The 55,727-nt window shown below is 69.2% G+C and carries 55 protein-coding genes, 2 tRNA genes and 1 other RNA gene (2 of these 58 running past the window's edge); 31 read left to right on the top strand and 27 right to left on the bottom strand.

Annotated features, from left to right (window positions below; all coding sequences use genetic code 11):
- Positions 1-702 carry the 3' portion of an AAA family ATPase gene (locus BJY17_RS06210; RefSeq protein WP_179550589.1) on the top strand. It extends 546 nt beyond the left edge of the window, so the window shows 702 of its 1,248 coding nt (coding positions 547-1,248); the start codon falls outside the window, past its left edge; the stop codon is at positions 700-702.
- Positions 703-730: 28 nt separating this feature from the next.
- On the top strand, positions 731-2,224 hold the full coding sequence (locus BJY17_RS06205) for a sensor histidine kinase (RefSeq protein ID WP_179550588.1): 1,494 nt from the start codon (positions 731-733) through the stop codon (positions 2,222-2,224).
- 84 nt (positions 2,225-2,308) lie between these two features.
- On the opposite strand, the gene BJY17_RS06200 is transcribed toward BJY17_RS06205, so the two are convergent.
- A complete protein-coding gene (locus BJY17_RS06200; protein WP_179550587.1) occupies positions 2,309-3,226 on the bottom strand; it encodes an RNA polymerase sigma-70 factor in 918 nt (305 codons plus the stop codon).
- A gap of 118 nt (positions 3,227-3,344) precedes the next feature.
- Between BJY17_RS06200 and BJY17_RS06195 the strand changes: the two genes are divergently transcribed.
- Both BJY17_RS06195 and BJY17_RS06190 read left to right on the top strand, forming a co-directional pair.
- The gene (locus BJY17_RS06195; protein WP_179550586.1) at positions 3,345-4,280 is read left to right on the top strand and encodes an NAD-dependent epimerase/dehydratase family protein; all 936 of its coding nucleotides are present in this window, start codon (positions 3,345-3,347) and stop codon (positions 4,278-4,280) included.
- 135 nt (positions 4,281-4,415) lie between these two features.
- Positions 4,416-5,336: a cation diffusion facilitator family transporter gene (locus tag BJY17_RS06190; RefSeq protein ID WP_179550585.1), complete on the top strand. Its 921-nt coding sequence runs from the start codon at positions 4,416-4,418 to the stop codon at positions 5,334-5,336.
- Positions 5,337-5,362: 26 nt separating this feature from the next.
- On the opposite strand, the gene BJY17_RS06185 is transcribed toward BJY17_RS06190, so the two are convergent.
- Positions 5,363-6,103 (bottom strand): DedA family protein, encoded by a 741-nt coding sequence (locus tag BJY17_RS06185; RefSeq protein WP_179552741.1) that lies wholly within the window; start codon positions 6,101-6,103, stop codon positions 5,363-5,365.
- 178 nt (positions 6,104-6,281) lie between these two features.
- On the bottom strand, positions 6,282-6,935 hold the full coding sequence (locus BJY17_RS06180; protein ID WP_179550584.1) for a biliverdin-producing heme oxygenase: 654 nt from the start codon (positions 6,933-6,935) through the stop codon (positions 6,282-6,284).
- Between the two features lie 121 nt (positions 6,936-7,056).
- Here BJY17_RS06180 and BJY17_RS06175 point away from each other — a divergent pair, with 121 nt between their 5' ends.
- Positions 7,057-7,923, top strand: a complete 867-nt coding sequence (locus tag BJY17_RS06175; protein WP_179550583.1) for an LLM class flavin-dependent oxidoreductase — start codon at positions 7,057-7,059, stop codon at positions 7,921-7,923.
- 71 nt (positions 7,924-7,994) lie between these two features.
- Here BJY17_RS06175 and BJY17_RS06170 read toward each other — a convergent pair whose 3' ends face one another.
- The 3 genes from BJY17_RS06170 to BJY17_RS06160 all read right to left on the bottom strand — a co-directional run bounded on the left by BJY17_RS06170 (position 7,995) and on the right by BJY17_RS06160 (position 9,597).
- Positions 7,995-8,144 (bottom strand): hypothetical protein, encoded by a 150-nt coding sequence (locus tag BJY17_RS06170; protein ID WP_179550582.1) that lies wholly within the window; start codon positions 8,142-8,144, stop codon positions 7,995-7,997.
- Positions 8,145-8,222: 78 nt separating this feature from the next.
- Positions 8,223-8,304: transfer RNA gene (locus BJY17_RS06165), tRNA-Leu, on the bottom strand.
- A gap of 15 nt (positions 8,305-8,319) precedes the next feature.
- The gene (locus BJY17_RS06160; RefSeq protein WP_179550581.1) at positions 8,320-9,597 is read right to left on the bottom strand and encodes an acyltransferase family protein; all 1,278 of its coding nucleotides are present in this window, start codon (positions 9,595-9,597) and stop codon (positions 8,320-8,322) included.
- A 152-nt stretch (positions 9,598-9,749) separates the two neighbouring features.
- Here BJY17_RS06160 and BJY17_RS06155 point away from each other — a divergent pair, with 152 nt between their 5' ends.
- Positions 9,750-10,046: a hypothetical protein gene (locus BJY17_RS06155; protein WP_179550580.1), complete on the top strand. Its 297-nt coding sequence runs from the start codon at positions 9,750-9,752 to the stop codon at positions 10,044-10,046.
- Between the two features lie 437 nt (positions 10,047-10,483).
- Here the strand turns inward: BJY17_RS06155 and BJY17_RS06150 are convergent, their stop codons facing one another.
- The 4 genes from BJY17_RS06150 to BJY17_RS06135 form a co-directional block, all read right to left on the bottom strand.
- A complete protein-coding gene (locus BJY17_RS06150) occupies positions 10,484-11,056 on the bottom strand; it encodes a hypothetical protein (protein ID WP_179550579.1) in 573 nt (190 codons plus the stop codon).
- A gap of 29 nt (positions 11,057-11,085) precedes the next feature.
- A complete protein-coding gene (locus BJY17_RS06145; protein ID WP_179550578.1) occupies positions 11,086-11,943 on the bottom strand; it encodes a DUF2510 domain-containing protein in 858 nt (285 codons plus the stop codon).
- Positions 11,944-12,032: 89 nt separating this feature from the next.
- Complete coding sequence (locus BJY17_RS06140; RefSeq protein WP_179550577.1) at positions 12,033-13,064, bottom strand: hypothetical protein; 1,032 nt, start codon at positions 13,062-13,064, stop codon at positions 12,033-12,035.
- Positions 13,065-13,392: 328 nt separating this feature from the next.
- A complete protein-coding gene (locus tag BJY17_RS06135; RefSeq protein WP_179550576.1) occupies positions 13,393-13,599 on the bottom strand; it encodes a hypothetical protein in 207 nt (68 codons plus the stop codon).
- 677 nt (positions 13,600-14,276) lie between these two features.
- Here BJY17_RS06135 and BJY17_RS06130 point away from each other — a divergent pair.
- On the top strand, positions 14,277-14,441 hold the full coding sequence (locus tag BJY17_RS06130; protein ID WP_179550575.1) for a hypothetical protein: 165 nt from the start codon (positions 14,277-14,279) through the stop codon (positions 14,439-14,441).
- On the opposite strand, the gene BJY17_RS06125 is transcribed toward BJY17_RS06130, so the two are convergent.
- Complete coding sequence (locus tag BJY17_RS06125; protein WP_179550574.1) at positions 14,438-14,797, bottom strand: hypothetical protein; 360 nt, start codon at positions 14,795-14,797, stop codon at positions 14,438-14,440. The two genes, BJY17_RS06130 and BJY17_RS06125, sit on opposite strands and share 4 nt — an antisense overlap.
- 303 nt (positions 14,798-15,100) lie before the next feature.
- Complete coding sequence (locus tag BJY17_RS06120; RefSeq protein ID WP_179550573.1) at positions 15,101-15,958, bottom strand: Abi family protein; 858 nt, start codon at positions 15,956-15,958, stop codon at positions 15,101-15,103.
- Positions 15,959-16,678: 720 nt separating this feature from the next.
- Here BJY17_RS06120 and BJY17_RS06115 point away from each other — a divergent pair.
- Positions 16,679-18,169: a toll/interleukin-1 receptor domain-containing protein gene (locus BJY17_RS06115; protein ID WP_179550572.1), complete on the top strand. Its 1,491-nt coding sequence runs from the start codon at positions 16,679-16,681 to the stop codon at positions 18,167-18,169.
- Between the two features lie 114 nt (positions 18,170-18,283).
- Here BJY17_RS06115 and BJY17_RS06110 read toward each other — a convergent pair whose 3' ends face one another.
- Positions 18,284-18,511 (bottom strand): hypothetical protein, encoded by a 228-nt coding sequence (locus tag BJY17_RS06110; protein WP_179550571.1) that lies wholly within the window; start codon positions 18,509-18,511, stop codon positions 18,284-18,286.
- Between BJY17_RS06110 and BJY17_RS06105 the strand changes: the two genes are divergently transcribed.
- Genes BJY17_RS06105 through BJY17_RS06090 form a run of 4 tightly spaced genes read left to right on the top strand, consistent with a single transcriptional unit; the run spans position 18,486 to position 19,907 of the window.
- Complete coding sequence (locus BJY17_RS06105) at positions 18,486-18,737, top strand: hypothetical protein (protein WP_179550570.1); 252 nt, start codon at positions 18,486-18,488, stop codon at positions 18,735-18,737. The two genes, BJY17_RS06110 and BJY17_RS06105, sit on opposite strands and share 26 nt — an antisense overlap.
- Before the next feature lie 22 nt (positions 18,738-18,759).
- The gene (locus BJY17_RS06100; protein ID WP_179550569.1) at positions 18,760-19,146 is read left to right on the top strand and encodes a hypothetical protein; all 387 of its coding nucleotides are present in this window, start codon (positions 18,760-18,762) and stop codon (positions 19,144-19,146) included.
- Positions 19,147-19,206: 60 nt separating this feature from the next.
- The gene (locus BJY17_RS06095) at positions 19,207-19,605 is read left to right on the top strand and encodes a PPOX class F420-dependent oxidoreductase (RefSeq protein WP_179550568.1); all 399 of its coding nucleotides are present in this window, start codon (positions 19,207-19,209) and stop codon (positions 19,603-19,605) included.
- Positions 19,602-19,907 (top strand): hypothetical protein, encoded by a 306-nt coding sequence (locus BJY17_RS06090; protein WP_179550567.1) that lies wholly within the window; start codon positions 19,602-19,604, stop codon positions 19,905-19,907. The genes BJY17_RS06095 and BJY17_RS06090 overlap by 4 nt, the downstream gene beginning before the upstream one ends.
- A 39-nt stretch (positions 19,908-19,946) precedes the next feature.
- On the opposite strand, the gene BJY17_RS06085 is transcribed toward BJY17_RS06090, so the two are convergent.
- Positions 19,947-21,245 (bottom strand): MFS transporter, encoded by a 1,299-nt coding sequence (locus BJY17_RS06085; RefSeq protein WP_179550566.1) that lies wholly within the window; start codon positions 21,243-21,245, stop codon positions 19,947-19,949.
- 69 nt (positions 21,246-21,314) lie between these two features.
- Here BJY17_RS06085 and prfB point away from each other — a divergent pair, with 69 nt between their 5' ends.
- Positions 21,315-22,421 (top strand): peptide chain release factor 2, encoded by a 1,107-nt coding sequence (prfB, locus tag BJY17_RS06080; RefSeq protein ID WP_179550565.1) that lies wholly within the window; start codon positions 21,315-21,317, stop codon positions 22,419-22,421.
- Between the two features lie 60 nt (positions 22,422-22,481).
- On the opposite strand, the gene BJY17_RS06075 is transcribed toward prfB, so the two are convergent.
- Complete coding sequence (locus BJY17_RS06075) at positions 22,482-23,174, bottom strand: TetR/AcrR family transcriptional regulator (protein WP_179550564.1); 693 nt, start codon at positions 23,172-23,174, stop codon at positions 22,482-22,484.
- A gap of 127 nt (positions 23,175-23,301) precedes the next feature.
- On the opposite strand from BJY17_RS06075, the gene BJY17_RS06070 reads away from it, so the two are divergent.
- The 6 genes from BJY17_RS06070 to BJY17_RS06045 all read left to right on the top strand — a co-directional run bounded on the left by BJY17_RS06070 (position 23,302) and on the right by BJY17_RS06045 (position 29,906).
- Positions 23,302-24,957: an amidohydrolase gene (locus tag BJY17_RS06070; RefSeq protein ID WP_179550563.1), complete on the top strand. Its 1,656-nt coding sequence runs from the start codon at positions 23,302-23,304 to the stop codon at positions 24,955-24,957.
- A gap of 23 nt (positions 24,958-24,980) precedes the next feature.
- Positions 24,981-26,465 carry a Na+/H+ antiporter NhaC family protein gene (locus tag BJY17_RS06065; RefSeq protein ID WP_179550562.1) on the top strand — a complete coding sequence of 495 codons (1,485 nt, stop codon included), beginning with the start codon at positions 24,981-24,983 and terminating at the stop codon, positions 26,463-26,465.
- A gap of 89 nt (positions 26,466-26,554) precedes the next feature.
- Positions 26,555-27,634 (top strand): cell division ATP-binding protein FtsE, encoded by a 1,080-nt coding sequence (gene ftsE, locus BJY17_RS06060; RefSeq protein ID WP_179550561.1) that lies wholly within the window; start codon positions 26,555-26,557, stop codon positions 27,632-27,634.
- A complete protein-coding gene (ftsX, locus tag BJY17_RS06055; RefSeq protein ID WP_179550560.1) occupies positions 27,631-28,542 on the top strand; it encodes a permease-like cell division protein FtsX in 912 nt (303 codons plus the stop codon). Before ftsE ends, ftsX begins: the two co-directional genes overlap by 4 nt.
- A gap of 96 nt (positions 28,543-28,638) precedes the next feature.
- Positions 28,639-29,115, top strand: a complete 477-nt coding sequence (smpB, locus tag BJY17_RS06050) for an SsrA-binding protein SmpB (protein WP_056655819.1) — start codon at positions 28,639-28,641, stop codon at positions 29,113-29,115.
- A 53-nt stretch (positions 29,116-29,168) separates the two neighbouring features.
- Positions 29,169-29,906: a tyrosine-protein phosphatase gene (locus tag BJY17_RS06045; protein WP_179550559.1), complete on the top strand. Its 738-nt coding sequence runs from the start codon at positions 29,169-29,171 to the stop codon at positions 29,904-29,906.
- Between the two features lie 32 nt (positions 29,907-29,938).
- Here BJY17_RS06045 and BJY17_RS06040 read toward each other — a convergent pair whose 3' ends face one another.
- Complete coding sequence (locus BJY17_RS06040; protein WP_179550558.1) at positions 29,939-30,616, bottom strand: SIMPL domain-containing protein; 678 nt, start codon at positions 30,614-30,616, stop codon at positions 29,939-29,941.
- Between the two features lie 195 nt (positions 30,617-30,811).
- Here BJY17_RS06040 and ssrA point away from each other — a divergent pair.
- Positions 30,812-31,182, top strand: a transfer-messenger RNA (tmRNA) gene (gene ssrA / locus BJY17_RS06035).
- Between the two features lie 108 nt (positions 31,183-31,290).
- On the opposite strand, the gene BJY17_RS06030 is transcribed toward ssrA, so the two are convergent.
- Positions 31,291-32,202, bottom strand: coding sequence for a LysR family transcriptional regulator (locus BJY17_RS06030; RefSeq protein ID WP_179550557.1), 912 nt, complete (start codon positions 32,200-32,202; stop codon positions 31,291-31,293).
- Between the two features lie 81 nt (positions 32,203-32,283).
- Between BJY17_RS06030 and BJY17_RS06025 the strand changes: the two genes are divergently transcribed.
- The gene (locus BJY17_RS06025) at positions 32,284-33,210 is read left to right on the top strand and encodes a DMT family transporter (protein ID WP_179550556.1); all 927 of its coding nucleotides are present in this window, start codon (positions 32,284-32,286) and stop codon (positions 33,208-33,210) included.
- Positions 33,211-33,275: 65 nt separating this feature from the next.
- Here BJY17_RS06025 and BJY17_RS06020 read toward each other — a convergent pair whose 3' ends face one another.
- The 3 genes from BJY17_RS06020 to BJY17_RS06010 all read right to left on the bottom strand — a co-directional run bounded on the left by BJY17_RS06020 (position 33,276) and on the right by BJY17_RS06010 (position 35,735).
- A complete protein-coding gene (locus BJY17_RS06020) occupies positions 33,276-33,788 on the bottom strand; it encodes a septum formation family protein (protein ID WP_179550555.1) in 513 nt (170 codons plus the stop codon).
- Between the two features lie 135 nt (positions 33,789-33,923).
- The gene (locus BJY17_RS06015; RefSeq protein ID WP_179550554.1) at positions 33,924-34,847 is read right to left on the bottom strand and encodes an LLM class F420-dependent oxidoreductase; all 924 of its coding nucleotides are present in this window, start codon (positions 34,845-34,847) and stop codon (positions 33,924-33,926) included.
- Positions 34,848-34,856: 9 nt separating this feature from the next.
- Positions 34,857-35,735, bottom strand: a complete 879-nt coding sequence (locus BJY17_RS06010; protein ID WP_179550553.1) for an inositol monophosphatase family protein — start codon at positions 35,733-35,735, stop codon at positions 34,857-34,859.
- Between the two features lie 171 nt (positions 35,736-35,906).
- Between BJY17_RS06010 and BJY17_RS06005 the strand changes: the two genes are divergently transcribed.
- Positions 35,907-35,979: transfer RNA gene (locus tag BJY17_RS06005), tRNA-Lys, on the top strand.
- Positions 35,980-36,068: 89 nt separating this feature from the next.
- On the opposite strand, the gene BJY17_RS06000 is transcribed toward BJY17_RS06005, so the two are convergent.
- The 7 genes from BJY17_RS06000 to BJY17_RS05970 form a co-directional block, all read right to left on the bottom strand.
- Complete coding sequence (locus BJY17_RS06000) at positions 36,069-36,662, bottom strand: energy-coupling factor transporter transmembrane component T family protein (protein WP_179550552.1); 594 nt, start codon at positions 36,660-36,662, stop codon at positions 36,069-36,071.
- Positions 36,659-37,348, bottom strand: a complete 690-nt coding sequence (locus BJY17_RS05995) for an energy-coupling factor ABC transporter ATP-binding protein (protein ID WP_179550551.1) — start codon at positions 37,346-37,348, stop codon at positions 36,659-36,661. Before BJY17_RS05995 ends, BJY17_RS06000 begins: the two co-directional genes overlap by 4 nt.
- Positions 37,345-38,514 carry a thiolase family protein gene (locus tag BJY17_RS05990; RefSeq protein ID WP_179550550.1) on the bottom strand — a complete coding sequence of 390 codons (1,170 nt, stop codon included), beginning with the start codon at positions 38,512-38,514 and terminating at the stop codon, positions 37,345-37,347. The genes BJY17_RS05995 and BJY17_RS05990 overlap by 4 nt, the downstream gene beginning before the upstream one ends.
- The gene (locus tag BJY17_RS18900; protein ID WP_179550549.1) at positions 38,511-39,755 is read right to left on the bottom strand and encodes an AMP-binding enzyme; all 1,245 of its coding nucleotides are present in this window, start codon (positions 39,753-39,755) and stop codon (positions 38,511-38,513) included. Before BJY17_RS18900 ends, BJY17_RS05990 begins: the two co-directional genes overlap by 4 nt.
- Complete coding sequence (locus tag BJY17_RS05980; protein ID WP_179550548.1) at positions 39,752-40,477, bottom strand: biotin transporter BioY; 726 nt, start codon at positions 40,475-40,477, stop codon at positions 39,752-39,754. Before BJY17_RS05980 ends, BJY17_RS18900 begins: the two co-directional genes overlap by 4 nt.
- A gap of 154 nt (positions 40,478-40,631) precedes the next feature.
- Positions 40,632-41,120: a hypothetical protein gene (locus tag BJY17_RS05975; protein WP_179550547.1), complete on the bottom strand. Its 489-nt coding sequence runs from the start codon at positions 41,118-41,120 to the stop codon at positions 40,632-40,634.
- A gap of 102 nt (positions 41,121-41,222) precedes the next feature.
- Complete coding sequence (locus tag BJY17_RS05970) at positions 41,223-41,411, bottom strand: hypothetical protein (RefSeq protein WP_179550546.1); 189 nt, start codon at positions 41,409-41,411, stop codon at positions 41,223-41,225.
- 97 nt (positions 41,412-41,508) lie between these two features.
- On the opposite strand from BJY17_RS05970, the gene BJY17_RS05965 reads away from it, so the two are divergent.
- The 9 genes from BJY17_RS05965 to BJY17_RS05925 form a co-directional block, all read left to right on the top strand.
- Positions 41,509-42,108 carry a TetR/AcrR family transcriptional regulator gene (locus BJY17_RS05965; protein ID WP_179550545.1) on the top strand — a complete coding sequence of 200 codons (600 nt, stop codon included), beginning with the start codon at positions 41,509-41,511 and terminating at the stop codon, positions 42,106-42,108.
- A gap of 8 nt (positions 42,109-42,116) precedes the next feature.
- On the top strand, positions 42,117-45,002 hold the full coding sequence (locus BJY17_RS05960) for an MMPL family transporter (protein WP_179550544.1): 2,886 nt from the start codon (positions 42,117-42,119) through the stop codon (positions 45,000-45,002).
- Entirely contained in the window at positions 44,999-46,957 is a 1,959-nt protein-coding gene (locus BJY17_RS05955) for a YhgE/Pip family protein (protein ID WP_179550543.1), read from the top strand. The genes BJY17_RS05960 and BJY17_RS05955 overlap by 4 nt, the downstream gene beginning before the upstream one ends.
- Positions 46,958-47,062: 105 nt before the next feature.
- Positions 47,063-49,309: a bifunctional alpha,alpha-trehalose-phosphate synthase (UDP-forming)/trehalose-phosphatase gene (locus BJY17_RS05950; protein ID WP_179550542.1), complete on the top strand. Its 2,247-nt coding sequence runs from the start codon at positions 47,063-47,065 to the stop codon at positions 49,307-49,309.
- A 9-nt stretch (positions 49,310-49,318) separates the two neighbouring features.
- A complete protein-coding gene (gene ilvD, locus BJY17_RS05945; RefSeq protein ID WP_179550541.1) occupies positions 49,319-51,013 on the top strand; it encodes a dihydroxy-acid dehydratase in 1,695 nt (564 codons plus the stop codon).
- 42 nt (positions 51,014-51,055) lie between these two features.
- On the top strand, positions 51,056-52,864 hold the full coding sequence (locus tag BJY17_RS05940; RefSeq protein WP_179550540.1) for an acetolactate synthase large subunit: 1,809 nt from the start codon (positions 51,056-51,058) through the stop codon (positions 52,862-52,864).
- A gap of 2 nt (positions 52,865-52,866) precedes the next feature.
- Entirely contained in the window at positions 52,867-53,376 is a 510-nt protein-coding gene (gene ilvN / locus BJY17_RS05935; protein ID WP_179550539.1) for an acetolactate synthase small subunit, read from the top strand.
- 48 nt (positions 53,377-53,424) lie between these two features.
- On the top strand, positions 53,425-54,453 hold the full coding sequence (gene ilvC / locus BJY17_RS05930; protein ID WP_074258662.1) for a ketol-acid reductoisomerase: 1,029 nt from the start codon (positions 53,425-53,427) through the stop codon (positions 54,451-54,453).
- A gap of 175 nt (positions 54,454-54,628) precedes the next feature.
- Positions 54,629-55,727: the 5' portion of a bifunctional metallophosphatase/5'-nucleotidase gene (locus tag BJY17_RS05925; RefSeq protein ID WP_179550538.1), read on the top strand. It continues 785 nt past the right edge of the window; 1,099 of the gene's 1,884 nt are visible here — the first part of the coding sequence; its start codon is at positions 54,629-54,631; its stop codon lies beyond the right edge, outside the window.

Below are 55,727 nucleotides of genomic sequence, written 5' to 3'. Positions count from 1 at the left end.
GCGCCCGGGTTCGCGTCGGCCTGCCGGCTCGCGGGTGCCGACGCCCTCGACCGCGTGGAGCTCGAGCGCATCGCCCAGCGCTACTCCGCACCCCGTGCGGCGTTCAACGTGTTCACGGGCCTCGTCGGGCCGAGTCGGTGGCCCGAACTCTCCCGTGACCGTGTGACCGCCGCGATCGAGGCGATGCGGGCCTGGGTCGAGTACGTGGTCGTCGACACGGGCTTCAGCCTCGAGCACGACGAAGAGCTGACGAGCGATCAGTTCGCCCCGCGCCGCAATGCGGCGACCTTCGCGGCGCTCGCGGCCGCCGATCGCGTCGTCGCGGTCGGCCTCGCCGATCCGGTCGGTCTGTCCCGACTGCTCCGGGGGCACGTCGACCTCGTCGACCTCGTCGATCCCGATCGGGTCGACGTCGTCGTGAACCGCGTTCGCACGAGCGCGCTCGGCATCGACGCCCACGCCCAAGTGCGCCAGACGCTGCGCCGGTTCGGCGGGCTGAGTGACGCGACCCTGCTGCCGCACGATTCCAAGGCGACCGATGCGGCGATCCTGACCGCCCGCACGCTGCGCGACGCCGCGCCGAGGTCGCCGCTGCGCATGGCGATCCGCGACTACGCGTTCGAGGCGCTGCTGCCGACGCCCGAGCCGTCGCGTCGTCGCGGCTTCGCGATTCCGACGCTGCGAAGGGCGGCGACCGGCTGAGACCCCGCCCGGGCAGTACGCTTGAACGGTGTCGACCCTCAGTGATCTCGTCCTCGCCCAGGGCCGCAGCAGTCAGGCCGACGTCGACTGGCTGCACATGCTCGTCGGCGACCTGCAGCTGCTCGCCGATCTCGCGTTCGCCGACATCGTGCTGTGGGTGCCCTCCGGTGACGACGCATTCGTGGCCGTCGCCCACGCCCGGCCGTCGAGCGCCGCGACGCTCTTCTATCGCGACTTCGTCGGCCAGGAGATCAAGCCGCAGTGGCGCGATCTCGTGGGCCAGGCCTACTCGACCGCACGCATCGTGGATTCATCCGCCCCCGACTGGTACGAGGAGATGCCCACTCGCGTGCGCGCCGTGCCCGTCATGCGGCGCCTCACGACGACCGGCACGAGCGTCGCGCCCGAACCGGTGGCCGTGATCACCCGGCACACGAACCTCGGTGCCACTCGCACGCCGAGCCGGCAGGAGCTCACGTTCAACGAGTGCGCCGAAGAGCTCTTCCAGATGATCGCGTCGGGCGATTTCCCCGACCTCGGCGCTCCGACCGGGCCGCGCCGCGGCGCCCCGCGCGCCTCCGACGGCCTCATCCGCCTCGACGTCGACGGCATCACGACGTTCGCGAGCCCGAACGCCCTCTCCGCGTTCAACCGCATGGGCTTCGACGACGAGCTCGAGGGCGAGTCCCTCGCCGAGGTGACGACCCGGCTGCTCGCCGGCAAGCTCGTGGTCGACGAGTCGCTCCCGCTCGTCGTGACCGGCCGCGCCCCGTGGCGCACCGACGTCGAGTCGCGCGGTGTGACCGTCTCGCTCCGAGCGATCCCGATCCGGCACCGCGGTGAGCGCATCGGCGCGATCGTGCTGAGCCGCGACGTCACCGAGCTGCGCCACCAGGAGCAGGAGCTCATCACCAAGGACGCGACGATCCGCGAGATCCACCACCGGGTGAAGAACAACCTGCAGACCGTGGCGTCGCTCCTGCGCATCCAGGCCCGTCGCACCCACTCCGACGAGGCGCGCGAGGCGCTGACGCAGGCCATGCGCCGCGTCGGCGCGATCGCCGTCGTGCACGACACCCTCTCAGAGGGTCTCTCGCAGAACGTCGACTTCGATGCGGTGTTCGACCGCACGCTGCTGCTGGTCGCCGAGGTCGCCGCAGCTCACAACACGACGGCCCACCCCAAGCGCTCGGGTTCGTTCGGCGTGCTGCCGAGCGCGTACGCGACGCCGCTCGCGCTCGCGCTCACCGAGCTCGTCACGAACGCCGTCGAGCACGGACTCGCCGGCCAGGAGGGCGACGTCGAGATCTCGGCCGACCGCTCGCAGACGACGCTGAGCGTGACGGTGCGCGACACCGGCTCCGGCATGCCCGAGGGCAAGGTCGGCGAGGGGCTCGGCACGCAGATCGTGCGCACGCTCATCCAGGGCGAGCTGAGCGGCACGATCGACTGGCACACGGTCGTCGGGCGCGGCACCGAGGTCACGATCGAGGTGCCGCTCCGCTGGATCGCTCCGGTCTGATCGCCCCTGCCTGATCGAGCGGATGCCGCGGGCCGCCGTGCCCGTCTCGCCCCGCAGGTCGGAACCAGCCGAGCCGGTGCCGCTTCAGGCCTCCGCGCGGCCGCCGAAGAGTGCGTACAGGTCGCCGACCGGCCCGAGATGGGCGAGCTTCTCGGGGTTCAGCTGGTTCGCGATGACCTGCGCCGTGCCATCCGCGAACTCCACCATGAGCACGCTCAGCAGCGCGCCGTCGGGACCGCGAACCCACAGTGCGGGGCCGCCGTTGACCGGACGCAGCTCGAACCGCACACCGACCTGTGACCCGCGTCGAACGAGTCCGGCGAGGAATCGCGCCACGGCGACCGCGCCGTGCACGGGGTGCTGGATGGCGGGCGCCCTGCCGCCGCCGTCACCGTAGAACACCACGTCGTCGGCGAGCCGGTCGATGAGACCGTCGACGTCGCCCGCCTGGAGCGCGGCGAAGAACGCGTCGGCGAGTGCGGAGTCGCGTTCGTCGATGCCGTCGAATCGGGGCCGTCGCTCGGCGACCCTGGCCTTCGCCCGGTGCAGGATCTGGCGGCACGCCGCCTCCTCGCGATCGACGACCTCGGCGATGTCGCGGTAGTCGTACGCGAACACCTCTCGCAACAGGAACACGGCCCGCTCCACGGGGCCGAGTCGTTCGAGCACGGCGAGGAAGGCGAACGAGAGCGTCTCGTCGCGCTCGATGCGATGCGCCGGATCGGCGTCGTCGTCGGGCAGCGGCTCCGGCATCCAGGGGCCGACGTAGACCTCGCGGTTGCGCCGTGCCGAGCGCAGCACGTCGATGGCGAGCCTCGTCGTGACCGTGACGGCGAAGGCATCGGGATTGCGGATCTCCTCGCCCGCGATCTCCTGCTCGTGCAGGCGCAGGTAGGCGTCCTGCACGACGTCCTCCGCGTCGGCCACGCTGCCGAGCATGCGATAGGCAATGGAGAACATGAGGGGTCGAAGGGCCTCCTGCGTCTCGCCGGTGATCGCCATTCCTCGAGGATGGCACAGCTGACGTCGCGGTCGCAGCGCGACGGATGCGGTTTCGCAGATGGCTGTCACAGATGGGGCGGCATCCTCGTCGGAGGTGGTGAGAGAGAGGAAGACGGAGATGCGCGTACTCATCGCCGGCGCCACGGGCGCCATCGGAACGAAGCTCGTGCCACTGCTGCTGGCCGACGGTCATGAGGTGTTCGGCACGACGGCCAGGCCGGAGCGGGTGGCCGCGATCGATGCGACCGGGGCGCACGGTCTCGTGATGGACGGGCTCGACGCGGCATCCGTGCGCTCTGCCGTGCTCGCGGCCCGGCCCGACGTGATCGTGCACGAGCTGACGGCGCTCGGGGGAGGCGTCTCGGACCTCAAGCACTTCGATCGCACCTTCGCGACGACGAACGAACTGCGGACGCGGGGCACCGATCACCTGCTGGCTGCGGGTGCCGAAGTGGGCGGCGTGCGCTTCATCGCGCAGAGCTACGCCGGCTGGCCGTACGAACGCACCGGTGGTGCGGTGAAGACCGAGGAGGATCCGCTCGACCCCACTCCGACGACCGCCTCGACGGAGTCGCTCGCCGCGATCCGCTACGTCGAGGAGGCGACGACCGGTGCCGGCGGACTCGCGCTGCGCTACGGGGCGCTGTACGGCCCCGGGCAGGCGCTCGGACGCGGCGGGGAGATGGTGACGATGCTCGAGGCGGGCAAGCTCCCACTCGTGGGAGGGGGCACGGGGATCACCTCGTTCTGCCACATCGACGACGCGGCATCCGCGACCGCTGCCGCGGTGCTTCGGGGCGATGCCGGCGTCTACAACATCGTCGACGACGAGCCGGCCCCGGTCTCCGAGTGGCTGCCGGCTCTCGCCGAGGCGATCGGTGCGAAGCCGCCGATGCACGTGCCGGCATGGGTCGCGAAGCCGCTCATCGGCGAGCACGGCGTCTCGATGATGACGAAGGCGCGCGGCGCCTCGAATGCGAAGGCGAAGCGCGAACTCGGATGGACTCCGACCTGGCCGAGCTGGCGGGAGGGGTTCCGCACGGGGCTCGGCTGAGTCGACGCCGAAGCGGCCCGGCCGGTGTCCCGGCCGGGCCGTCGCGCCGGGCTGCACGGCCGGGCGCACGGCTGAGAACGCGACTCATTCCTATCTACGGCCGATCGCCGATTCCCGGCCTACGCTGGACGAGACATGGCACACGATCACGACCACGCAGCGACCGCGAACCGCACCAGACTCTGGATCGCCATCGCGATCATCGGCGCCTTCCTCATCGTGCAGGTGATCGGTGCCGCCTTCAGCGGTTCACTGGCCCTGCTCGCCGATGCGGGACACATGGCGAGCGACCTCATCGGTCTCGTCGTCGCCCTCGTCGCCGCCTTCGTCGCGGCTCGGCCGGCGACCGACCGACAGACCTACGGGTACCGGCGAGCCGAGGTCTTCGGGGCGCTCGTGAACGGCGTGATCCTCGTCGTCGTCGCGGTCTCGGTCGCGATCGGCGCCGTCGGCCGACTCGTGAGCGGGGCAGAAGGCGAGGCCCACGAGGTGCAGGGCGTGCCGATGCTCGTCGTTGCCGCCATCGGCCTTGTGGCGAACATCGCGGCGATGCTCGTGCTGCGCGGCGGGGCGAAGGACTCGATCAACCTGCGCGGTGCGTACCTCGAGGTGCTCGGCGACCTGATCGGCTCCGCTCTGGTCATCGCGGCGGCACTCGTGATCGTCTTCACGGGCTGGGACGCCGCCGACCCGATCGCGTCGCTCCTGATCGCCGCGCTCATCGTGCCGCGAGCACTCTCGTTGCTTCGCGACGTCGCGCGAGTGCTGTTCGAGTCGGCGCCCAAAGACACCGACGTCGCCGAGATCCGGGCGCACATCCTGCGCACCGAGGGCGTCGTCGCGGTGCACGATGTGCACGTGTGGGCGATCACGTCGGGCTCGCACGTGTTCAGTGCGCACGTCGAGGTCGAGCCCGAGGTGTTCGCCTCCGGGCGCACGGGCGAACTGCTCGACGAGCTCGGCGGATGCCTCAGCGAACACTTCGACGTCGAGCACTCGACGTTCCAGCTCGAGCCGGCGGGCCGGGCGGAACAGGAGCAGTCGCAGCATCCGTGATGCTGCGACTGGCCTCGCAGCCGGCTCTACTGCTCTTCGGGGCCGCGCTCGAAGACCTCGGGGTCGAGCACGAGCTGCGCGGCCTCGTCTTCATCGGTGATGACGTCTTCTCCGGCTTCGGCCGCGCGCTTCGCCTTGCGGGCCGAGGAGAAGTAGTGCCACAGGGTCGGGATGAGCGTGAGCACGACGGCACCGATGAGGATGATGTCGATGTACTCCTGCACGAACTCGGCGATCGGCGGGATGTAGCCGATGAGGTAGCCGAAGTAGGTGAGCCCCGCGCCCCAGATCAGTGCGCCGACGAGGTTGTAGAGCGTGTACTTCTTGTAGTTCATGTGCCCGACGCCGGCGGCGACCGGGGCGAAGGTGCGCACGATCGGAACGAAGCGGGCGAGGATGATCGCGAGGGCGCCGAAGCGCTCGAAGAACGCGTTCGTGCGTTCGACGTTCCTGACGCTGAACAGGCCCGATTCCTTGCGTTCGAAGACGCGCGGGCCGAACTTGTGGCCGATGAGATAGCCCACCTCGCCGCCGATGAACGCGGCGATGCCGATGGCGAGGCACACCCACCAGATGTCGACCCCGAAGACGAGGGAGGTGTGGGTGAGCAGACCCGAGATCACGAGCAGGGTGTCGCCGGGCAGCAGGAATCCGACCAGCAGACCGGTCTCGGCGAACACGATCGCGCAGACGACGACGAGCGCCCAGGGACCGGCGCCCGAGATGATCGTCTCGGGGTCGAGCCACGGGATGAGCGAGGTGTGGATCACTGCGGGAGCTCCTGTCGTCGTCGAGACACGGCGATTGCCGGGTCAGCAGGCGGCGTGGTTTCGTTGCAGTCTACCGAGGGCGTTCTCGAGCGGCATCCGACTGGAGTATGACGCCCGGCTCACCCCATCGGGTGAGCCGGGCGTCAGGAGCGCCGGCCGAAGCGACCGGCCGAGTTCAGGCGGAGAGCGCCTCGAAGATCGCGCTGTTCATGCGGAACGAGGTGCGCACCTCGGCGATGAGCACGTCGACCTGCTCGGGGGCGAGTGCGAGGGCGTTCATCGCCTCGCGGTAGCCGCGCTTGTAGCGGACGACCCCGTCTTCGGCGATGTCGAAGCGGTAGAAGCTGAGCTGCTCGGGGGTGGCGCCGTAGTGACGTGCCACGAGCCGGGCGATGGCCTGGCCGCCCGAGAGGTCGCCGAGGTAGCGCGTGTAGTGGTGCGCGAGGTAGCGCACGTCGTCGCCGGAGACCGACCGCAGGTGGGCGGCGTATTCGACCGTGGCAGGCAGTGCCGGGTGCGAGGTGCGCCAGTCGGCGGCACCGAGCGCGGCGAGGTCGGCTTCGATCGCGGCCATGCGGGCGAGTTCGGGGTCGAAGACCGCCGGGTCGCCGTCGCGGCTGCCGCGCTCTTCGAGCGCCTCGTAGACCCAGCCGAACTGGGCGAGGTAGCGCGTGTACTCATCGAGCGAGAGCTCGCCGCCCATGAGCTGCACGATGTAGCCGCGGGACTCGGCGGCCTTGTGGTCGTCGGCGGAGGCCGCGCGCACGAGGGCAGCGACGTCGAGGGGCTCGGCGTCGGTGCGGGCCGGGGCAGTGGGGGCGATCGTCATGGGCGACCCTTCGATGAGGTTAGGTTTACCTTACATTCTAGCGGGCGAAACTGAACGGCGCTCGGCGTTCGTCGCATGAGGACGCGAACGGATGTCGGTGGGTCGCCGTAGATTCGGCCGAATGCGATACGGATTCATCTACACGGGCAGTGATCCGCGCGTCGCGGTCGAGCTGGCGGGGCTCGCCGAGGCATCCGGCTGGCACGGGTTCTTCGTCTGGGAGGGCATCTGGGCGACCGATCCGTGGGCGACGCTCGCGGCCGCCGCGATGGTCACCGACCGCATCAAGCTGGGCACGATGTTGACGCCGGTGCCGCGCCGACGACCGTGGGAGCTCGCCGGGCAGACCATGACGGTCGACCGGCTCTCGGGCGGCCGGGTCATCCTCTCGGCGGGGCTCGGCGTCTCCGAGGCAGAGCCGCGCTTCTGGACCTTCGAAGACGACCCCGGGCGAAAGCACCGCGCCGAGTTGCTCGATGAGTCGCTCGAGCTCATGCAGCAGCTGTGGCGGGCCGAGCCGTTCGAGTTCGAGGGGCAGCACTACCGGGCCAAGCGCACCGACTCGATGCTGCCGCCCGCGATCGTGCAGGAGCCCCGCATCCCGACGTGGGTCGTGGGCCTCTGGCCGCGCATGAAGTCGATGCGCCGAGTCGCCCGGTACGACGGGTGGATCCCCAACTATGCGCCCCCGGGCAACTCTCCCGAGAGCGCCGACGAGCAGGCACGCCTCTTCACCCCCGAGATCGCAGCCGAGGCGATCGCCTGGATCCGTGAGGAGCGCGGGCGACTCGGGCTCGCTGAGCGGCCGTTCGACGTGATCCAAGAAGGCACGACCACCGGCACGGATGCCGCGGCCGACGCCGCCATCGTGCAGCCGTGGGCCGAGGCGGGTGCGACATGGTGGCTCGAGTCCGACTGGTCGGTGCCCGCCGAACGCATCGAGGCGTCTGCGCGGGCGCGCATCGCGGCGGGGCCGCCGTCGGTCTGATCGTTCGGCTCTGCCTCTGGCTTCGGCTGAGCGGTCAGCGTCGCTGACCGCTCAGCCGTCTCCTCGACCGCTCAGGCCGAGGTGTCGTCCTTCTTGATCTCGTTGCCGTCGGCGTCGTACTCGACCCATTCCTCGTTGATGTCGGGGTCGAGCGACCCGGGGCGGTTGGGGTCGCGGTCGAGGCTCAGCGGCTCTTCGAGCGGGTCAACGAAATCGGTCATGATGTGTTCCTCCTGAAACGTCTGTGCTTCGACGCTAGCGCGACGGCCGACGCTTCGGCAGGATTTCGCGCCACCGCGTGCGGAAGGTGGGACTTGAACCCACACGCCCGAAGGCACAGGAACCTAAATCCTGCGTGTCTGCCGATTTCACCACTCCCGCGAGTGCCCGATCAGTCTAGGCGTTCTGCGGGCGCCGGCTTCGGAGCAGCCAGAGGGCGATCGCGAGCGAAACCGCGCCCATCAGGGCGATCGGCAGGTCGAGGAAGAACTGCATGACGGCGAACGCCGGGAGCAGGGTGAGCGCCATCGCCGTCCACGTCGCCGCGGCATCCGGACGCCGGAGGCCCTCGGGGATGGCCGTCGATGCGGTCTCGAACCGCGAGAGCGGCATCGAGACGAGCAGCACGAGGGCGAGCACGACGACGAACACGAACAGTCGCGTCATCCACCAGGCCACGCTGCCCGGGGCAGGCGACAGGGGCGGAACGAGCAGGGCGATGCCGGCCACGGCGATGATCACCGGCAGGTGCCAGAGGTAGATCGTCATCGCACGGGCTCCGAGGAAGAAGACGCCCGCCTGCACGCGCTTGCCTCGCATCAGGGCGGCGAGCGGGCGGTGCACGAGGGTGAGCAGGCTCACCTGTGCGACGCCGAGGAGCGCAAGCGGCACGGTCGGCGGGTTGAGGTTGACGAGCATGTCGGGGGAGTACCAGCCCGCTGCCACGAGACCGCCGAGCGCCACGAAGGCGAGCACGACGAACCCGAGCAGCTGCACGGGGCGGCGCGCCCTGAACCATCCGTCGGAGTACCAGAACCCGAGTTGCTGCACGAAGAACCAGACGAAGACGAGGTTCACGAGCCCGATCTCGACGATGCCGGTGGCGCTGCGCACACCGTCGACCAGCACCGCACCCGTGAAGAGCACGATCATGGTTCGGGTGGGAGCGATCTCGTGCAGTCGCACCATCGTCGGGGCGAACGACTGCGCGAGCAGGAACGCGCCGAGGAACCAGAGGGGGCTGCCGACCCCCGTGGCGACCGTGTCGAGCAGGGCGGCATCGACTCCGGCGAGGGTCGCGGCGCCGAGGGCGACCGAGAAGAAGAGGAAGAGCGGCAGCGCCGGGCGGGCGAGCCGCAGCACGCGGCCCCGCACGAAGTCGACCTGGTCGCCGCCGCGCCGCTCGAGGCTGCGCCATGCCGTGAGGGCGGTGAACCCGCCGAGCGCGAAGAACAGCGGCATGATCTGCCCCGCCCAGGTCGCGGCGGCGAACCACGGCTGGGCCTCGAGCGGGCGAGACGTGATGATCGCCCCGTCGACTCCCATGCCGACGCCGATCATGAGCAGGTGGATCACCACCACGAGCAGGACGCAGAAGACCCTGGCCAGGTCGACGACGAGGTCGCGCTTGGCGATGGCCGCTCGCGCGACGTCCGTGTCGAGTGAAATGCTCATGCTGCCTCCGCTTCGAGTGAGCCGATTCTACTGAGCAGGTTGTCGGTGACGGTGCAGGCGCAGCTGCCTGGTGGCCGGTGTGCCGTGGCCGCGCTCGCGGGCTTGTGGATAACTTCGGAGCGAGGCATCCGCTGCATCGCATGATGGTGCGCATGACCGATCCCGTGCGCACCATCGCCGACCGGGTGCGCACGCGGGTGCTGCGCGACGGCGTCGATCTCGCGCGCGACGACTCGGCGGCCGCCCGGTACGCCCACGAAGGGGTGCGGCGCTACAGCGAGCGCGCGCTCTCGGGGGCGCACGCCCAGCTCGGTGACGAACTCGCCGCGACGCGCGAGGTCGTCGCGTCGATCACCGGGTCAGCAGCGGCTGAACCCGATCTTTGCGGAGTTGCGGCAGCAACGTCAGGGCTTGGCGAAGATCCTGACGTTGCTTCGAATGCCCGATGAGGGCATGGGGGCCGGGTCAGATGTTTCGGCGGTGAAGTCGCGTGCTGCTTCTGCGCGGTGGGACCGTGAGCGTCAAAGGACGGCCGGCTGGTGGCGCGTTGGGAGCCTGTTCCGCGGCCTGTTCGGGAGGTTACCGAGCGGGGTTCCGGGTCGGGTGAAATGGCGGGCTTACATCGGCTCTGGTGCCCCTGTGGGTGAGCGGGAACGGATCTTCGCTGAGGCGGAAGCTGAGTGGTTGGACGCCAATCGCGGCTAGGGGGTATCGGTTGAGGCGTCGTCTGACTATGACGCCATCCGCGAGGAGTATTCGAAGGCTTATCGAGCGCATGTGGGCGCTGTACTGGCCGGCAACACCGGGAAGGCGCTAGCGACTCAGGAGCACTACCAACGGGCGCAGCAGGCGTTCAGAGCCGCCGTCATGCAGCGGCGGCGGAAAGTTAGTCGCCCGGATCCTGGTCATGTGTCAGGCGGCCGTCAGGATCCACTTGCCACGAGAACTCCCTGAATCGAGCTGGAAGCATCTCGTAGATGTCTCTCACGACCTCGATGGATCGGATCTTGTCTTTGAACCAGTCGCGTGTCACGAGTGCGGACTTGACCTTCACACCGCCAATACGTGCACGCTTCTCGAGGCTGAATGAGCTCATGGCCGGTACCCATGACTCTCCGGTTGACTCGAGGACCCAAAAGCCGTGAACGATCTCGTTTCGCACTAGCGAAGCCTCACGGACTGACTTCAGCCAAGTGAGAACGCTGGCTTGCTCATCGCCACTGAGCGTGGCGCCGGCTGCACGCTCGCAAGTCTCGATCAGCGCGGCCGTCGACTGGTGTTTCGTGATGATGACAGACGTCGGCGGCGTGAGCCCGAGGAGGTTTCCCAGCAGTGCCTGCACTCGGAATTCGACTCGCGACCACGCCACCACGAACCTTCCGATCTCAGCGAGGATCTCGTCGGAGTAGTGCTCGCGGGTGTCGTCGTGATTGATGACGTCTGTTTCAGGCTCGACCATAGGCAAAGGATAACGACGGCGGCATCGTCCTATTGCGGGGTGATAGACCAGTCGCCTTCCGAAGTGACTTGGACGAATCCTGGACCGGTGAGTTCGACGGTGCCTTGGTAACTGCCGATGGTGTTGACGGCAAGTTCTGGATATGTCCCGCCGTAGCCTTCGACGACGAAGTTGCTTTCGCCTGTGTTGGCGATCGCGGCTGAGGTGAAGTAGTCGGCAAGCATGACGACCGTGTCCCCGTGCCCTGTCGCTCCGCCGGCTGTCGCAGGAACGGTAGAGATATCTGAGACCGTGATGACCCAGTTGCCGTCGCCCTTCACCGTGAATTGGGTGATGATCGCACCTTCGGTGATGTTTACGAGGTGGTTGCCTGAGTAGGCGCCGATCGTGTTGACGAGCAGCGAGTCGTAGCCATCGGTCTCGAGGACCGTGTTGCTGGTGCAGTCGGCGCATTCGAACTTGATGATGGCGGGTTCGAGGATGCTCACGGGGATGACGTTGTCACCGGTTCCGGGGAATGTCTGCGTTGGTACGATCACAGGTTCCGGTACTGGCTCTGGCGAAGGTTCCGGAGCTTCGGGCGTTTCCTCGACGATTGATGGGGTTGGTTCTGCTTTGGCGGCGTTGGACCCGCGATTTGCTGCTGCAATGGATGCACCGATGATGACGATGAGTACGAGCCCTCCGACAACGCTGAGTGTCACCCAGAGGGCGGTGCGCTTCTTCTTGGGCGGTTCCGCCGTCGGTGCGTCTGCCTGAGTAGGCGGTCCGCCTTCTTGCAGCGGCGAGCGATGCTCGGTCCATTGCGTTCCGTCCCAGTAGCGCTGCTGTTCTGGAGATTCAGGGTCGGGGTACCAGTTCGCAGGGGGCTGATTCGGGTCGGTCATGACGGCTCCTTAGCGTTGCGAGAAGGCTAGGGTCGTCGCAGGAACGCCGTGACCCCAGTTCGGGGATGGCGAGGACAAGCATCCAAGAACTAACGCAGGAGTCCCGCTCTGCGAATTCGCTCAGCATCGACCGGGTTCATGTGAAGACTCGAGCCTTTGGGGAAGGTCACACTTCCAGGGGTGTAGCCGGTGAACCCCGGATCAAGCTGCGCGTCTTTCCACTGGATTGCCACTGGAACCGTCCCCAGAGCGCCGAGCGCCTTCCGCCCACTCCAAGTCTGGTTAAGAACCTCGATTGAACCGACGATGGAGTCTCGCAGCGAGCCAACAATCCCATCCGCTATGCCAAGGTTGTCCTCCGAAATGAAGAAGCTGTCGAAATCGCTCTGGGATGCGCGAATAGCGCCCATGTTCGAGGCGTGTGGGTTTCGTGGCGAAACGCTGCGCGGTCTCGGGGGCTGGCCATCGAACATGACGAACTGAACCCGGCGTTCACGGTGGACGACCATATTTCGCATCCCTAGCGTCCAGTCCAACCATCCGGATGGTCCCGCAGCTCTAAGAGATCCTGCGAGGCCACCCGCAGCAGCCATCTGGAGTTGAGCCATTTCTTCGTTCGGTGCTTTGCGCAGTGCTCGACCGAGCGAATCTGGGAATGAATCGCCCATGAGGAGAGCCGGCTTCACGATGGTCGTCAAGTCAGCTTTCCGAATCTGGACCGCCATCCCAGAAATACCGACGACGACTGCAGACAAGCAGTCGAGCGCGGATCCAATGGACTGAACAACTCCATCAAAGTGCACTTGGATCTCAGTGGCTCGCTCCTCGAAGCGGCGCTCGCGTGGTTTCGGATACGGGGCGCGATGCGTTCTCATGTAGCGGAGCATGTCAGCGTCGTGAGCGTTGCGCATGCCCTTGTGCGCGGCATGGTGATAGGCCACCGACTGAAGATTTGAAACAACTCCGGCGGCGCATCCGAGCACATAGTCCCGGAGATCGGAGGCATCGTCGTCGTTGACATCGTGGCCCCATACTTCAGGCTGGAGGTCCGTAAGCAGATTCGTGCTGAACTCGTTGGTCGCCTTGATTGCGAGAGAGACGAGCGATTGGCTGTGTTCCACACTTGGGATGGTATTTCGCTCGACACGTACTTGCGCCTTTTGGACGGATTAATCGATCACCGAGTGAGAGGGGCTACTTGGCCACGGGTTGGGTGCGAATCCTCCTGGCGCGTGGGATCGAATGAATGCTTGGTGCACTGTTTCGACGGCCTTTCGCAGTGTGGTCTCATAGCCGATGTGTTCGCCGCGGAACTCGAGGCGATAGCTTGGTTCGCTGCCGAGGCGCACTACCTTGATGCGGCCGTACTCGCGGTCGTAGGTGTCCAGCATTCGCCACGTCAATGGTGGTCCTTCTACAGCAGCCAGAAGCGGATGCCAGCGTGGTTCGTCACGGGCCATCTGCGGCCTCTGTTTCGCGCCGGTAGACCGTCCACACGACGTCGGCCGCGAAGCGCAGCCGGTCTGCAGGGAAGTATCCGAGCAGGATGCGCTCGGCGGGTTTAGGTGACCAGGTCTCGGCGAGCAGCATCGGCTCTGCAGGGGTGCCAGCATGCACCTCGCGGATGATCGTGATTCGTGTTGTGTCGTCGAACATGATCCACTCACCGCGGCGGACGGATCGCAGTTTCGGCTGCCAGTAACGCAAAGGGCCGGGTGCTCCTCTCGAAGGGAGCGCGCCGACCCGCGCGGGTGATTTTTCGATTCTACGAGCGCCCCGCCGACAACGGGTCAGGTCCGACCGTGGTGCGCACTGATTGTCCGCCGCGGTGCGCGGCTGGGACGGCACTCATCGCAGTCCTTGAAGACGGGCCCGTCGCCCCAATCGCCACGGAGTTCGTGCGGTTCGGTCGTGATCGGGCAGAGAGCGTTGGTGTTGTCAGCCATGCTCTCGAAGTTTATCGCGGACGGTCAGGAACGTACTGCCTGCAGTAGCAGGTACCCGTCCGGAACCTGTGCCCGCAGTGTTGAGGTGGCGTCGCCATAGCCAGCGCCCTCGGCTTCGACGGACTCTGTGCGATCTGGCCGAATCGCTCCGGTCGCCGTTGTAACGCCGCCTTTCATGTCGAAATGCGCGCGCAGAAGGATGTGCCCGGGCGGCACCTGGGCGACAAGCGCCTCATAAGCGGAGCCTCGATCGTGCCCTGCGGCAACAAGTTCGCTGGTCGAGGTTGGGCGGATGATGCCGGTCAGACGTATGGTTTCGAGCCTACGTGGAACGGTGACCCGAACGGGTGGTAGCGCCACCGTACGCGGCACTCGTACGGTCGGCTCATGCCGAACATGGTCGACGTCATCCTGCAAGGCTTCGCGAACGCTTTGTTGGGCCTAGTTCATGCATTCGAGACGAATCCATGGCCGTTCATCCTCGTTGGAATCCTGGCGATCCTGATGATCACGGGGCCGTTCATACGGCGCGCCATTCGGCGTCGCAGCTAGTTCGTCACAACTGTGCCGCCGAGTTTGTCGACGTACAATTCGGGCTCCGGGACGTTGATGATCCAGTTCTCCCCAACCAGCAGGCTGAGGTCGTCTGACAGTAGCGTTTTGAGATTGCCGACGACTTCGTCACGATCGGTGGCGCCCGTGTAGATCGACAACACCGTGTCGTCCGAGCAGCTGCCCGACTGTGCGGCGAGCGTGACTTGGTCGCCTTGGACCCATTCCGGGCATTCACCGCCGGCGGCAACGAAGGCTTCACGCAGCTCGTCCACTGTCGAGTAGGTGGCGACGGGTTCGGGCTCGGGTGCCGGGACCGGCTGGGCTGCCGCTGAGCATCCCGCGAGGAGCATCACTGCCGCGATCGTAGGCATAAACCTCTTCATGCTCGCGAGCCTAACTTTCTGGCTGACTGGCACGCGCCCCCAGTGGGAGGGGGCGGGGGTGCTCCAACGGGTCGGGACTATCTGCGGCGAACCAGCCAGTCGATGAAAATCACGAGCCCCACGACAACTAGTCCGACGAACGTGATGATCCCAAGTGCTGGGTCCGCGGTCGACGCGAAGCCGCCCTTCACGTACCTAAGTCTCGATCGTGGGAACCAAAGCTGCCTTGCAACCGCGTCAACTCATGCCGCTGACGTTTGAGCTTCGTAGTTTTCATCTCGCGAACGGCCTCAGGATTCCGTCCTTGAAGGCCGGCCCCGCGTCCAAGAACTCCGAAACCCGCACGCCCCAAGTGGACTGGGTATCCAGCGCACGCATGAAGCGTTTGAGGCTGATGATCGCGGCGTACGGCCCCTGTGGGTCGTGATCGGGTTCCCCCCGACGGAGCTTCTTCTGAACTGGGCACTGGATGTCCAGTCGACGATGCCAAACCTGGCCATGGTGCGCGCAACGATTTCGCAGCACGGCGAACGAATGCAAAATGCTCTGAAATCCCTCCCAAGGGAGCGAGTACGAGTTCGCCATTCTCTTGGCTGGCTCGCTGTCCGCGAGGTACTGAATCATCTTCGCCGCGGCTCCGAATGACATCACCTCGATGCCGACCCAGATCGGCACATTCTCGAATGTCCCCTCAGGGGAGTAGCGGCGCACGGTCTTTGACGTGGTGCGACGCAGGTCTCGTTCGATGCTCAAGATCAGAGCATCGAGATCGGGTGTCTGGCTGATGTAGCAGTCGCGATCCAGATAGAAGGCCCGATCGCCGTGCGTTCGCCCCGCTTCGTGAGCGAACCGAGAGCGTACAGACAGTTCGATCATCGTGAGCGCTTCTTGTAGCAGCGCCCTGAGCGCATAGTCCTGGTCCATCGTCGATTTCACATCGGCGAAAGTGGAACCGTCCTGGAATCTGTCATCGCCGGCGCTCGGATTCACTTGGAACTGACGAAAGTAGCCTGACAGTCGGTAGTAGTTGCAGTCGTGGAGCGTGCGCTTGACCTGATCGAGATCTTCGACAATCAGACCTCGTTCGACGAGAAGGGCTGCAAGCTCGTCGAGCGTCTGGAAAGGCTTCACAGTCGCAGCCTATATACGAAACTGGCCCCTCCTATTTCAGGAAGCCGAAGCTCTAGCCTTGGAGGGGCGCTGTTGATTCCAACGGTATCACAACGCTGTTGTTCATCTCCGGGGCGCAACCGTCGGGATCAAGGCCACCTTGCAACCGCGGCAGAACGGGATGTCGGCGAGCCCCGTGACACATCGGGTGCCGCACTTCGGGCAGTCCAGCTCTGTCGCAACGATCACATCCGCCCGAGCAACGTACGTCCTATCGGCTCCAGCGTTCCAGCAGGCCGGCAACCAGATCCTGATGTTCGCGCCAATTTATCCGAGGGCCCCTCCCCGAGAGTCCGTCCGCGCCAACGTAGGATCGCCCATGACAGCCGAAGAGTTGCCCGCTGCCCTCGCGGACACGCTGAGCGCGTTGACGCGGCGCAGCGAGCCCGTCCCCGGCTTGCACGCGAGCCGACCCGGAATTCAGCAGGTGATCGACATGGCAGGATTCGCTCCGGAGCCGTGGTGGACCACGGAGACGTGGGAGGAATTCCCACTGTGGGCGGCCTCTGAGCAGTTCGACTACTTCTCGAGCATTCCTGCAAGCGTGAGTGCGCCATGCGACACCTTCGCTCATGATTCGTATGCGGTTGCTGCCGGATCCGCGAGATCGGGATGCCGTCGAATCCACGTCTCAACGATCCTTGATCGGAACGCGCGGCGAGCACCGATAGGTTGGGCCTCGTGCCAGCGGACCACGTATTCATTTCTTACATCAGCGAAGACTCCGAACTGATCGATGAGTTACAGGGTGCGCTAGAGGCCGCCGACTTCATCGTGTGGCGGGACAAGGACAAACTCTGGCCAGGCGACGACTGGCAACGGGAGATTCGAGACGCGATCCGGAGTGGATCGTTCGTCTTCCTTGCCTGCTTCTCTTCGAACCTCGCCAAGCGTGACAAGTCGTATCAGTTCGAGGAACTCACACTTGCCGCCGAAGAGTACCGCACGCGCCCGCCAGGCGCAGCGTGGCTGATGACTGCTCGCCTCGACGAATGCGAAATTCCAGACTTCGATCTGGGGGCTGGCCGGACGCTCGGCCGATCGATCCACCGGGCGGATCTCTTCGGGCAGCAGAAGAGCGCGCAGTTGAGCCGCCTCGTCGTTGCAATCCAACGCGCCATCGGCTCGTCGCCCGGGATAGCGCCCGCATCCGTATCCACGGCTGCGGCCGACGCGAGGCGCGCTCAAAGCGACGTGGTGGAACCGCTCCGCGAACTGCTTCGGAATCCTTCGCTCATCATGGACTTCGACGATTACATGTCGGAGCTTCGCACGCCGGTTCGCTACGCTCTCAGCGACCGCGCGGAGTTCCCGCTGACCGTCCCGGCCGGTACCAAGGTCGACGCCGCGTTCGCCCGGGTCTGGGTTCGACGGGTCCGCAGCTACGACGACATCCTTGCTCCCGCACTCGTCCCGTTCAAGCTGATCGCGATGTACGGATCGCAGGCACACGAGCAGGAGCTCTCTCAGACCCTGCGAATCCTCGCGCAGGAGTCTACGCAGAGAGAGGGAGTCGATCTGCTCACAGCGCTGCACAAGTACCCGGCCATCGTCGCGACATTCGCGACTGCGCTCGGCGCTGTCACGAAGCAGAACTACTCCATGCTGCGGGCAGCGACCGCTGACGTCTCCGTATCGACAACGAACGGTGCGCGGGTGCCGTTCATCCTCACTTCGGGGAGTCAGAGCGTGATCGGCATAGATCAGTGGAGGGCTCTCGGCACGCTCCTCTGCCTCGAGGACGACGAGCAGCCGATGAACGACGAGGAACTTGGCTCGCTACTGACGAAAGACGGTGGACGCAGATTCACACCGATCTCCGATCACCTGTTCACCCTTCTAGCGCCGCTTTACCGACAGCAGTTCGCGAGCGACGCAGACTACGCCCACGCCTTCGACCAAGTGGAAGTGCTGCTCGACGCGATCTCGGAAGACGCTCGTGCGCAGTCAGATCGGTACTACGGCCCCCACGGAGGCTACGGCCGCTACACCTGGCGACACAGGCACAGTGAGCAGGGCCCAGAGGTCGTGATGCTGAACGAGGCGCGGGCGCAGGGCGCTGGATGGACCCCGTTGATGGCGGGCCTGTTCGGCGGCGATTCTGAACGTGCGATCGCCGCGCTCGAGAGCGTCCAGGATCTGGCGGGCCGAATCAGGTCTTCTCGTTGGTAGGAGACGTGTCCGCACTACTTCCGCGAGGACTGGAGTGGACGGCTGTCGCACCGCCAGGCCGGACGGAATTGGCCGGGCGGTGCTGAGAACCGGATTCGCGGTTCTCAGAGCCTGTCATGCGTTGGTCAGAGCGACCGAGACGAAGTCAAACGGCTTCTTGAAGCGGAGGCCGTCGCTGCCCTCGAACATTAGCCAGGACGTGTTGTTCTCGGTCAGGTTCTTGCCGTCGAACCCCAGTTCGTCGTCGCCGACGGCGTATCTCGGCCCGGTCCAGCCGACCTCGCCGCGCCCGCCGCGGCCGAGGCCTGGAGCCTCGATGACGTGCAGGTCGGCGGCGACCACCTCGCTCGAGCTCGACTCGATCGAGGTCCGGCAGGCCGCGAACGCGTACCTCGGCGACGCGGTGCACGAACTGCATGACGTCGAGCTCGTGCGCGCGACATCCGACGACGGCCAGAGCGCCACGGTCACGATGCGCGCGGTCTGGTACGCGCCGATCCACACCGAGCTGCTGCCGCTCTCGGTGCCGATCGAGGTGACGGCGACGGCCCGATCTGTGTTCCACTGAGTCTGGCGAAGAGAGGGCAGTGATGCGACGGATCGACGGAGACACGTTCGGACGGTGGAGCCTGCGCCTCGATGCCGCCTATTGCGCGGTGCTGGGAACGGCCGTGGCGCTGGGTGCCGGGTGGATCGCCCACGGGGTCGCACTGCCCCCGCTCGTGATCGCTGCGGCAGGAGTCGCGGTGGTCGTCTGGGCCGGAGGGGTGCTCTGGATGCTCTCCCGACTGCCCCTGCGTCGAGCGCTCGGCCTGGTCATGATCGCCAACGTGCTCGCCGCCCTCGCGGTCGGCCTCGTCTCGGCAGCTGCGGCATCCGTGTTGATCGTCGTCGCAGTCCTGGCCGTCGCCGTCGACGTCGCGCTGTTCGCCACCAGCCAGGCGATCGCACTGCGCGCCCTCCCGGCACGAGGTTGAACTCTCCGGGTGTCGGCGCATGAGTTCCGCCGAACCGGCGGTGTGCGATTGACTGGAGGCATGACCGTCGAGATCTCAGACCACTTCGCCCGCATCCTCTCGTCGCCGGTGTTCGCGCACCTCGGCACGGTGCGACCGAACGGCGAGGTGCAGGTGAACCCGATGTGGTTCGAGTTCGACCCCGAGACGCAGACGATCCGCTTCACGCACACGTCGAAGCGCGCGAAGTTCCGCAACCTGCAGGCCGACCCTCGCATGACGCTCGAGATGACCGACCCCGAGAACCCGCTCAAGTACGTCGAGGTGCGCGGCCGTCTCGTCGAGGCGCTGCCCGACCCTGAGGGCTCGATGTACGTGCGGCTCGGCCGGCGCTACGGCAACCCGAACGAGCAGGCGCCGGCCGACAAGGCCGACCGGGTCATCCTCGTGATGGCGATCGAGAAGGTCAACGGGCGATGAGCGGCGGCGCGGGGCGCGGTGCCGGCGGCAACGGATCGGGTCGGGCTGACGGCCGTCGCTACGCGTGGATCGCGATCATCGCGGTCGTGCTCGCCGCGCTCGCGCTGCTGACCCCGGCGCTCGCCTCGCTGCCGCTGTCGGCGCTCGCCGTCGTGCTGGGGCTCCGCGGCCGGCGCGAGGTGAAGAAGGACCCGACGCTCGTGGCCGGCTGGCTCTGGATCGGCGCCGTGGCCGTCGGCGGCTTCGTGTTCCTGTTCCAGCTGATCCTCGTCGTGCTCTCATACGGCACGCCCACGGGCTGAGTGCCGACGCACCACGCCACGGCCATCAGTTGAACCGCCTCAGCGCCGCCGGTGCGGCACGTAGCGCGGAATCCACCGCCACAGCATCGCCGCGCCGACCAGGCCGAGCACGCCGACGGCGACGTTCGCCGCCATGATCGACGCGATCGACGTCACGGCGGCGATCATGAGCGGTGCCCCGGCGCCGCCGGTGTCGCCGATCATGCGGAATGCGCCGAGGAACGGCGCAGGGTTCTGCTTCGGCGCGAGGTCGGCGCCGAGGGTCATGATGATGCCGCTCGTGACGCCGTTCGCGAGGCCGAGCCAGATGGCGATGACCGTGAACCAGACGGCGTTCGATGGCAGGTCGTGGGTGAACGCCAGGGCGATGTGCCCGGCCGCCATGCCGAGGAGGCCCGGGATCGCGCTCCAGAGTCGCCCGAAGCGGTCCATGATCTGGCCGCTCGCATAGAAGAGCGCGAAGTCGATCGTGCCCGAGATGCCGATCACGAGGGCGGCCTGCTCGGCGGGCATGCCGATCGAGACCGACCAGAGCGGCAGCACGACCGTGCGGCTCACGCGCACCGCGGCGAGCAGCCCCACCCCGGTGCCGATGCGGGCGAGCACCCCGCGGTTCTCGCGGATCGCGCGGAACACGCTCGGCGACGACTCCGCCGCCGCCTCGGCCTCGCCTGCGGTGAGCGGGGCGCCCGAGGCATCCGTCGTCGTCGCCGCGGCCGAAGCGGCGGATGCCTCGCGCGCGAGCCGCGCGGCGCCGAACACGCGCTCGGGGTCGGGCAGCAGCACGAGCACGCCGATCACGGCGAAGCACGCCACGACGAGCACCCAGAAGACGGACTCGCTCGACCCCGTCGACGCGATGATCGCGGCGGCGGCGAAGGGGCCGACGGCCCAGCCCGCGCGGAACACCCCGCCGAGCGTGGAGAGCGCCCGCGCCCGGGTGCGCACCGGCACGTAGCTCGTGAGGAACGCGTGCCGGGCGAGCCCGAACACGGCGGTCGCGAGCCCGAGGAGGAAGACGCCGATGGCGAGCGCGGGCAGCGTGGGGGAGACGATGGCGATGAGCACGCCGATGACGGCGAGCATCGCCGCACCGATCATCGCGTTGCGCTCGCCGATGCGGGCGACGAGCCATCCGGCCGGCAGGTCGCCGGCGAGCTCGCCGACCATGAGCATCGCCGCGATGAGGCCCGCGAGGGCGAGCGAGGCGCCGCGCTCGGTCGCCACGAGCGGCACGATCGGGATCATGGCGCCCTCGCCGAGCGAGAAGACGAGGGTCGGCAGGTAGACCGGGAGGATGACCCCGCGCCACGAGAATCGGGGCGCGGAATCGGTCATCGATTCGACGCTACACCCGCTCGGGCGGTGCACCATGCGGGCGGGGGACTCGCGTAGGCTGGGGACGCCATGTTGGATCTTGACCTCTCGCAGGAGATCGCCGCGCTGCGATCCACCTTCAGCGACATCCGCGCAGTCGTCGACGTCGACGCCATCACAGCCGACATCGAACGGCTCTCAGAAGAGGCCGGCGTGCCCGATCTCTGGGACGACACCGCGAACGCGCAGAAGGTGACGAGCGCGCTCAGCCACCGCCAGTCCGAGCTCGCCCGCGTCACGAGCATCGACTCGCGACTCGACGACCTCGAGGTGCTCATCGAACTCGCCAACGAGATGGGCGACGAAGACAGCGCCGCAGAGGCCCGCACCGAGCTCGAGTCGCTGCAGAAGGCGATCGGCGACCTCGAGGTGCAGACGCTGCTCGACGGCGAGTGGGACGACCGCCCGGCGGTCATCACGATCCGCGCGGGCGCCGGCGGCGTCGACGCTGCCGACTTCGCCGAGATGCTCATGCGCATGTACCTGCGCTGGGCCGAGAAGCACGGCTACAAGGCCACCGTCATGGACACGAGCTACGCCGAAGAGGCGGGCATCAAGTCGGCGACATTCGAGATCGACGCGCCCTACGCCTTCGGCACGCTGAGTGTCGAGGCCGGCACGCACCGACTCGTGCGCATGAGCCCCTTCGGTGCGGCGGGCAAACGCCAGACGAGCTTCGCGGCCGTCGAGGTCATCCCGCTCATGGAGGAGGCGCAGGAGGTCGACATCCCCGAGAACGACATCCGCGTCGACGTCTTCCGTTCGAGCGGCCCCGGTGGCCAGTCGGTCAACACGACCGACTCCGCCGTGCGCATCACGCACCTTCCGACCGGCACCGTCGTCTCGATGCAGAACGAGAAGTCGCAGATCCAGAACCGTGCGGCCGCCATGCGCGTGCTGCAGTCGCGACTCCTGCTCATCCAGAAGGAGCAGGAGGCGGCGCAGAAGAAGGAGCTCGCGGGCAACATCACCGCGAGCTGGGGCGACCAGATGCGCTCCTACGTGCTCGCGCCGTACCAGATGGTGAAAGACCTCCGCACCGAGTACGAGGTCGGCAACCCGAGCCACGTCTTCGACGGCGACATCGACGGCTTCATCGCCGCCGGCATCAAGTGGCGCAAGCGCCCCGCCGAGTAGACACCCGACCGAAGCGGATGCCTCCGGCCCCGGTCGGCCGAGTCGCGGGTTCGGGCGCCGTCAGACGCGTTCGGCCTCGACCGCTGCGGCGAGTGCCGCGGGCAGGCCGCCGACGAGGGCTGCGAGTCCGAGGTCGAACGAGCGGTCGGCCGGCTGCACGCCCTGTGCCGCGGCCTTCACGCTCCGCAGTGCTTCGGCACGGCTGAAGTTCGGCGCGAGGGGCGCTGCAGCGCCCGGCGACATGATGTCGGCCGGTGCGAGGGTGTCGAGCGCCGAGCCGATGATGAACGACTCGAGGGCGACGATCGCGTCGACGGCGCCGCCGACGGGCCAGCCCTCGGCCACGAATCGCCTCGTGATCGACTCGTAGTTCGCGACCGAGCGCTCCTGGCCGTCGATCGCCGTGGTCGCGAGCAGTGCGATCGCTGCCGGGTGGCTGGCGAACGCCGAACGGTAGGAGTGCGCCCAGCGCAGCACCGCGTCGGAGAGCGTCGTCTCGGGGGTGTCGAAGCCCGAGACGTCGAGCAGTTCGGCGACGCGGCCGCGCATGGCCCGCACGACATCGGCCTTGCCGCCGAAGTAGTGGTAGAGCGCCGGAGGATGCACCGAGAGCGAGCGGGCGAGCGCCGCCATCGTGAATCCGTCGGGTCCGGCGGTGCGGGCGAGTGCGAACGCCGCATCGACGATCTGCTCGGCGCTCAGCACCGGCGTGCGCGGACGGCCCGCGCTGCGCTTGGCCGGGGTGGGACTCACAGGGCTCCTTCGAGGTGGTCGACGCGAGGGATTTGTCGATGAGCGTATTCGGGAGTAGCGTGTGCCCGAATTTAACCACATTAAATTTGGATCGCCGACGAAGACGGCCGAGAAAGCGGGCAGACGCATGCAACGGGTCGTCGCGGACACCATCCTCATCGGAGCGCGCGTGATCACGATGAACCCGCGCCAGCCCGAGGCCTCCGCCGTCGCGATCCGGGCAGGCCGCATCCTCGCGGTCGGCGACGCCGCCGACCTCGCCGACTACCGCGGACCCGCCACAGTGGTCGAAGACCTCGCCGGGGCATCCGTCACGCCCGGGCTCATCGACGCCCACATGCACCCCATCCAGGGCATCGAACTCGCCGTCGGCATCGACTTCGGGGGAGTGCGCGACCCCGAGACCTTCCTGCGCATGCTCGGCGCCGAGGCCGCGCGCGTCGCCGACGGCACGGCCGGCGGATGGGTGCGCGGTTGGAACCTCGACTACGACCTCTTCACGAGTCTGCCGATGAGCGCCGCCGCGATCGACGCGGCCACCGCCGGTGCCCCGGCGTTCCTGCTCTTCTTCGACGGGCACACCGCGCTCGCCAGCACCGAGGCGCTGCGCCGCTCGGGCATCACGGGTGCACGTCGCTTCGGCGACACCTCCGAGATCGTCGTCGACGAGGCCGGCCGACCGACCGGATGCCTCCGCGAGGACTCGGCCTTCGACATCGTGCTGCGCGCCGCCCCCGAGTACACGCGTGCGGAGACGCTCGACCGGGTGCGCGACATCCTCGGCGGCCTCGCGGCATCGGGCATCACCGGCGGATGCATCATGGACGGCAACCCCGCGAACCTCGACCTGCTCGACGAGCTCGACGGCGGGGCATCCGCAGAGCCCGAGGCGCCGAGCGGCCTGCCGGTGCGCATCGTCTCGGCGATGGCGCACAACCCCGGCTACGACGAGGAGCGCACGCGACACTACCTCGCGCAGCGCGACCGCAGCGGCAAGCGGTGGCGTGGCGGCCTCGTGAAGCTCTTCGCCGACGGCGTCATCGACACGGGCACCGGCTGGCTCTACGAACCCGACACCCACGGCGACGGCGGCACCTCGTTCTGGGCCGACGCCGACGAGTTCGAACGCGTGGTGCACCGATACGCGGAGGCCGGATTCCAGATCGCGACGCACGCGATCGGTGACCGGGCGATCGGCGAGACCATCGACGCCTACCTCGCCGCGGGCGTGCACTCGAACGGCTCCGCCGCCCATCGCATCGAGCACCTCGAGCTGCTCGCCGACCGCGACCTCCGCCGCATGGCGCACGCCGGCATCACCGCGTCGGTGCAGCCGCTGCACATGCAGTGGCGGAAGGCCGACGGCTCCGACTTCTGGGCCGAACGCCTCGGCCCCGAGCGCGCCGCCCTCGGCTGGCGGGTGCGCGACATGATCGACGCCGGCGCCCCCGTGGCGCTCGGCTCCGACTGGCCCGTCGCGCAGACCGATGCGCGCATCGGGCTCGCCTGGGCGCGGCTCCGCCGCGAACCCGGCAACCGCGACGCCCCGGTGTTCGAGCCCGACCAGGTGCTCACGCCGTACGAAGCCCTACAGGGCTACACCGTCTGGGCCGCAGAGGCCCAGGGCGACCGCGATCTCGGCGTCATCGCGCCGGGATACCGCGCCGACCTCGTCGTCTGGGCCGACAGCCCGCTCGACGTCGACGCGGACGAACTGCTGCACCTCCCCGTGCTGACGACGATCGTCGACGGGCAACCCGTGTTCGCGGCATCCGCCGCCTGACCCCCTTCGAATCAGAGGCAACCATGCAAGACGTCGGCGCGCTCGCGCTCCTCCCCGTCGTCATCATCCTCCTCGTGGCCGTGCTCACACGGCGCACGCTCTTCGCGATGCTCTGCGGCACCCTCACCGGCGCAGTGCTGCTCGGCGGCTGGGAGTTCTTCGACTCCTGGATCGGCTACCTCGGCACCGCCATGGCGGACGAGACCCTGCAGTGGCTCGTGCTCATCGTCGTGCTCTTCGGCATCCTGATCACGCTCTTCGAGCGCTCGGGCGCAGTGCGGGAGTTCGCGGCGTGGGCCGAGCGCTTCGTGAACTCGCGCCGCAAGTCCACCGTGCTGAGCTTCCTGCTCAGCATCGTGCTCTTCGTCGACGACTACCTGAACGTGCTCACGGTCGGCACCTCGATGAAGGCCGTGACCGACCGGTACCACGTGCCGCGCACCGAGCTCGGCACGATCATGAAGATGACGGCGGCGCCGATCGCCGTCATCGTGCCGTTCTCGACGTGGGCGCTGTTCTTCGCCGGCCTCCTCGAGGCCCAGGGCGTCACGGCCAACGGCTCGGGCTTCGGCGCCTACCTCCAGGCGATCCCGTTCATCTTCTTCGGCTGGATCGCGATCGCGATCGCCGCGCTCGTCGCATTCGGCTGGTTCCCGAAGCTCGGCGCCCTGAAGAAGGACATCGCGAGAGCGGATGCCACGGGGGATGTCTTCCCCGTCGGCACCACCGCCGAGGAGCGCGAGGCCGAAGGCGGGCTGCCCGTGAACGCAGAGGTCGGCGAGTTCGCCGTCTCGGGCGACGACGCGGGCCGTGCGGTGGCCGCGGCACCCGCGCCGACGACGACGGCCACGGCCACTGCCGTCGCGTCGCGCGCCCCCGAGTACGCGAAGCCGCGCCCGTGGAACTTCCTCGTGCCGATCGCGGTCATGATCGCCGTGACGATCCTCACCGACGTCAACGTGGTGAAGGGCACGGTCGCCGCGCTCCTCGTCGCCATCGTCATGTACCTCGTGCAGCGGCGGCTGAAGGTCAAGGCCGTGTTCGAGGCCGCGTTCGACGGCGTCTCGAGCATGATCTTCGTCATCGTGCTCACCGCGCTCGCCTTCATGGTGCAGCACATGAACATCGACCTGCACCTGGCCGACTGGGTGATCGAGACGACCCAGCCGGTCATGAACGGGGCGCTGCTGCCCGCGATGGTCTTCCTCGTGTGCGGTGTCTACGCCTACGCGACCGGCTCGTTCTGGGACCTCGCGGCCGTCATCACGCCGATCGTGATCCCGTTGGCCTTCGCGATGGACGTGAACCCCATCATCGCGGGCGCCGCGGTGTTCTCGGGCGCCGCGCTCGGGTCGACCACGTGCCTCTACGGAGACGGCATCATCCTCGCGTCGCGGTCGACCGGCATCAAGCCGCTCAACCTCATGACGGCGATCCTGCCGTACGCGGGCATCGCGGCGGCGGCATCGCTCGTGCTCTACCTGATCGTCGGGTTCGCCGGGATCTAGAGCCGGTCGTCCCGATTCCCGTGGGCGGCGACCCGGATTCCCGGTGTCGCTGCCCACTTTCGCCTGCTCCTTCCTTAGGCTCGATTCCGATGATCCGCTTCGACTCCGTCACCAAGACCTACCCCGGCCAGGCGAGGCCCGCCCTGAACGACATCGGGGTCGAGATCCTCCGCGGGGAGTTCGTCTTCCTCGTCGGCGCCTCCGGCTCTGGCAAGTCGAGCTTCCTCAGGCTCATCCTCAAGGAGGAGAAGCCGTCGAAGGGCGCCATCCACGTGCTCGGCCAAGACCTGGGTTCGATCTCGACGCGCAAGGTGCCCTACTTCCGGCGCGACCTCGGCGTCGTCTTCCAGGACTTCCGGCTGCTGCCGAACAAGTCGGTCTACGAGAACGTGGCGTTCACGCTGCGCGTCATCGGCAAGTCGCGGGGCTACGTGCAGTCGGCGGTGCCCGAGACGCTGAAGCTCGTCGGACTCGACGGCAAGGGCAAGCGGATGCCCCACGAACTCTCGGGCGGTGAGCAGCAGCGCGTCGCGATCGCGAGGGCCATCGTGAACAAGCCGCAGATCCTGCTCGCCGACGAGCCGACCGGCAACCTCGACCCCGTGACGAGCGCGGGCATCATGACCCTGCTCGAACGCATCAACGCGAGCGGCACGACGATCGTCATGGCCACCCACGAGGCCGGCATCGTCGACCAGATGCGACGCCGCGTCATCGAACTCTCGGCCGGCGACATCGTGCGCGATGAGCGCAGCGCCGGGTACGACGGACAGACGGTGCGCGACGTCGAGGTCGTGCCCCGCCGCGGGTCGGGCGAGCCGGGGGAGTCTGGCGTGCCCGACGCTTCGGACGCGACGGCCGACTCCGACACGCCCGCAGCGGCCCCCGTCGTCACCGCGGCGGCGCCGAAGGTCACCCCAGAGGTCATGCGCGACGCCGAACCGCTCTACGTCGAACCCGAGGCGACCGACGCCGTGACCGATGCCGCCGCCGAGATCACGGCAGCCGCGACGGGCACGATCCAGGTCGACCCCGAGCAGCTGAAACCCAAGACGAAGGATGCCGCGGCGGCATCCGAACACCTCACGCTCGCCGAACGCCTCGGACTGCGGGCCCCGGGAGGCCCCCGGGAAGGCGACGACGACCAGGAAGTGGGGCCGACGAAATGAGGATCGGTCTCGTGCTCGCCGAGGCGGCGAACGGCCTTCGCCGCAACGCCTCGATGGTGGTCTCCGTCGTGCTCGTCACGTTCATCTCGCTGACCTTCGTCGGCACCGCGGCACTGCTGCAGCTGCAGATCGGCCAGATGAAGAACTACTGGTACGACCGGGCGCAGGTCGCCGTCTACCTCTGCACGAGCGTGTCGACGACTGCCGGGTGCACCGACGGCGAGGCGACCGAGGAGCAGAAGGCCGCGATCGAGGAGCAGCTCTCCTCCGACACCCTCTCGAAGTACATCGACGAGTTCTACTTCGAAGACCACGATCAGGCGTTCGCGAACTTCCAGGAGCAGTTCGAGGGCACCCCTGCCGCCGACTACGTGACGCCCGAGGTGCTGAACGAGACGTTCTGGGTGAACCTCGTCGACCCGTCTCAGGCGGCGGTGCTCGTCGAGAGCTTCGCGGGCATGGCGGGCGTCGAGGGCGTCGTCGACCAACGCCGCTACCTCGACCAGATCTTCGACGTGCTGAACGCGGCGAGCTACACCGCGATCACGGTCGCCGCCATCATGCTCGTCGCGGCGGCGCTGCTCATCGCGACGACCATCAGGCTCTCGGCCTTCTCACGACGGCGAGAGCTCGGCATCATGCGCCTGGTCGGGGCATCCAACCGGTTCATCCAGACGCCGTTCATCCTCGAGGGGGTGTTCGCAGGGCTCATCGGCTCCCTGCTCGCAGGCGGCGCCGTGGTGGCGATCGTGGTCTTCTTCGTGCAGGGCTACCTCGCCGACAACCTTTCGTTCACGTTCGTCGACCTCTCTGACGCGCTGCTCGTGGTGCCGCTCCTGATCCTCGTCGGCGTCGTGCTCGCCGCGGTCTCGGCCGGCATCGCGATCACGAGGTACCTGAAGGTCTGATCGGCCGGGTTTCGACACGCCCGGCCGCGAGCAGCTAGACTGAACGGCTGCTCCGGATGCCCCGGGGCATCCGCTATTCGAAGCAAGGAGTCGCTCGTGCCCAGGGAGACCGGTCAGAAGGTCGTGGCGACCAACCGCAAGGCGCGCCACGACTACACGATCGAGGACACCTACGAGGCGGGCCTCGTGCTCACCGGCACCGAGGTGAAGTCGCTCCGAGAGGGTCGTGCGTCGCTCGTCGACGGCTACGCCTTCATCGAGGGCGGCGAGATGTGGCTCGACGCCGTGCACATCCCCGAGTACACCGAGGGCACGTGGAACAACCACGCGCCGCGTCGCAAGCGGAAGCTCCTGCTGCACAAGCAGGAGATCGTCAAGATCAGCCACCGCACGAGCCAGGGCGGCTACACCCTCGTGCCCCTGCAGATCTACTTCTCGGGCGGGCGCGCGAAGGTCGAGATCGCGGTCGCGAAGGGCAAGCGCGAGTACGACAAGCGCCACGCGCTGCGCGAGCGTCAGGACAAGCGCGAGGCCGATCGCGCCATGGCGAGCCGGAAGAACCTCGGCGACTAGCTCGCGCGCACGAGCCCTGCGCCTGCTCTGCGGGCGCGTGTAGGCTCATCGCGATGGAGACCTCGACGCGCATTCCGGTTCCCGGCACCTACAACTTCCGCGACGTCGGCGGGCTGTCGGCGGCGACCGGCACCGTCCGCGACGGCGTGCTCTTCCGTTCCGACGGACTCGCCCGTCTCGGCGCGGCCGGCCAGGCGCGACTCCGCGACCTCGGCGTCGGCATCGTCATCGATCTGCGCGACGAGCGGGAGGTCGCGGCCATGCCCGACGACCTCGGCGACCTCGACGTCGAGGTGCTGCGGCTGCCGGTATTCGAGGGATCGGGTGCGTCGCAGGGCATGGCGGGCATCTCGCTCGATGCGCTCTACGAGCGCATCGTGACCCAGCACACCTCCGTCGTGGTCGACGCCCTGCGCGAGATCTCGACGGCCGGCGACCGCGCGGTCGTCGTGCACTGCACCGCGGGCAAGGACCGCACCGGCATCGTCATCGCCCTCGCGCTGCTCGCGGTCGGCGTCGACCGGGAGTCCGTCGTGACCGACTACGCCTCGACCGAGGCGAATCTCGCCGGCGAGTGGCTCGAGGGCATGATCTCGCGCATGGCGGGCTACGGGGTGGCCGACTCGCCCGCGCTGCGCACGCTTCTGGGCGGCAGTCCGCGCGAGGCCCTCGACGACGTCATCGAGATCGTCGAGCGCGAACACGGTTCGGTGCGCGAGTATCTCCTCGCGTCGGGTCTCGAGCTCAGCGCACTCGCCGCGCTCGAGCACCTGCTCATCGATCCCGCCTGAGCCGTCGCAGCTCAGGCGGTCTCGACGCGCGTTCACATCGGGTCGGCGCTGAACCTCGCTTCGACGGAGGCCGAGATCACGAGCAGCGCGGGTGTGAACTCCGAGGGTCCGCCGCCGCCGCCCGACGTGTCGGCCGACGCGCGCATCGCGAACATCCGCTCGCCCGGCCCGCCCTGCGGCACCGGCTGCGCGGTGAGCAGGCCGGTGTCGGCGAGCTCGACGGGCGTCGGGGTGCCGAGTCCGAGTGCTGCTGCGTAGACGGCGGCCTTCGCGACCGCGTCTGCGACGGCGCCCTGCTGTGCGGCCTCCTGCGTGCGCTTGCGCGTGGCATCCGTCAGTCGCCAGTCGATGCCGCCGATGCCGATCGAGTCGCCGAGCGAGATCGTGCTCACCCAGTCGCCGAGCCGTTCGAGATCGGTGAAGACCACCTCGACGTCGGCGCTCGCCTGGTGCACGACGGGCAACTGCTTGCCCTCGTTGTTCCACGGGCGATGCGAGGAGACGCGGAGCTGCCCGGCCGACCAGGTGTCGAGTGCCCCGGATGCCTCGAGCTCGCGCACCTCGGCGATGAGCTGCTCATGGGCGGTCGACGTGCGCGCGAGCGTCGCGTCGCGTTCGGCTCCGGATGCGCTCACGGTGAGTGAGACGGCGCCGAGCTCGGGAGCGATGCGTTCTTCGGCGGTGCCGCGCACGGCGATGACGGTAGCCACATGGACCTCCAGGTGAATCCGCTCGGGAATGGCGGAGCGGCCGCGCCTGTTCTAGACTGTAAGGCCGGGTACTCACCGTTTCAACGATGGGCACCCGGGGTTCGAGCTCGTGCTCGTTGAAAACTCCACAGTGCGACAACGGCCCGCCAGGCTGCATGCCCAGTTCCGACTGGGCGATCGGTTACGGCGATGCATGGGGATGATCGGTTTCGACATCGTCTGCGAACCCACGAGAAGCGGGCCGAGGATCCAGGGTTATCTCGTAAACGATCTCTGGAAAACAATAAGTGCCAATGCAAAGCGCACTGACTTCGCCCTCGCTGCATAAGCGAGCCCGATAGTCCGTCAGCCCGCGGGTCTGTTCCCGCCCCGGTAGCTGGCGTCATCTAGGGAACTTGCTGCGTGTCGTCGCCTGAGCGACACGCGGGACTTCATCAGGCTGGGCCTGTCGACCTAGACGCCTGTGGCAAAGGTCGGGGCCGAGTAGAACGCTTGCACAGGCTGCGCCCGGAGAAGGCGTGGAATCACAGCGATGGACGGGGGTTCAATTCCCCCCATCTCCACCATCGGCCGTTGTCGCACAGTGTGGTTCGGAAGCCCGGCACCGTGATTCACGGGGCCGGGCTTCTCTGCTGCCCGGTTCGTGTCGAGGCGTCGGTGGGCACGCCCGGCGATCAGGTGCGGGCGGCGTCGCGAATGAGCTCCGTCAACCGCTGCACGGCGGGATGCGTGCGCATCGACCGCTTGACCCGCAGCATGATGCGCCGCCGCACGCCGGCATCGTCGACGGCGAGCGTCGCGACGTCGTCGGGGAGCCGGATCGCTCCGAGCCGCGGCAGCACCGTGATGCCGAGGCCGGCGGCGACGTAGTCGAAGGCGGTCGCGTAGTCGGGAGCGTCCAGGCGGAACCGCGGGGCGAAGCCGCGGGCGGCGCAGGCGGACAGCACGATCTCACGGCACGGACCTCGGGCGTCGTCGTTGTCGATCCACACTTCGTCGGCGAGTTCGAGCAGGGGCACCGACTCCCGTTGCGCGAGCCGGTGCGCCCGCGGCACGACGACGACGTACCCCTCGGTGCGCAGTGGCTCGACGTCGTAGCCGTCGGCGACGCCGTCGGCGACGGTGGGGTCGCGGTCGCCGCGCACCGATTCGGCGACGTAGAGCTCGACATCGGCTTCGCCGGTCAGCTGTCCGTGCCGCTCGACGAGGGCGAGCTCGAGCCGCAGGTCGGGGAACTCGGCCAGCATGGTCGCGGCGATCGCGGGCATCCACGCCCGGTTCGCGGAGGAGAAGCAGCTGATGCGGAGGGTGCCGCTGCGACCGGAGCGCAGGTCGTCGGCCAGTGAGTCGAAGTCGGCGAGCTGGTCGAGCACGCGGGTGGCGCGATCGGCGACGGCGATGCCGGCCGCCGTCGGCACGATGCCGCGGCCGCGCTTCTCGATGAGCGTCAGCCCCGTCTCTCGCTGCAGCGTGCTGACGTGCTGGCTGACGGCCGATGGCGTATAGCCGAGTCGTGCTGCGGCGCGATTGATCGAGCCGGTCTGCACGACTGCGCGGAACACCCGGAGTCGATGCGGATCCACCATGCTCAGATCGTACAGTCCTGCTGAATGAATCGGAAGGATCGTTCGCTTGTACTGCCGCGAGCGTGGCAGCAGCATGGACTCATGCGACTGCCTGCGATCACCGTGCCCGACTCGACGACGGCCGCGACGGCGCCGGATCCGATCGGCTGGAAGGTGCTCGCCGCGATGGTCGTGGTGCTCGTGCTGTGGGCCTCGGCGTTCATCGCGATCCGTGCGGTCGGCGAGACGATCTCACCGGGGCCCCTCGCGCTCGGCCGACAGTTCGTCGGCGCCGTGGTGCTCGTGGCCATCGCCGCCTGGCGGCGTCCGCCCCTGCCCGGCCCGCGCGCCCTCGTGCTCATCGCGGTCTACGGGGTGCTCTGGTTCGCGGGATACACCCTCGTGCTCAACATGGCGGAACGTCATCTCGACGCCGGAACGGTCGCGATGCTCGTGAACGTCGCGCCGTTGCTCGTGGCACTCGCGGCAGGGGTGCTGCTGAAGGAGGGCTTCCCGCGACCGCTCATGGTCGGCATCGCGATCGCCTTCGCCGGCGTCGTGATCATCGCGACCGGCGGAATCGGGGCCGACAGCGAGCCGATCGGCATCGTCCTCGGCATCCTCGCCGCGATGCTCTACGCATCGGGGGTGCTCGTGCAGAAGGTCGCGCTGCGTTCGGCGGACGCCCTGAGCGCGACCTGGATCGGCTGCGTGGTCGGTGCGCTGGTGCTGCTGCCGTTCCTGCCGCAGACCGTCGTCGAGCTCTCGGATGCCCCGGCTCCCGCCGTGCTCGCAGTGATCTACCTCGGGGTGGGGCCGACTGCCGTGGCGTTCCTGCTGTGGGCGTACGTGCTCAAGCGCAGCTCGGCAGGCGCCACGGCGTCGGCGACGCTCGCGGTGCCGGCGATCGTCGTGCTGCTCTCGTGGCTGCTGCTCGGCGAGCTGCCCACCCTGCTCGGCCTGGTCGGCGGTGCGCTCTGCCTGGCCGGTGTGGCGTGGAGTCGTCGGAGGCCCCGCACGACGACCTGACCACGCGCCGGACACGAGGATGCCGCGTGGCGACGCCCGACGGCGCGCCACGCGGCATTCGTCGATCAGCGGGCCGCGCCCTCGAGCGTGCCGGTGACCTTGCCGGCCGGGTCGTAGATCACGCAGGAGACGACACGGTCGTCCATCTGCTCCCAGCTCTCCTGCGAGGGACGGTAGGCGTAGAAGGCGAGCGTCGACACGTCGTAGGCCATGCCGACGAAGGGCTCGAACTGCGCGAGGCAGGCCTCGTCGGACTGCGACTGGATGGCGTCGTCGCCGGGGTACTCGTCGCCCTCGAGCGTCAGGTCGAAGAACACCTCTTCGTCGTGCGGCTGGTCGCACGGCACGACGGGCACCTCGGAGACGACCTCTTCGCTGACCTCGTTCATGCAGTCGCCGACCATGAGCGCGAAGACGTCGGCGTCGCCCTCCTCGACGATCTCCTGCGTGGTCTCGTCTCGCTCGGGCTGCGGTGCACTGCCGCCGGCGAGGTTGCTGAGCAGGCCGCAGCCGCTCAGCGGGATCACGACGGCGACCGCGGCGACGGAGACGAGTGCGCGCGTCAGTGTGCGACGCATGGTGGTGTTCAAGGGGTAGGGCCTCTCGATTCGGGTGAGGATGATCGCGAGGGGACTCGGATCGACCGGCGCCCCCGCCCCATCCGGTTGATTTCGAGGTCAGCCTAGCGGGAGGGTGCGACGCGCCGCACGTCGTCAGCGAAGGTGCGGCAGCACCTCTGCGGCGATGAGTTCGAGGTGGTCGAGATCGCGCAGGTCGACGAGCTGGAGGTACACCCGGTCGGCGCCGAGATCTCGCAGCCGCAGGATCTTCTCCACGGCGGCCGCGGGGGTTCCGGCGACGTTGACGTCGGCGAAGGTCGCGGGGTCCTCGTCGATGGCCGCGAGGCGTCGCCGGTAGTCGGCATCGGTGGTCGCGACGACGGTCGGCAGGGCGACACTCGTGCGGATGGAGGCCGGATCGCGATCGATGTCGTCGCAGGCACGCCGAACTCGGCCGAACATCTCGGCGACCACGGTCTCGTCGCGGAACCCGATGTTGAACTCGCTCGCGAATCGGGCGGCGATCGCCGGGGTGCGCTTCGGGCCCGAGCCGCCGATGATGATCGGCAGGTCGGACTGCGCCGGCTTCGGCAGGGCGGGGGAGTGCTCGAGGCGGTAGTGCTCGCCGGCGAAGTCGTAGTGCTCGCCGACGGGCGTCGACCAGAGGCCCGTGACGACCTCGAGCTGCTCCTCGAGCATGCCGAACCGCTTGGCCGGGAACGGGATGCCGTACGCCTCGTGCTCCTCGGCGAACCATCCGGTGCCGAGGCCGAGCTCGACCCGGCCGCCCGACATGTCGTCGACCTGCGCGACCTGGATCGCGAGCACCGACGGGTGCCGGAACGTCGCCGAGGAGACGAGCGTGCCGAGCCGGATGCGCCGGGTCTCGCGGGCGAGGCCGGCGAGGGTGGTCCAGGCATCCGTCGGACCGGGCAAGGGGTCGCCGTCGCCCATCGCCAGGTAGTGGTCGGAGCGGAACCAGCCGTCGAAGCCGAGCCGCTCGGTCGCCGTCGCCTGTGCGAGCTGCTCGGTGTAGCTCGCGCCCTGCTGGGGCTCGGTGAAGATGCAGACCTCCACGCCGGCCGCCTACGCCTCGTCGGCGAGTGCCGCGAGCACCTCGTCGTGGAGGGCGCCGTTCGTCGCGAGCGCGTTGCCGCTCCACGGTCCGGGCGTGCCGGTCACCGAGCTGAATCGACCGCCGGCCTCCTCGACGATGGGGATGAGCGCGGCGAGGTCGTACGGCTTGACGTCGAACTCGGCCGTGATGTCGATGAGGCCCTCGGCGAGCAGCATGTACGACCACAGGTCGCCGTAGGCGCGGTCGCGCCAGACGCGCTCCGAGAGCGCGAGCAGGCGGTCGAGGTAGCCGGCATCGCGCCACTGGGCGAGGCTCTGGAAGCTCAGCGAGGCGTCGGCGAGCGAGGCGACGCCCGAGACCTGCAGGCGCCGGGCCCCGGGCACGGATGCCTCGCCGCCCGCGGCCTCGGCCGTGGTGGACTCGCTCGTGCCGCCGTCACTCGCGCCGGCCTCGGCCGCCGAGGTCGTGGTCCACGCCCCGTGGCCCGTCGCTGCCCACCAGCGCCGGCCCATCGCCGGTGCCGATGCGACGCCGACGACGGGCACGCCGTCGATCGCGAGGGAGATGAGCGTGCCCCAGACCGGAACGCCGCGGAGGAAGTTGGCGGTGCCATCGATCGGGTCGATGATCCACTGCCGTGCGCCGTCGCCCTCAGTACCGAACTCCTCGCCGAGGATGCCGTCGTCGGGGCGGGCCGCCGCGATGCGCTCGCGGATCGCCCGCTCGACGGCGAGGTCGGCCTCGGTGACGGGCGAGCGGTCGGGCTTCGTCTGCACGTCGAGGTCGATGGCACGGAATCGTGCGATCGAGACGGCGTCGGCCAGTTCGGCCAGTTCGAGCGCGAGCGCGAGGTCGGAGGTGAGCTGGGAGGTGGAATCGGCGGTCACTCGATCAGGCTATCGCGGGCGATCATGGGGTGCGGACGGCAGGGCCGGCCGGGTGCGGACGAAGCCCGCGACGCGCCGATGCTCGCCTCGATTGGCGCAACAGTGCATTCTCCTGATACTGTGATTCCTCGGTTCGGGTTGTTGAAAATCCGGGCCGAAACAACGCAGTATGCACCTCTAGCTCAATCGGCAGAGCAACTGACTCTTAATCAGTGGGTTCTCGGTTCAAGTCCGAGGGGGTGCACGATCAAGCCTCGAACCTCTCGCCGGGTTCGGGGCTTTTTCATTTCCCGGCGATGTTCCGGTCGCCGGATCCGGACCCCGGGTTCGGCATCAGTCGTCGAAGCCGCGCGCGGTCAGCGCATCCCCCAGGTGCTCGGCGGTCTGCAGCGCCCGCACGATGACCGGCACGGCGAGCGCCATGACCGATCCCTCGGCGCCGCGCGCCTTCCTCGCCTCGAGCACCTCGCGCACGATGTCGGCGAGGAGCGGCACGCACCGGATCGTGAGCGCGAGCGTGAGGCCGACGCGGTCGGCGTCGATCCAGCGGCGGAGGGGCCGGAGCAGCGCCTGCATGGCATCGAGCGTCGCCGTGACGGGCGTCGTGAGCGTGTAGAGCGCCGCGAGGGCCACGGCGAGCACGAGCCGCACCGCCATCGTCGCCGCGGCCTCCCACCCGCCGAAGATCACCTGCACGGGCACGGCGAAGGCGAGGAGCCACAGGATCGGGACGATCTGCCGCCAGACGAGCCCGACCGGCAGCCGGGCGACGACGAAGAGGGCCGCAACGAGGCCGGATGCCACGGCGAGGGCGACGAGCGAGGTCTGCAGGGCGATCACCGTCACGAGCACGGCGAGCAGCCCGAGCTTCGCGAGCGCCGGGGTGCGGTGCACGAGCGAGCGGCCGGGATGGAAGACCCCGATCATCGCGGGCCGCCGATGAGCTCGCGATAGGCCTCGAGTGCGACGTCGGGACGATCGTCGGCGATCACCCGCCCGGCCTCCATCACGATGACGCGGTCGAACCCGTCGAGCAGCTCGAGCTGATGGCTGACGACGACGAGCTGCTGCGGCAACTCGGCGAAATGCTCGGCCACCAGCCGCGCGTTGCGCGCATCGAGCAGCGTGGTGGGCTCGTCGGCGACGATCACCGCCGGCTCCGCCACGAGCACCGAGGCGAGGGCCAGCAGCTGCTTCTGACCGCCCGAGAGCCGGTGCGCCGGGCGGTCGGCGAGCTCGTGGAGTCCGAACCGGTGCAGGGCCGCGTCGACGCGCGCCGCGGCATCCGCCTTCTCGAGCTTGTGCCGGCGCAGCGTGAACGCGACGTCCTCGCGCACCGTGGGCATCACGATCTGGTTGTCGGCGTTCGTGAACACGAAGCCGACCTGGCGGCGCACCTCGCGCGCGTGGCGGGCGAGGTCGAGCCCGCCGACCGAGACGCGGCCGGCGGTCGGCGTGACGAGGCCGTTGATCATGCGGGCGAGCGTCGACTTGCCCGAACCGTTCGCGCCGACGATGCCGATGCGGTGCTCGCGGAGCACCAGCGAGACGTCGTCGACGACGCGCTCCGCATCGAAGTGGTGACTGACGTGGTCGAAGACGATCTCGGTCATGTGGTCCGTTCCACGATCATGGCGATGCCCTGGCCGCCGCCGATCGAACAGGCGGCGAGCCCCGGGCGGGCGTCGTCGGAGGCGAACATGCGGGCGGCGAGTCGCACGAGCAGCACGGCGCCCGAGGCGCCCCACGGGTGGCCGAGTGCGATGGCGCCGCCGTCGGCCGAGATGATCGTCTCGTCGAGCTCGAGTTCGTCGCTGACCGCGAGGAGCTGCGCGGCGAAGGCCTCGGTGATCTCGACGAACCCGAGCCCGGCGGCCGGGAGGCCGGCGCGTGCGAGCGCGAGGCGGGCCGCGGGTGCCGCACCGATGCCCGGCAGCGCGGGATCGCCTGCGGTGACGGCGGTCGCCACGATGCGCAGTGAGGGGAGGCCGAGCTCGCGTGCCGCTCGACCGGTTGTGACCGCCATCATCGCCGCACCGTCGGAGAACCCGCAGGAGTTGCCCGCGGTCACCGTGCCGAACCCTTCCGCGTCGTCGACCGCGCCGGCGTCGGCGGTGAACACGGGCGCGAATCGCGCCAGCCGCGCCACGTTCATCGAGGCCCGGGGGCGGTCGTCCCGCTCGACGCCTGCGATCGCGACGATCTCACCGTCGAACGTGCCGTTCGCCTGCGCTGCGGCAGCACGTGCGTGCGAGCGGGCAGCCCAGGCGTCCTGCCGTTCGCGGGAGATGCCACGGACGGCAGCGAGCCGGTCGGCCGCCGGGCCCATGTCGGGATCGGGGAATCCGGTCGGCGCGAACGGTGCGCGCGAATAGCGTTCGCCCGTCTCCGGCCATGACCGGTGCGGTGCCGTCGACGCCGACTCCGCACCGCCGGCGAGGAACAGCTCGCCATGACGGGCGCCGACTCGGGCCGCCGCCTGCATGACCGCATCGAGTCCCGAGCCGCACTGCCGATCGACCGTGACCCCGGGCACCGAGGTGCCGAGCCCCGCCCGAAGCGCGGCGACGCGGGCGAGGTCACCGCCAGGTCCCATGCAGTTGCCGACCACGACGTCGTCGATCGGCAGGCCGCTCGGGGCGACGGCCGCGGCCACCTCGGCGAGCACCGGGGCCGCGAGGGCGTCGACGGTGTGCGCGGCGAAGCTGCGCCCCGCCGTGCCGATCGCCGAGCGCCTGGGGGCCACGATGACGGGCGCGGAAGCGGTCTCGCGGGTCATGCGCCGCTCCGTTCCGACGGCGACGGATGCGGCGCATGCGACGGGATGGACGGACCGAGCGTGCCCGCCGCGAGCGCGACCTGCAGGAGTCCGCGCGCCGGCTTGCCGGAGACGGTCGTCGGGATGGCGTTCACGAACCAGCGTCGCGGCAGCTCGGCCACGGGAAGGCGCTCCCGGGCGGCGGCGACGACGGCTGCGGCATCCGCCGTGCCGTCGAGCTCGACGACCGCGACGACGCGTTCGCCGAGCAACGCATCGGTCTCGCCGAGCACGACGGCCGCGACGACCCCGGGCAGCGCGAGGATGCGCGCCTCGACGTCTTCGGCGAGCACGGTCGCGCCCGCGGTCGTGATCGCGGCGTCGCCGCGCCCGGTGATGCGGAACGTCTCGGGACCGTTCGGCTCGGCGAGGTCGCCCACCGTGGCGAAGCCGCCGTCGTCGCGGCGCAGCATGCCCCCGCCGACGACCCCGAGGGCGAGGTAGGGGGAGCGCGCCCAGAGTTCGCGGCCCGCGACGGCCGGGCGGAGTTCGACCTCGACGCCGGGGAACGGTGCGAGCGAGCCGCCCCGGCCGACGGCGACGAACGAGAGTTCGGCGGCGCCGTAGTACTCGGTCACGCGGATGCCTCGAGCCGCCGCCCGCTCGCGCAGGGAGTCGCTCATCGCGGCCCCGGCCACGATCGCCGCGGCGGGCAGCGTGTCGGCCTCGAGGAGTCGTGCCAGACGCGTCGGCGTCGCGTGGAGGGTGGACGCGCCGCGGAGCTCGTCGCCGACCGCTGCGCCCGTCCAGAGGGCGTGGAGCGCCGCGTAGAGGTGCATCGAGACGTGCAGCGGGCCGGTCACGGCGATCCGGTCGTCGGGTCCGGTGCCTGCGATCTCGGCGAGGGGGGCGGCCGATGCCAGCCAGGAGGCGTTCGTGCGGGCGACCGCTCGGGGGGTGCCCGCGGGGTCCGACGAACCCGAGGTGAGCAGTGCGAGCTCGGTTCCGGGGGGCAGGTCGGCCGAGATCCGCTCGGCGGCGGCCGCGTCACCGCCGACGAGCACCGGGCGGCCGCGCTCGAGACAGGCGAGCACGAGTGTGATGAGACGGATGGGGTCGGTGCCGACCCGGCAGGCGACGAGGCCGTCGCCGCCCGGCAGCACGGCCGCGGCGACCGCGTCGGCGAGTTCGCCGTAGCGCACGGCGTCGCCGCCGAACGCGAGGGCGACCCCGCCCCGCGGTCCCCGCAGCCAGTCGCTCACGCCGAGCGGTCCGCGGCGGTCGAGTCGGAAGCCGAATCGGATGCCGGGTCGGCGACGACCGCGCCCGGTCGCGGCGCCCACGGCCACGAACGCGGCTCGATGAGTCCCGGCCACGCCCGGTGCACGCCCTTCGCCACGAACACGGTCACGACGACCTTGAGGAGGTCGCCCGGGAGGAACACGGCCGATCCGGAGATCGCGAGGCCGAGCGGCGTGCCGGTGATCGCGGCGAACACGGGCACCCCGACGAGGTAGATCGCGACGATGCCGCCGAGCGCGGTCCACGCGAGCGCCGGCACGACCGGGTAGCGCGGCAGCAGTCGAGCCGTCGCCCAGCCGATGACGGCGGCGCCGAGCAGCCACCCGATGAGGTAGCCGACCGACGGGCCGACGAAGACGCCGAGACCGCCCCGGCCGCCCGAGAGCAGCGGCAGGCCGGCGGCGACGAGCGCGATGAAGAGGAGCACCGAGAGGGTGCCCTTGCGCGCGCCGAGGATGGCGCCGGCGAGCATCACGCCGAGGGTCTGGAACGTGATCGGCACCGCGGTGCCGCCGATCGTGAGCGCCCCGGGCAGGCCGAGAGCGGCGATGAGTGCGGCGAAGACGGCGATCTGGGCGAGGTCGCGAGCACTGCTGCGGCGCGGGCGCGCCCCTGAGGCCGTCGGGCCCGACTCGGTCGTGTCCGGGCTGGTGCTCTGGCTGGTGCTGTGGGCGGAGCTCAACGGGTTCCCCTCTCGTGGCGTGCGGGCGACTGCCCGGAAATCACGCTACGAGGAGCGGGGGAGTGCGTTCTCGGCTGGCGATACAAGAATGCGCCGTCGATTTTGGAGCGCGGGGTCACTCGCGTGATCAGGTCGGCGCGGGGCGCCGGCCGGTTCAGGCCGCGCGTGCCTCGAGGGCCGTGGCTGCGCCGATCGTCGGCAGCGCTGCGGCCTCGACCTCGACGGATGCCTCGGCGAACAGCTTGTCGGCGACGTCGAACTGCGCGGCGGCCTCGACGGGTGCGGTCGTCTCGACCGGGTCTGCCCAGACGATGAGCGGAGACGGCTCCCAGCCGAGTGCCATGGTCTCTTCACCGGCCGGCACGACGACCGCGACGGAATCGCGCTCCTCGAGAATGACGCGGGTGAGTTCGGCCGCGATCTGGTGCGTGAGCATCGCGTGGAAGATGCGGTCGGTGTCGCCGTCGGACTTGCGCACGAGCGACCAGCCGCCGCCGGGTCCGATGAACTCGGACAGTCGCGAGTTCAGCAGTTCGAAGATGTGCTCGCCGCGAAGGTCTGCCGCAGTAGGGTGCGGAGTCGGGGCGGCAACATGGGCGGAGGCCTGGGCGGCAAGCCGTGCACGGCGCCAGCGGCGGAACATCGGTGGCCCCTCTCGTGGGTTCGTCTCGGGTCGTTCGTCCCAGTTTCGGGCACGTCGGAGCGGATTGCGAGTGACACGCCGCGCAACGTCGGCGCGGCCCCGTTATTCGCCCAGCTCGCCCTGCTTGGTCTCGTCGGCGACGGTGCCGATCGCGATCGCGAGGCTCGCGGCCCACGACACCCACATGAGCAGCAGTCGCCAGTCGCGGGGGCCGGTGGCCGTGGTCTTCACCACGCCGATGCCGCCGAGGATGGCGCCGATCACGGCACCGCTGAAGAGGTACTTGCGCATGCCGCAACGCTACCGTGCCGTTTCCGGCGGCTGAGAGACATCCGTGAATCTGACCGATCGTGCAGGAGCTGACCGATCGGTCAATTACCGTGGGATCATGCCCTCCGATGCACCAGTTCCCTCCCGCGTGCGGGCCAGCGACGAGCTGCGCCAGGCCGCGCTCGAGCAGTTCGCCACCGTCGGCTTCGCCGCGAGCTCGCTGCAGCAGATCGCCGACCACGCGGGCTACTCGAAGTCGAGCGTGCTCTACCACTACGCGTCGAAGGAAGCCCTGCTCGAGGCCGCGATCGGCCCGTCGATCGACCTGCTCGAGACCCTGCTCGGCGACTTCGTCGCCGGCGGTCGTTCGTCGGCCGCACGGGCGGTCTTCATCGAACGATTCGTCGACTTCCTGCTCGGCAACCGGCTGGCCGTGCACACCTTCGTGAACCAGGGCCAATCGCTGCGCGGGCTGCCGGTCATCGAACGCGCGAACACCGCCATCCGCGGTCTCGCCGACTCGATCTGCGCCGACGACGCCAGTCTCGCCGAGCAGATGCGCTTCGGCGTTGCGCTCGCCGGTGCCACCTACACGCTCGTCGCCGGTGCGACGTTCCTCGACGGCGACCAGCAGTTCGCCGACGACGACGTGCGCGACGCCCTCATCTCCGTGCTCTCCGAACTCCTGCTGACGGCCGACGGCCGCCCGACCCGATAGGCAGACCCATGGCTCTCCTCCTCCACCGCATCGGCCGGTTCGCGTTCCGCCGCGCCTGGTACGTCATCGTCGCCTGGGTGCTCCTGCTCGGCGGGCTGCTCGGCACGGGCCTGGCCCTCGGCGGCCAGCTGCAGGACTCCTTCGCCATCCCCGGCACGGAGTCGCAGACGGCGATCGACCAGCTCGCCGCCGTGTTCCCCGAGACCGCGGGCGCCTCGGCCAAGGCCGTCGTCGAGGCTCCCGACGGGGAGACCGTCGAGGCCGCCTCGGCGCGCGACGCGATCGAGGCGATGGAGGCCGAGCTCGAACAGGTCGACGGCGTCGCGAGCGTGCTCGGCCCGTTCGACGAGTACGCGGGCGACCAGATCTCGGGCGACGGTCGCACCGCCTACATCCAGATCCAGTTCGACGGCCAGGTGACCGATGTCACCCCCGAGTCGCTCGAGGCCGTCGAGGCCACGGGCGAGCTCGGCAGCGACGCCGGCCTCACGGTGGCGTTCGGCGGCGACGTGTTCCAGGAGACGAGCTTCGGACTGACGATCACCGAGGTGTTCGGCGTGCTCTTCGCCGCGGTCGTGCTCATCATCACCTTCGGCTCGCTCCTCGCGGCAGGCATGCCGCTGCTGACCGCCCTCGTCGGCGTCGGCGCGGCCTTCGGCGGCATCTCGATCGTGGCCGCGTTCACGACGGTCTCCTCGACGGCGCCCATGCTCGCCGTCATGATCGGCCTCGCCGTCGGCATCGACTACGCGCTCTTCATCCTGTCGCGGCATCGCAACCAGCTCGCTCGCGGTCAGGATCCCGAGGAGTCGGCCGCAGAGGCGGTCGCGACCGCCGGCGGCGCCGTGGTCTTCGCGGGCCTCACCGTGATCATCGCCCTGCTCGGCCTCCTCGTCGTCGGCATCCCGTTCCTCAGCGTCATGGGCATCGGCGCCGCATTCGCCGTGCTCATCGCCGTGGCGGGTGCCGTCACCCTGCTGCCCGCGCTGCTCGGCGTCTTCGGCCGCAAGCTCGTGCCGAAGCCCGGCAGCCGCGCCCACCGCCGCGCGAACGCCGACGACGACAGCGGCAAGCGCACGATGGGCCGCCGCTGGGTCGACCTCGTGCTGAAGGCGCCCGTCGTGTTCGTCGTGGTCGTGGTCGGCCTGCTCGGCGCCGCCGCCGTGCCGGCCCTCAGCCTCGACCTCAACCTGCCCAACGGCTCGGGCACCGAGGGCTCGAGCCAGCGCGAGGCGTACGAGATGATCGACGAGGGCTTCGGGCCGGGCTACAACGGCCCGCTCATCGTCACCGTCGACATCACCCAGACGACCGACATCTTCGGCGACCTCGACGCGATCGGGGCGCGCATCGGCGAACTCGACGACGTCGCGTTCGTGGGCCAGGGGCTGCCGAACCCGACGGCCGACACCGCGATCATCCAGGTCATCCCCGAGAGCGCACCGGATGCCCCGGCGACGAAGGTGCTCGTCGAGAACATCCGCGAGCTCGAGCCGTCGATCACCGCCGACTACGGCACGCCCATCGCCGTCACCGGCTACACGGCCGTCGCGATCGACATCTCGAACCGGCTCGCCGACGCCCTGATCCCGTTCGCGCTCATCGTGGTGGGGCTCTCGATCGTGCTGCTGCTCATGGTGTTCCGCTCGGTGTTCGTGCCGATCAAGGCCGCCCTCGGCTTCCTGCTCTCGGCATTCGGGGCGATCGGCGTCACCGTCGCGATCTTCCAGTGGGGATGGTTCGCCGACCTGCTGCACGTCGAGCCGGGGCCGATCCTGAGCTTCCTGCCGATCCTGCTCATGGCGGTGCTGTTCGGCCTCGCGATGGACTACCAGGTGTTCCTCGTCTCGGGCATGCGCGAGGAGTTCGTGAAGACGGGTGACGCGCGAAAGTCGGTCGTGCACGGCTTCCAGCACGCCGCGCGCGTCGTCACCGCCGCCGCGCTCATCATGTTCTTCGTCTTCTTCGCCTTCGTGCCCGAGGGCGCGGGCGTGATCAAGGGCATCGCGTTCGCGCTCGCCGTGGGCGTCGCCTTCGACGCCTTCCTCGTGCGCATGACGCTCGTGCCCGCCGCCATGGCGCTCGCAGGCAAGGCGGCCTGGTGGCTGCCGAAGTGGCTCGCGAGGGTGCTGCCGAACGTCGACATCGAGGGCGAAGGGCTGCGCACCCACCTCGAGCAGGAGGAGTGGGCCGCCTCCCGCCCCGCCGCCGTCAACGCCGAGGCCGCCGTCTTCGGGCTGCCCGAGCGACCGATCGGCCCGCTGACCGTCGAGGTGCCGGCCGGCGGCGTGCTCGTCGTGCGGGGCGAGGCCGTCGACCGCCGGGTCGTCTCCGCGACGCTCGCCGGCCGGCTCGCGCCGGTCGGAGGCCGACTCGCGGTGCTCGGCTCCCCGCTGCCCTCGGGCGCGGGCACGGTCATGCGCGGCGTCGCGATCGCCGAGGTCGCAGCGGATGCCGCACCGGGCGGCACCGTCGGCGAACTCATCGCCGGCCGACTCGACGCCACCCGCCCGTGGTACCGCATCGCGCCGTCCAACTCGCTCGTCCGATCGTGGACCGAGCGGGCGGCCGCAGCCGCCGGCCACGGCCCCGACGGGCCCCGGTTCACGACCGAGACCCCGCTCTCCGCCCTGGGCGTCGAAGCCCGCACCCTCGTCGCAGTCGCGGCGGCGCTCGCCGAGCGGCCGAAGGCCGTCGTCATCGACCTCGACGACGATCCGGGCTCGGCCACGGGCGGGCTCTGGCATGCGCTCGCCGTGCTCGTTCCCGCCCAGGTCACGGTGATCGTCGGCCTCGGCGCGTCCGCCGTGCCGCCCGCGGTCTCGCCGCAGCTCGCGGCCCGCGGCATCCGCACCCTCGAACCCGTCTCGCGCACCCAGGAGGCCCTCCGATGAGCACCCGACTCTCCCGACTCTTCGGCTCGACCCCCGCGCAGCGACGCGTGCGCTTCGGCGTGCTGGTCGCCGCGGTCGTCGCCGTGCCGCTCGCCGTCGCCGGCCTCGTCTCGGGCGCCGTCGGCAGCGGCGGCGACAACCTCGAGCAGATCCCGGCCGTCGTCGTGAACAACGACGAGATGGTCACGATGACGCTGCCCGACGGCACCGAACAGCCCGTGCTCGCCGGCCGCCTGCTCGTGACCGAGCTGACCGACCCCGAGACCTCGGGGTTCCAGTGGACGATCTCGAACGACGAGGAGGCGGCCGACCTGCTCGCCTCGGGCGATGCCTACGCGGTGCTCACCATCCCCTCCGACTTCTCGGAGTCGGTGACCTCGCTCTCGGGCGCCAGCCCCACGCAGGCGAACCTCGACATCCGCACCGACGACGCCCACGGCTACCTCGCCGGCTCCGTCGCGCAGTCGGTCGGCGACGCGATGTCGGCGACCTTCGGCCGCGAGCTGACCGCGCAGTACCTCGAGGGTCTCTACACGAACCTCGCGACGATGGGCGGCTCGCTCGGCGACGCCGCCGATGGCGCGACGCAGCTCTCGAGCGGTGCCGGCTCCCTCGCGGGCGGCCTCGGCACGCTCTCGAACGGGGTCGCCTCTGCGGCAACCGGTGCAGCGGATGCCGCGAGCGGCGCGCACCAGTACGCGGCGGGGGTCACGCAGTACACGCAGGGCGTCGACGCCTACAGTCAGGGCGTCGACGGGCTGAACGCCGGCCTGGGCAAGATGGCGGCGGAGACAGCCGGGCTCGGTGCGCTCGGCACCGGAGTCGGCGGCTATACGTCCGCCGTCGACGGCTACAGCGCGCAGCTGGCCGACGTCACTGCTCGAATCCTCGCGAATCAGGATCCTGCAGCGGTACCGGGGCTGTACACCGAGCTAGCAACGGTCAGCGGGACGCTCAGCGCTGTCGCTGGACAAGGGGCGCCCCTCGCGCAGGGTGCGGCAGGTCTGCCCGCGCTCGAGACCGGCATCTCCGACGCGGCAGCAGGCGCCCAGCAGCTCGCAGACGGGTCGGGAGCGATCCGGAGCGGCGGGAGCGAGCTCGCTGACGGCGCGAACAGCCTCGCCACGGGTCTCGACGAACTCGCCGGCGGACTCGGCGCGCTCCAGGGCGGTGCAGCGGATGCCGCGAGCGGCGCCACGAAGCTCGCCGGCGGCGCCGACACCCTTGCCTCGGGACTGACGTCCGGCGCAGAGAGCGCGACCGCGCTCACCGACATCGACGCCTCGAAGACGGCCGACGTCATCGCCGAACCGGTCACGGTCGACGCGACCCGCGACCACGAGATCGCGGGCGTGGGCGACGTCATCGGCATGCTCTTCGTGCCGGTCGGCCTGTGGCTCGGCGCGCTGGCGCTCTTCCTCGTGTTCCGGCCCTTCGGTCGCGAGGCGCTGCGCTCGACCGCCTCGACCGGCGGGCTCGTCTGGCGCACGCTCGCGCGGGCAGGGCTCATCGCCCTCGCGCAGGCGGTCGCGGTCGTGCTGCTCCTGCACGGCACCATGGACGTCAGTTGGAGCCTGCTGCCGCAGACGCTCGCGTTCGCGGCACTGCTCGCGCTCGTGTTCACCTCGCTGCACGCCTTCCTCACCGTCTGGCTCGGCCGGGCGGGGCTGCTCGTCTCGCTCGTGCTCGTCGCGCTGCAGCTCACCGCCTCCGGCGGGCTGTACCCCGTCGAGGTGCTGAGCGGCCCGTACCAGGCGATCAGCCCGTTCCTGCCGCTCACCTGGGCGGTGCAGGGCATGCAGTTCATCGTCTCGGGCGCCGCCGGCGGATCGGTCGCGATGGCGGCGGGCGTGCTCGTCGTCTTCGGTCTCGTGGGCGTGCTCGGCACGACGCTCGTCGTCAGCCGGCGCCGCGGCATCCGCTCGATCGGGTTCGCGGCGGCCGCCCTCGGCTGAGCCGCCTCCGCCGCCGTGCGGCGCGGGAACCGGCAGATCCGGTCGGATCCCGCGCCGCCGCACGACTGTTAGCCTGAGCAGAGCGCGAGGAGGGACATCCGCTCTATGAACGCCCCTGAATCATCACGCGACGAGCTCTACGTCGACGCCGCCTACGACATGATCGTGGTCTCGAACCGATTGCCCGTCGACTACCTGCGCGGCCCCGATGGGGAGACCACGTGGAAGAGCTCGCCCGGCGGGCTGGTCACCGCGCTCGAACCCGTCATGCGCGCCGCCGACGGCGCGTGGGTCGGCTGGGCCGGCGTCGCCGATCGCGAGTTCGACCCGTTCGAGTACGACGGCATCAACATCATCCCGGTGCCGCTCTCGGAGTCGGAGCTCGAGGAGTACTACGAGGGGTTCTCCAACGACACCCTCTGGCCGCTCTACCACGACGTCATCGCACCGCCCTCCTTCCACCGGGAGTGGTGGGACGCCTACGTTCGCGTGAACCGCCGCTTCGCGGAGGCGGCCGCGCGCGCGGCATCGCCCGGCGCCGTCGTGTGGGTGCAGGACTATCAGCTGCAGCTCGTGCCGCGCATGCTCCGCGAGAAGCGCCCCGACCTCGTGATCGGCTTCTTCAATCACATCCCGTTCCCGGCATACGGCATCTACTCGCAGCTGCCGTGGCGGCGACAGGTGCTCGACGGACTGCTCGGCGCCGACGTCATCGGGTTCCAGCGCGCCGCCGATGCCGGCAACTTCACGCGCGCGGTGCGCCGGCTCTTCGGCTACGCGACGCGCGGCAGCGTCCTCGACGTGCCCGGCCCCGACGGCGAGGTGCGGCACGTCGTCGCCCGCCAGTTCCCGATCTCGATCGACTCCGCCGGGTTCGAGGAGCTCGCCCGGCGACCCGATGTCCAGGCCCGCGCCCACGAGATCCGGGAGAGCCTCGGCAACCCCCAGACGATCATGCTCGGCGTCGACCGGCTCGACTACACGAAGGGCATCCGGCACCGGCTGAAGGCCTTCGGCGAGCTGCTGCGCGACGGCCGGCTCTCGGTCGAGGACGTCACCCTCGTGCAGGTCGCGAGCCCGTCGCGCGAGCGCGTCGAGACGTACCGCCAGCTCCGCGACGAGATCGAGCTCATGGTCGGGCGGCTGAACGGCGACTACTCGACCCTCGGCCACCAGGCCATCGCGTACCTCCACCACGGCTACCCGCGTGAGGAGATGGTGGCCCTCTACCTCGCTGCCGACGTCATGCTCGTGACGGCCCTCCGCGACGGCATGAACCTCGTCGCGAAGGAGTTCGTGGCCTGCAGCTTCGACGACGACGGCGTGCTCGTGCTCAGTGAGTTCACCGGGGCATCCGACGAACTCCGCCAGGCGATCCTCGTGAACCCGCACGACATCGAGGGCCTGAAGGACGCGATGGTCGAGGCCGCGCAGATGCCTCGCAAGGAGCGCGCACGACGCATGCGGGCGCTCCGCAAGCGCGTGCGCGAGAACGACGTCGCGAAGTGGTCGTCGACGTTCCTGAAGACCCTCACCGGCGCAGGCATCATCGCGTCGGGCGTTCCCGACGGGCTGGATGCCGCGATCTCGCGCCTGGCCGACACCGACCGGCTGCTCGTCGCCCTCGATTTCGACGGCACGCTCGCACCCCTCGTCGACCGGCCGGAGGACGCGCGCGCCACGAATCGCGCCCGTGCTGCGATCGAACGCCTCGCCGCGAGCGACGACACCCGCGTCGCGATCGTCTCCGGGCGATCGCTCGAGAGCCTGAAGGAGGTCGCCGACCCACCGGCGGGAACGCTCATGAGCGGCTCGCACGGGGTGGAGCTGCAGCTCGACGGCGGCGGCGTCACGATCGACCTCCGCGACGGCGAACTCGCGGCGCTCGAGCACCTCACCAGCGTGCTCGACGAGGTCGCCGCGAGCGTCGACGGCGCATGGGTCGAGTGGAAGCCTGCAGGGCTCGCGCTGCACACGCGCAAGGTCGCACCCGACGCCGCGAGCGACCTGCAGCGGGTCGCCAGGGCGCGCGTCGAGGCCGAGATCCCCGAGCTCACCGTGCGCGGCGGCAAGGGCGTGATCGAGTTCGCGGTGCGCCCGAGCGACAAGGGGGAAGCACTCACGCGGCTCCGCCAGCATGCGGGCGCCAGCGCCGTCATCTACGTCGGCGACGACGTCACCGACGAAGACGCGTTCGCCGCCCTCGAGTCGGAGGATCTGGGGGTGAAGGTCGGTCAGGGCCGGTCGCTCGCGGCCCACCGCGTGCGCAGTCCCGAAGATGTCGCCGACCTGCTCGAACGCCTCGCGGATGCACGTGAAGCGACGCACGGGGGCCCCTCGCGCTGGCCATAGACTCGTTGCATGTCGGAGTTCGATCCCAAACCTCGTAGCCGCACCGTCACCGACGGTATCGAAGCCATGACCAGCCGGGGCATGCTCCGAGCCGTCGGAATGGGTGATGCCGACTGGGATAAGCCGCAGATCGGCATCGCGTCCTCGTGGAACGAGATCACCCCCTGCAACCTCTCGCTCGCCCGCCTCGCGCAGGCCGCCAAGGAGGGTGTGCACGGCGGCGGCGGCTACCCGCTGCAGTTCGGCACCGTCTCCGTCTCCGACGGCATCTCGATGGGCCACGAGGGCATGCACTTCTCGCTCGTCTCGCGCGAGGTCATCGCCGACTCGGTCGAGGTCGTCATGCAGGCCGAGCGACTCGACGGCTCGGTGCTGCTCGCCGGCTGCGACAAGTCCATCCCCGGCATGCTCATGGCGGCCGCCCGCCTCGACCTCGCCTCGGTCTTCCTCTACGCCGGCTCGATCGCGCCGGGCTGGGTGCGCCTGTCCGACGGCACCGAGAAGGACATCACGATCATCGACTCGTTCGAGGCGGTGGGTGCGGTCAAGGCCGGCACCATGAGCGCCGAAGACGCGCACCGCATCGAGTGCGCGTTCGCGCCCGGTGAAGGTGCCTGCGGCGGCATGTACACCGCCAACACCATGGCCTCGGTCGCCGAGGCGCTCGGCCTCTCGCTGCCGGGTTCGGCGTCGCCGGCATCCGCCGACCGTCGCCGCGACTACTACGCGCACCGCTCGGGCGAAGCGGTCGTCAACCTGCTCGAGCACGGCATCACCGCACGTCAGATTCTCACCAAGAAGGCGTTCGAGAACGCCATCGCGGTCGGCATGGCGCTCGGCGGCTCGACCAACATCGTGCTGCACCTGCTCGCGATCGCCCGTGAGGCCGAGGTCGACCTCACCCTCGACGACTTCAACCGCATCGGCGCGAAGGTGCCGCACATCGGCGACCTGAAGCCGTTCGGCAAGTACGTCATGAACGACGTCGACCGTCGCGGCGGGGTTCCCGTGCTCATGAAGGCGCTGCTCGACGCCGGCCTCCTGCATGGCGACGTGCTCACCGTCACCGGCAAGACCATGGCCGAGAACCTCGAGGAGCTGAACCTCCCGCCGCTCGACGGCGAGGTGCTCCGCACGCTCGACAACCCGATCCACGAGACCGGCGGGCTCACGATCCTGCACGGTTCGCTCGCTCCCGAGGGTGCGGTCGTGAAGACGGCGGGCTTCGACGCCGCCACCTTCGAGGGCCCCGCGCGCGTGTTCGAGCGCGAGCGGGCTGCCATGGACGCGCTCACGGCGGGCGAGATCAAGGCCGGCGACGTGGTCGTCATCCGCTACGAGGGCCCCAAGGGCGGGCCCGGCATGCGCGAGATGCTCGCCATCACCGCAGCCATCAAGGGCGCCGGTCTCGGAAAAGATGTACTACTCTTGACGGACGGTCGATTCTCAGGCGGCACAACCGGCCTCTGCATCGGCCATCTGGCACCCGAAGCGGTGGACGCAGGTCCCATCGCCTTCGTGCGCGATGGTGATCTCATACGGGTCGATATCGCAGCTCGTTCCATCGACCTACTGGTCGACGATGCCGAGCTGGCTGCCCGCCGTGAAGGCTGGGCTCCGCTTCCCCCGCGCTATACCCGTGGCGTCCTCGCGAAGTACTCGAAGCTCGTGCGTTCCGCCGCAGAAGGCGCCACGACGGGCTGAGTGCAGCGCTTCCCGCACACCGTCCACCAGAACAGGAATCGAATGACCACGGAATCCAATCCCGTGCCATCGCCCGCCCCAGTGCCCTCGGGCGCTCCCGTGGAACTCACGGGCGCCGAGGCGGTCGTCCGCGCACTCGAGATGCTCGGCATCACCGACGTGTTCGGCCTTCCCGGCGGCGCGATCCTCCCCGTCTACGACCCGCTGCTCGACAGCAAGAAGCTCCGCCACATCCTCGTGCGGCACGAGCAGGGCGCCGGTCACGCTGCCGAGGGCTACGCCTCGTCGTCGGGCAAGGTCGGTGTCGCCATCGCGACGTCGGGCCCCGGCGCGACGAACCTCGTCACGGCCATCGCCGACGCCCACATGGACTCGGTGCCGATGCTCGCGATCACCGGACAGGTGTTCTCGAACCTCATGGGCACCGACGCATTCCAGGAGGCCGACATCGTCGGCATCACGATGCCGATCACGAAGCACTCCTTCCTGGTGAAGGATGCCGCGGAGATCCCGGCGACCATCGCGGCGGCGTACCACATCGCCACGACCGGCCGGCCCGGCCCCGTGCTCGTCGACATCACGAAGGACGCGCAGCAGGCCAAGGCCGTCTTCCGCTGGCCGCCGAAGCTCGACCTGCCGGGCTACCGGCCGATCACGAAGGCCCACGGCAAGCAGGTCGCCGCGGCGGCGCAGCTGCTCGCAGAGGCGAAGCGCCCGGTGCTGTACGTCGGCGGCGGAGTCATCCGCTCGGGCGCGTCCCAGGAACTGCTCGCGCTCGCCGAGACGACGAACGCCCCCGTGGTGACGACGCTCATGGCGCGTGGCGCCTTCCCCGACTCGCACCAGCAGCACCTCGGAATGCCGGGCATGCACGGCACGGTCCCCGCCGTGATCGCGCTGCAGGAGGCCGACCTCCTCATCGCTCTCGGCGCCCGCTTCGACGACCGCGTGACCGGCAAGGCGGCGCTCTTCGCGCCGAACGCCAAGGTCGTGCACGTCGACATCGACCCGGCCGAGATCTCCAAGATCCGCGTCGCCGACGTGCCGATCGTCGGCGACGCGAAAGACGTGCTCGTCGACCTCGAGGCCGCCTACCGCGACGCGATCGCCGGGGCTTCGGGCACGCCCGACCTCGACGAATGGTGGGCGACGCTCGACGGCCTCCGCGCCGAGTTCCCGCTCGGGTTCTCGACGCCGTCCGACGGACTGCTCGCACCGCAGCAGGTCATCCAGCGCATCGGCGAGCTCACGGGGCCCGAGGCGGTCTACGCCGCGGGCGTCGGCCAGCACCAGATGTGGGCGGCGCAGTTCATCAAGTACGAGCGCCCCAACTCCTGGCTGAACTCGGGCGGCGCCGGCACGATGGGCTACGCGGTTCCGGCCGCGATGGGCGCGAAGGTCGCCGAACCCGACCGCGTGGTCTGGGCGATCGACGGCGACGGATGCTTCCAGATGACCAATCAGGAGCTCGCGACCTGCACGCTGAACAAGATCCCGATCAAGGTCGCGATCATCAACAACTCCTCGCTCGGCATGGTGCGCCAGTGGCAGACCCTGTTCTACGACGGCCGGTACTCGAACACCGATCTGAACACGGGCCACGACAGCGTGCGCATCCCCGACTTCGTGGCACTCGCCGAGGCATACGGTGCACTCGGCATCCGGGTCACGAAAGAGGAGGAGATCGACGACGCCATCAAGCTGGCGCTCGAGACGAACGACCGCCCCGTGGTGATCGACTTCGTCGTCTCGGCCGACGCGATGGTGTGGCCGATGGTGCCGCAGGGCGTCTCGAACAGCTACATCCAGTACGCCCGCGATCACTCGCCGGCATTCAGCGAGGAGGACTGACCATGTCGACGCACGTTCTCTCCCTCCTCGTCGAAGACAAGCCCGGCCTGTTGACCCGCGTCGCAGGGCTCTTCGCCCGGCGCGGCTTCAACATCGAATCGCTCGCGGTCGGCCACTCGGAGATCGAGGGGCTCAGCCGCATCACCGTCGTCGTCGACGTCGATGAACTGCCGCTCGAGCAGGTGACGAAGCAGCTGAACAAGCTCGTCAACGTCATCAAGATCGTCGAGCTCGACCCCGCGCAGGCGGTGCAGCGCGAGCACCTGCTCATCAAGGTGCGGGTCGACAACACGACCCGCTCGCAGGTGCTCGAGGCGGTGAACCTCTTCCGTGCCCGCGTCGTCGACGTCTCGACCGACGCGCTCGTGATCGAGGTCACCGGCGACTCCGGCAAGACCACCGCGTTCCTCAAGGTGCTCGAGCCCTACGGCATCAAGGAGATCGCCCAGTCGGGCCTCCTCGCGATCGGCCGTGGCGGCAAGTCCATCACCGAGCGCGTCTTCAAGAACTGACCGTTTTCACGAACTGCACCATCCCCGATCAAGGAGAAAGACAGCATCATGGCTGAGATCTACTACGACAAGGACGCCGACCTCGCCCTCATCCAGGGCAAGAAGGTCGCCGTCATCGGCTACGGCTCGCAGGGCCACGCGCACGCGCAGAACCTCCGCGACTCGGGTGTCGAGGTCGTCATCGGACTCAAGGAGGGCTCGAAGTCGAAGCCCAAGGCCGAAGAGGCCGGCTTCGAGGTCAAGAGCGTCGCCGACGCCGCTGCCTGGGCCGACGTCATCGTCATCCTCGCGCCCGACCAGTACCAGCGTCACATCTACGCCGAGTCCATCAAGGACAACCTGGCTGCGGGCAAGACCCTCGTGTTCGGCCACGGCTTCAACATCCGCTTCGGATACATCGAGGCGCCCGAGGGCGTCGACGTCGTCATGGTCGCCCCCAAGGGCCCGGGCCACACCGTGCGCCGCGAGTACGAGGCCGGCCGCGGCGTGCCCGTGATCGTCGCCGTCGAGAAGGACGCATCGGGCAACGCCTGGCCGCTCACCCTCTCGTACGCCAAGGCGATCGGCGGCCTGCGCGCCGGCGGCATCAAGACGACCTTCACCGAGGAGACCGAGACCGACCTGTTCGGCGAGCAGGCCGTGCTCTGCGGCGGTGTTTCGCAGCTCGTGCAGTACGGCTTCGAGACCCTCACCGAGGCCGGCTACCAGCCGCAGGTCGCCTACTTCGAGGTGCTCCACGAGCTGAAGCTCATCGTCGACCTCATGTGGGAGGGCGGCATCGCCAAGCAGCGCTGGTCGGTCTCCGACACGGCCGAGTACGGCGACTACGTCTCGGGCCCGCGCGTCATCGACCCGCACGTCAAGGAGAACATGCAGGCCGTGCTCGCCGACATCCAGTCGGGCGCGTTCGCGCAGCGCTTCATCGACGACCAGGACAACGGCCAGAAGGAGTTCCTCGAGCTCCGTGCCAAGGGCGAGGCGCACCCGATCGAGGCCACCGGCCGCGAGCTCCGCAAGCTCTTCGCCTGGAACGCCTCGAACGACGACGACTACGTCGACGGCGAGGTCGCGCGCTAGCCGACGGCGAGGTCGCGCGCCCGAGCGCAGCGAACAGATCGGCTGCATCGCAGCACTGAACGGCCCGCTCCGGATGCTCCGGAGCGGGCCGTTCTCGCGGCGTGCGCGAATGAGCAGCGCGCGTTGTGGCAAAACGCTTGTCATGGAGGCACCGGGTGTGGTCGCATGTGGTGCCATGAGCGAACTCTCCCATCACCACCCCGAACCCACCCCCCGCTGGTGCTCGTGCGCCGTACCCGACGACGACGCCGCACCCGAGCGTTCCGGCCTCAGTCGACGCAACGTCCTCGTCGGCATGTCGGCCGCCGGAGCGCTCGCCGCCGCCGGCTGGCCGGGGGCGGCCCAGGCCGCCAATGCCGCGCCGGGCGCCAAGGCCGTGACGATCACGATCATGGGCACCTCCGACCTGCACGCGAACGTCGTCAACTGGGACTACTACAAGGACGCCGCCTTCAACGACGGGCGGCCCGGAGTTCCCAGCAACGCCGTCGGCCTGGCTCGTGTCGCGAGTGTCGTGAAGCAGATCCGCGCCGATCGCGGCCGGGAGCGCACGCTGCTGTTCGACGCGGGCGACACCATCCAGGGCACCCCGCTCGGCTTCTACTACGCCACGGTCGAGCCGGTCACCGAGACGGGCGCGATCCACCCGGTGGCCGCGCAGATGAACGCACTCGAGTACGACGCCGTCGCACTCGGCAACCACGAGTTCAACTACGGCCTCGACTTCCTCGACAACTGGATCTCGCAGATGGACGCCCCCGTGCTCGCCGCGAACGCCGTGCACGCGGGCACGAAGGTTCCCCGCTTCCGTCCGTACACGATCACGACGATGAAGGCGGCGAAGGGGCTCCCGCCGGTGCGTGTCGGCGTGCTCGGCCTGACGAACCCGGGTGTCGTCATCTGGGACAAGGCGAACGTCTCGGGCAGGGTCGAGGTGCTCGACCTCGTCGAGACCGCCGCGCGCTGGGTGCCGGTGATGCGCGCCGAGGGTGCGCACATCATCGTCGTGAGCGCCCATTCTGGCGAGAGCGGAACGTCATCGTACGGGGGAGACCTGCCCGTCGAGAACGCGGCGAAGCTGGTCGCCGAACAGGTGCCGGGCATCGACGCGATCCTCTTCGGGCACGCGCACCAGGAGATCCCGCAGCGCCTCGTCACGAACACCGCGACGGGCGCCGAGGTCATCATGAGCGAGCCGAAGAACTGGGGTCAGCGCCTCAGCGTCTTCGACCTCGACCTCGAGTTCGTGCGCGGCAAGTGGGGGGTCGTCGCGC

The sequence above is a fragment of the Agromyces hippuratus genome, from assembly GCF_013410355.1.
Lineage (GTDB): Bacteria > Actinomycetota > Actinomycetes > Actinomycetales > Microbacteriaceae > Agromyces > Agromyces hippuratus.
This window is presented reverse-complemented; position numbering and strand designations above follow the sequence as displayed.

Coding starts and splice junctions, on each gene's coding strand:
- BJY17_RS05975 (WP_179550547.1), bottom strand. CDS start 41,120: ATGTTCCGCCGCTGGCGCCGTGCACGGCTTGCCGCCCAGGCCTCCGCC.
- BJY17_RS05940 (WP_179550540.1), top strand. CDS start 51,056: ATGACCACGGAATCCAATCCCGTGCCATCGCCCGCCCCAGTGCCCTCG.
- BJY17_RS06025 (WP_179550556.1), top strand. CDS start 32,284: ATGCGACTGCCTGCGATCACCGTGCCCGACTCGACGACGGCCGCGACG.
- BJY17_RS05995 (WP_179550551.1), bottom strand. CDS start 37,348: ATGACCGAGATCGTCTTCGACCACGTCAGTCACCACTTCGATGCGGAG.
- ilvD (WP_179550541.1), top strand. CDS start 49,319: ATGTCGGAGTTCGATCCCAAACCTCGTAGCCGCACCGTCACCGACGGT.
- BJY17_RS05960 (WP_179550544.1), top strand. CDS start 42,117: ATGGCTCTCCTCCTCCACCGCATCGGCCGGTTCGCGTTCCGCCGCGCC.
- BJY17_RS06180 (WP_179550584.1), bottom strand. CDS start 6,935: ATGACGATCGCCCCCACTGCCCCGGCCCGCACCGACGCCGAGCCCCTC.
- BJY17_RS06085 (WP_179550566.1), bottom strand. CDS start 21,245: ATGACCGATTCCGCGCCCCGATTCTCGTGGCGCGGGGTCATCCTCCCG.
- ftsE (WP_179550561.1), top strand. CDS start 26,555: ATGATCCGCTTCGACTCCGTCACCAAGACCTACCCCGGCCAGGCGAGG.
- BJY17_RS06100 (WP_179550569.1), top strand. CDS start 18,760: ATGCGACGGATCGACGGAGACACGTTCGGACGGTGGAGCCTGCGCCTC.
- BJY17_RS06065 (WP_179550562.1), top strand. CDS start 24,981: ATGCAAGACGTCGGCGCGCTCGCGCTCCTCCCCGTCGTCATCATCCTC.
- BJY17_RS05970 (WP_179550546.1), bottom strand. CDS start 41,411: ATGCGCAAGTACCTCTTCAGCGGTGCCGTGATCGGCGCCATCCTCGGC.
- BJY17_RS06190 (WP_179550585.1), top strand. CDS start 4,416: ATGGCACACGATCACGACCACGCAGCGACCGCGAACCGCACCAGACTC.
- BJY17_RS06150 (WP_179550579.1), bottom strand. CDS start 11,056: ATGGTCGAGCCTGAAACAGACGTCATCAATCACGACGACACCCGCGAG.
- BJY17_RS06030 (WP_179550557.1), bottom strand. CDS start 32,202: ATGGTGGATCCGCATCGACTCCGGGTGTTCCGCGCAGTCGTGCAGACC.
- BJY17_RS06000 (WP_179550552.1), bottom strand. CDS start 36,662: ATGATCGGGGTCTTCCATCCCGGCCGCTCGCTCGTGCACCGCACCCCG.
- BJY17_RS06095 (WP_179550568.1), top strand. CDS start 19,207: ATGACCGTCGAGATCTCAGACCACTTCGCCCGCATCCTCTCGTCGCCG.
- BJY17_RS06020 (WP_179550555.1), bottom strand. CDS start 33,788: ATGCGTCGCACACTGACGCGCGCACTCGTCTCCGTCGCCGCGGTCGCC.
- BJY17_RS06090 (WP_179550567.1), top strand. CDS start 19,602: ATGAGCGGCGGCGCGGGGCGCGGTGCCGGCGGCAACGGATCGGGTCGG.
- BJY17_RS06200 (WP_179550587.1), bottom strand. CDS start 3,226: ATGGCGATCACCGGCGAGACGCAGGAGGCCCTTCGACCCCTCATGTTC.
- BJY17_RS06070 (WP_179550563.1), top strand. CDS start 23,302: ATGCAACGGGTCGTCGCGGACACCATCCTCATCGGAGCGCGCGTGATC.
- BJY17_RS05990 (WP_179550550.1), bottom strand. CDS start 38,514: ATGACCCGCGAGACCGCTTCCGCGCCCGTCATCGTGGCCCCCAGGCGC.
- BJY17_RS06170 (WP_179550582.1), bottom strand. CDS start 8,144: ATGACCGATTTCGTTGACCCGCTCGAAGAGCCGCTGAGCCTCGACCGC.
- prfB (WP_179550565.1), top strand. CDS start 21,315: ATGTTGGATCTTGACCTCTCGCAGGAGATCGCCGCGCTGCGATCCACC.
- BJY17_RS06105 (WP_179550570.1), top strand. CDS start 18,486: ATGACGTGCAGGTCGGCGGCGACCACCTCGCTCGAGCTCGACTCGATC.
- ilvN (WP_179550539.1), top strand. CDS start 52,867: ATGTCGACGCACGTTCTCTCCCTCCTCGTCGAAGACAAGCCCGGCCTG.
- BJY17_RS06135 (WP_179550576.1), bottom strand. CDS start 13,599: ATGTTCGACGACACAACACGAATCACGATCATCCGCGAGGTGCATGCT.
- BJY17_RS06160 (WP_179550581.1), bottom strand. CDS start 9,597: ATGAGCATTTCACTCGACACGGACGTCGCGCGAGCGGCCATCGCCAAG.
- BJY17_RS06130 (WP_179550575.1), top strand. CDS start 14,277: ATGCCGAACATGGTCGACGTCATCCTGCAAGGCTTCGCGAACGCTTTG.
- BJY17_RS06175 (WP_179550583.1), top strand. CDS start 7,057: ATGCGATACGGATTCATCTACACGGGCAGTGATCCGCGCGTCGCGGTC.
- BJY17_RS05955 (WP_179550543.1), top strand. CDS start 44,999: ATGAGCACCCGACTCTCCCGACTCTTCGGCTCGACCCCCGCGCAGCGA.
- BJY17_RS05965 (WP_179550545.1), top strand. CDS start 41,509: ATGCCCTCCGATGCACCAGTTCCCTCCCGCGTGCGGGCCAGCGACGAG.
- BJY17_RS06195 (WP_179550586.1), top strand. CDS start 3,345: ATGCGCGTACTCATCGCCGGCGCCACGGGCGCCATCGGAACGAAGCTC.
- BJY17_RS06045 (WP_179550559.1), top strand. CDS start 29,169: ATGGAGACCTCGACGCGCATTCCGGTTCCCGGCACCTACAACTTCCGC.
- ilvC (WP_074258662.1), top strand. CDS start 53,425: ATGGCTGAGATCTACTACGACAAGGACGCCGACCTCGCCCTCATCCAG.
- BJY17_RS06155 (WP_179550580.1), top strand. CDS start 9,750: ATGACCGATCCCGTGCGCACCATCGCCGACCGGGTGCGCACGCGGGTG.
- ftsX (WP_179550560.1), top strand. CDS start 27,631: ATGAGGATCGGTCTCGTGCTCGCCGAGGCGGCGAACGGCCTTCGCCGC.
- BJY17_RS06145 (WP_179550578.1), bottom strand. CDS start 11,943: ATGACCGACCCGAATCAGCCCCCTGCGAACTGGTACCCCGACCCTGAA.
- BJY17_RS05950 (WP_179550542.1), top strand. CDS start 47,063: ATGAACGCCCCTGAATCATCACGCGACGAGCTCTACGTCGACGCCGCC.